Origin of the sequence: Campylobacter sp. RM15925 (assembly GCF_012978775.1) — a bacterium.
In the GTDB taxonomy this organism is placed as follows: Bacteria; Campylobacterota; Campylobacteria; order Campylobacterales; family Campylobacteraceae; genus Campylobacter_A; species Campylobacter_A canis.
This window is the reverse complement of record NZ_LIWP01000010.1, coordinates 1-55,369: the sequence shown is the minus strand read 5'-3', so window position 1 is coordinate 55,369 and position 55,369 is coordinate 1. Positions and strand designations below refer to the sequence as shown.

The following is a 55,369-nucleotide window of genomic DNA, read 5'->3' as shown; positions in this document are numbered from 1 at the left end:
CCCTATCAACAAGGAAGATCTTGTTAAGATTTATCAAAATTTAGGTGTTTTTAAAGAGCTTTCAAATGAGCTTATAAAAAGCTATCCGCCGCTTATACAAGGATTTCACCGGCTAAATTTTGCAAATTCACGTATCACACTTGATCTTTGCTTTGGCAAGATCGATCAAATTTTGTCCGAGCTTGAATTTAGAGCCGATATCTGGTTTATGGACGGATTTGCGCCGAGCAAAAACGATAGTATGTGGAGCGATGAGGTTTTTAAGGGGATTTGTTATCTAAGCAAAACAGATACGATATTGCGAACATATTCAAGCGCAAGGGTCGTAAAAGACGCTCTTGCTAAAAATAATTTTGAAGTTACATTGCTAAAAGGCTTTGGCAAAAAGCGCGAGATGATAAGCGCTAGACTTATGAGCGAAAATGGCATAGTAAAAAATCCTTGGTTTAGTAGATATGACACGCAAAATAACTCTAAAAAAACAAAAACCGCTCTTATCATAGGTGCGGGCGTGGCAGGTTGCGTTAGTGCTTATAAGCTAAATGAGCTTGGCGTAAAAGTTACTTTGGCTGAAAAGAAAGACGAGATAGCTACAAACGGCTCTGGAAATCATGCTGGAATTTTAATGCCTCTTATCACAAAGCCAGAGGTAGAGCTTGGCAGAATGCACATGAACGCTTTTTTGCAGGCCGTTAGGTTTTATAAAGATACGATGAGTTCAAGCGAGTGTGAATTTAGTGGTGTCATAGACTATGCACATGAAGATAAGCTGCTTGAGCGTCTTTTAAAGTGGCAGGAATTTGATAGTCAAAATGGAGTTTTTGATATAAATTTAAGCAGCTTGCCGTATCCAAGTGCATTTATAAAAGAGGGTGCCAAGGCTAGACCTCGCAAGATGTGTGAGGTTGCAAGCATGTGCGCTAATGTCTTGCTTGGATACGAGTTTGAGAGTTATGAAAATTTGCCAGATGGTAAAATATCGGCGAAATTTAAAAATGGAAAAACCATAATTAGCGACGTTTTGATACTTGCTATTGGTAGTGATAGTATGGAGTTTTTTGCGAATTTTGACATGCAGCTTAGCTCGGTTCGCGGGCAGGTTACGCATATCAAAGAGACTATCAAAACAAGCTTGCCTTTTAGCGCAAAAGGTTACGTTTGCCCTCAGGTTGACGGCGTGCAGGTTGTCGGCGCAACCTATGATAGAAATTTAAAACTAGATGAGCCTAGAAGCAGCGATGATGATAAAAATTTAGCCGATATAGGCGAGTTTTTGTGTAGTAAAGAGCTTGAAATTTTAGGCTCAAAAGTAGGCTATAGAAGCTATAGCGGAGATAGATTTCCGATTGTCGGAAGGCTTTATGATGAGGAATTTTATAAAAATAGTTATAAAGCGCTTCTTTGGACGAAAAATAAAAGCGAAAATTTAAGCGCCAAATATATCCCAAATGTCTATATCAATACCGCTCACGGCTCGCGCGGACTCTGCACCGCCGTGCTTGCTGCTGAGCTCATCTGCGATCTTATGTTTGAACGACCGTTATGTATAGAAAAGAGCCTTTTTGACGCACTTCATCCGGCTAGATTTTTGATACGAAAGCTGAAAAAGGGCATTAAGTAGTTTTTAAAATTTAAACGCGATCTATTCAAATTAATTAACACTAGATATATTTATCGCGTCTTATAAAATAAATAGTTATAATAAATCCATGAAAAAGCTTTTTGTCCTTGCTCTTATAATAGTGTTTTTTACCGCTTTTATCTCTATGTTTAGACCGTCGATTCAGACTGAGCCCGGTGGTGTGGCGAGTGCTGCACGCACGATATTTTGGCTTTCGATTTTATATATAATTTATCTAAGCAATCCTGATAATATAAAAGGTATGATAAATTTCTTTAACGCAAATGATTTAGCGCTTGGTTTGCTTATTTTGACGGATATTTGTCTTGTTTGTAAGTTTTGGATTGCTCTTTAAATTTGCCAAGTCCGCTAGAGTTTGAGTCTTCAAATTTCTTTGAAAATCCGCCGTATTTTTGAGTTTTGCCTCCGTGCATATCTATGACGCCTCTTTCTTGAGAAGCGGCAAGTAATGAGGCGCAAGCTGTTAGTATAAGTAGTATTTGTTTCAAATTTTACCTTTTAAAGCCCCAAATTTAGGGGCTTATATTATTTATAGCTTTTTATCGCTTTATCTAAAATTTCTTTTGCCGTATCGGCACACTTAAACTCTTTTACCTTTACCCATTTGTTCGGTTCAAGCATTTTGTAGGTTTCAAAGAAGTTTTTTATCTTATTTAGCGTCGCTTCAGGAAGATCTTTGTATGTTTTTATATTCTCGTATCTTGGATCTATCTTGCTAACAGGAACCGCAAGAAGTTTTTCGTCCATTCCCGCCTCATCTTCCATTACGAGAACTCCGATCAATCGGCAAGGGATGACACTGCCGGCTTGCAAAGGATACTCGTTAAGCACCAAGATATCGGCAGGATCGCCGTCTTCTGCTAGCGTATTTGGCACGAAGCCGTAGTTTGCAGGGTAAAACATCGCAGAATACAGCACTCGATCAACGAAAACCGCACCGCTGTCTTTGCAAATTTCATATTTTATGTTTGAGCCGTATGGGATTTCGATTACGGCATTGATTTTATCGGGATTTGAGCCCGCTTTGATTTTTGATATATCCATGTTTGCTCCTTGGTTTATTTGCGTGTGATTATACTTATTTGCGGCTTTTATTTAAGTTAAATTTGACAGCTTGCATTTGGCATAAGTTGATTTAAGATACTTGATAAAGTAGGTTTGAGATTAAATTTAATAAAATTGAGATGAGGTGGTTTTTAAAATTTTGGCTTGAATTAACCTTTGTAAAGCTATGATAAGTTACATGGCTGTTTTGGTGATCTGCAAATCAAATTTAGTCTAAAGCCCTTTTTTGTAAATTTTAGTTTTAAAAAGGGCTTTAGGGTATATAGCTGGTTATTTTATTATTTCAACAGATTTTACATCTATTGTTGTTTTTGTAAGATCTTTATCGACTTTGCCTGTGATTCTTATAGGCGTGTTTTCATCTACTGTTACGCCTTTCCAGATGTGATTGTCTATTTCTATCTCGACTACATCGCCACTTTTGCCTACAAATTCGTAGTGCTCGGCTCTGATTTGCGATCTTATTTTACCTTCAAGTATCACAGGGGCGTCATCTCTTAAATTTAAAGCCTCTTTTACGCTCATTAAAGTCGCACTTCCCTTGCCGGTAAATCCGCCTTGATTTTGCGTCGTGTTGGCGTTAGCGCCCGTAAATCCTCCGCTTGCTAGAAGCGAGCTAGCCAAAAGAGCTGAAATTGTAATTTTTTTAAACATTTTTAATCCTTTTAAATTTTTGATTTTTAAACTCTGCTAATCAGAGTAACCTTCTAAACTTAGTTTTTATAACCTAGTATTATTTTGCTATAAACTGAAGCGAATTGTAATGCGAATTTGTTAACTAAAGGTTAAGTGATAATGCCACTTAAAAAAGAGGAAATTTGCCACATCTTGCTCTATTTACAAAGCGTGGCAAATAAATTTTAGTAGTTTTATAGAAGTGAATTTATTAGTTTTCTCATGTCTTGCACGATCTCATCGATCGTTCTTTCGCCGTTTATCTCGTGAAGCAAATTTTTGCCTGAATAAAATTCACGAATCGCGCCGATTGGCTCAAGATATACTTTCATGCGGTTATTAAATACTTCGTTGTTATCATCAGCGCCTCTTGCACGTCCAAGCACACGCTCTCTGGCCACATCTTCGCTAACGGCAACTTCGATAACGCCTTTTAGCGCGATTTCATCCTGTGCAGAGAGAACTTTATCAAGCTCACTCATCTGCTCGACGCTTCTAGGATATCCGTCAAGCACGACATTTGGCGTTTTTGAGCTTTTGATAGCGCTTATTATCGCGTTTACAACTACTTCAAGAGGGACTAAATTTCCTTTTGAGATGTAGCTGTCTATGAGTTTGCCCAGCTCGCTTCCGCTGGCAACTTCTTCTCTAAGTAGATCGCCCGTGGAGTAGTGAGTAAAGCTCTCATCGCCTTTTGCGATCAAATTTGCGTCTGTTGTCTTGCCGCTTCCCGGTGCTCCGATTATCAAAAATAGTTTTTTCATCAAATTTCCTTAGTTGGTTTTTTCTCTTAGTCTAAGTCCAAGCTCTCGAAGTTGCTCGGAATTTGCCTCACTCGGCGCTTTTGTCATAGGGCATTGTGCGCGCTGTGTTTTAGGGAATGCGATGACGTCGCGAATGCTGGTTGATTTAGTAGCCAGCATCACAAGGCGGTCAAATCCTATCGCGATACCTCCGTGCGGCGGCGCTCCAAAGCTAAGTGCGTCAAGCAGGAAGCCAAATTTCTCTCTTTGCTCGGCTTCGTCTATGCCAAGAAGTTTAAATACCTTTTGTTGAACGTCGTTTTTGTGGATTCTCACGCTTCCTCCACCTAGTTCAAAGCCGTTTAGCACAACGTCGTGAGCTATGGATAGGATATCTTCCAAGTCCTCTTCGTCTATATTTTTAGGCATGGTAAACGGATGGTGCATTGCAGAGTAGCTTCCGTCGTCATTTTGCTCAAACATAGGGAAATCTAGCACCCATAAAAATTCCATTCTGTCTTGATCGATGATTCCCATTTGCTCAGCTAAGAAAATTCTAAATCTTCCCATATAGTCAAGCACTATCTTTTTCTTGCCTGCACCGAAAAATACGACATCTCCAAGTTTTAACTCGCATCTATCAACTATCTCTTGAAGGTCTTTTTCTTCAAAGAATTTGCAAAGCGGACCTTTTAATCCGTCCTCTTTCATCTGGAAGTATCCTAGTCCTTGAGCTCCAAATTTGCGCACAAATTCTTCAAATCTATTCATCTCGCGCTTGCTGAATATATTATCTCCGTTTGGAACTTTAAGCGCTTTTATGCGGTTTTTCTTAGGATCTTTTGCGATAGAGCTAAAAATTTCATTTGTCGAGCGAGCAAATATATCAATCACGTCAACCATAGCTAGATCGTAACGAAGATCAGGTTTATCCGAGCCGTATGTCTCGGTCGCTTCTTTGTAGCTCATGCGTCTAAATGGCGTTTTGACATCATATCCGCAGGCTGCAAAGATGTCTTTTAGAACTTCTTCGGCCATATTTAATATATCATCTTGCTTAATAAAGCTCATCTCGATATCAATCTGCGTAAATTCAGGCTGGCGATCAGCTCGCAAATCCTCATCTCTAAAGCATTTTGCTATCTGGAAGTATTTATCAAAGCCAGAGCACATCAAAAGCTGCTTAAACAGCTGAGGGCTTTGCGGAAGTGCATAAAACTGCCCCGGATATACGCGGCTTGGCACCAGATAGTCTCTTGCGCCTTCAGGTGTAGCGCGAGTTAGGATAGGTGTTTCAAATTCTATAAAGCCAAGCCTATCAAGTGCGTTTCTAGCGGCAATCGCAGCCTTTGAGCGCATTTTAAAGATATTTTGCAAGCGCTCGTTTCTTAAGTCCAAAAATCGGTATTTAAGCCTGATGTCTTCATTTACCGAGTTATCGTTGATCATAAACGGAAGCGGTTCGCTTGGGTTTTCAACTATCACTTCGCTAACTACGACTTCGATCTCGCCGGTCTTTAGCCTTGGATTTACAAGTCCTTCACCACGCGCTCTTATCTTGCCTTTAATTTTTAAAACATACTCGTCGCGAACTTTTGACGCTATTTCATGAGCGCTTATGCTATCGGCAGGATCGCAAACCAGCTGGATTAGCCCTGTTCTATCTCTTAAATCGATAAAGATAACTCCGCCGTGGTCTCTATATGTATTGACCCAGCCGCAAAGATCGACTTCTTTGCCGATGTCCGCCGCACTAAGCTCTGCGCAATAATGGCTTCGCATTAGATACTCCTTAAAATTCGTTTTTGAAAGCCTGATTATACTCAAATTTTGCTTTTGCCGAGCTTTTAAACCAAAATATGCTACAATCAAAACTATGAAAAAAGAGAGAAATTTAAATATTGCCGATGTAAAAAAAGTCGGAGTTATAGCTAAGATAAATGCCGATTTGGCTAAAAATTTAAAGACGATTGAGAAAATTTTAGCCAAATACGGTGTAGAAATTTTGCTTGAAAAAAGTTGCGCTAAAGAGGTTGATAAACAGGGTTTTGAGCTAATAAATTTGGCTAAAAATTGTGATTTTCTAATCTCTTTAGGCGGAGACGGCACGATCATCTCAGTTTGCAGACAGAGTGCAGAAATTTCGCCGTTTGTGCTTGGAATTCACGCAGGAAGACTTGGGTTTTTAACAGATATCACGATGGATGAGTGCGAAGAGTTTTTTAAAGACTTTTTTGAAGGAAAATTCGATATCGAAACCCCGTTTATGCTTGATGTGTTTATGCATAAAAAAAGCGGCGATACGGTAAAAAAGATAGCCTTTAACGAAGCTGCGATACTAAGCTTGAAGCCAGGCTCTATGGCTCATATCAATGCGCTTTTAAACGGAAAAGATTTTAACTCGTATTTTGGCGACGGCGTTCTTATATCAACGCCGATCGGCTCGACTGCTTACAACATGAGCGCAAACGGACCTATCATCTATCCGTTAAGTGATGTTTTTGCCGTTACTCCGATATGTTCTCATTCGCTTACTCAGCGTCCGGTTGTGCTTCCAAGAGGGTTTGAGATGAAATTTAGAACCCAAAGCGATGCTGTTTTGGTTATCGATGGGCAAGATAGGTTTAACATGTCAAATTTAGATAGCATTAGCGTTGCTTTGAGTGAAAAATCGGCAAAATTTATCCGCCATATCGGCAGGGATTACTTTCAAATTTTAAAAGAAAAACTTCACTGGGGTTATAATGATTGAGAGGCTTTTGATAAAGGAATATCTAAATTTTGATAGCGTTGAGCTGAAATTTAAGGAGGGACTTAGCGTATTTACCGGCGTAAGCGGTGCGGGCAAGTCGGTTTTGATGAGCGCTATAATGGCGGTTTTTGGACTTAAGGATAGCGACGCAAAGCTGATTGAAGCGGATGTGGAGTATAAATTCAGTGCCGAGGAGTATGGGATTGAGAGCGAGCAGATAAATACTTTTAAGCTTTTTAGAGATAAGGCGACAAGGTATTTTATCAACTCTCAGGCTATCTCAAAGAAAAATCTCGCCTCAATCGCAAAAGAGCATATAAAATATCTGTCCGCCAAAGAGATAAACGAGTTTGAAAACGAGAGATTTTTAAATTTGCTTGATATCGCCGAAAGTAAAAAAAACGGAGAATTTTTAAAATTTAAGCAGGAATTTGAGGCAAAATTTAAGGAATTTGATCAAATTTCAAAAGAGTTGCAAAATATAATAGAAGATGAAAGAAGGATTGAAGAGCTTAAGGAATTTGCAAGCTTTGAGATATCAAAAATAGAGTCTGTTAGCCCAAAAGTAGGCGAATTTGAAGAGCTTATGGAGATAAAAAAACGCCTTAGTAAAAAAGATAAGATAAATGAAGCTTGGAGTAGGGCTGAAGCCGTATTTCATGCTGAAAGAGCAGTCATAGATGCGCTAAATATCAGCGATATAGATGCGAGCTTTTTTGAAGAGTGTATGAACGAGCTTAGAATAGCGCGCGACAACCTAAATATGGATGAGCTTGAAGATATCGATATAGAAGGCGTTTTGGATAGGATCGAAGCACTAAATTCGCTAATTCGCAGATACGCAAGCATCGAAGAAGCGCTTGAAACTTTAAAAAAACGAAAAGCCGAGCTTAGCAAATATGAAAATATAAGCTTTGAAAAAAGCTTGCTTGAAGCTAAATTTAACGCTTTAAAAAGCGAGATTAACGATATGTCAAGCAAGCTTACAAAGGCAAGGAGTGAAAATTTAAAAGAGCTTGAAGAGCTTATAAATTCATATCTTAAAGAGCTTTATATGAGCAAAATCACTCTTAAAATAAGCCAAAAGCCGCTTGATAAATTCGGCGTTGACGAGATAACTTTGAGTTTAAACGAGACTAATTTAAAAAATTTAAGCTCGGGCGAACTAAACCGCTTGCGACTTGCCTTTATAACAAGTGAAACGCAAATTTCAGGAAGCGGAGAAGGGGTAATAATCCTTGATGAGATAGATGCGAATTTAAGCGGAAAAGAGGCGATGAGTATCGCAAATGTGCTTTTAAATTTGGCGAAATTCTATCAGATTTTTGCCATCTCGCATCAGCCTCAACTTAGCTCAAAGGCAAATTCTCACTTTTTGGTTGAAAAATTTGAAGAAAAATCGATCGTAAGAGAGCTTGAAAACAGCGAGCGTATATCTGAGCTTGCCAGAATGATAAGCGGAGAGACCGTAAGCAAAGAGGCGATGGAATTTGCCAAGCAACTTTTAGACGGGTAGTTATGTCCGAAATTTTATTTTTAAAAAAGAAAAAAGATGATAATATCTAACGCTTTTGAAAAAAGTTAATATAGTTTAAATATAAAATTTAATAGGTAATATAAAATTATGGAAAAAAATAGAATTTTAATAGTAGAGGATAATAAATCACTTGCAAAACTAATAGCTAAAAAGATGGAAGACAACGTCGATATGGAGGTTGATATAGCTTATAGCTTAAAAGAGGCGCAGGAATTTTTAAAAAATCCAAATGATTATTTTATAGCGTTGCTTGATCTAAATTTGCCTGATGCACCAAATGGCGAGGTTGTTGATTATGTGATTTCAAAAGGCTTGCCGAGCATAGTTTTAACCGGAAGTATGGATAATAAAACAAGAGAGACTTTCATACATAAAGATATTGTGGATTATGTTTATAAAGGCAATATGGAGGATATAAATTATATATTTCATATGATTAATCGTCTTAGACAAAACAGACAATACAAAGTAATGGTTATTGAGGATTCTTTGACGTTTAGAAATAGCTCGAAAAAAATTTTAAAAAGCTTGCAGTTTGAAGTGTTTGCCGCAGCTCACGGCGAAGAAGCTCTTAGCTATTTTAAAGATAATCCCGATATAAAGCTCATTATTACAGATTATAGAATGCCTGTTAAAGACGGTCTTGAAGTTTTAAAAGAGGTAAGAAAAGACAAGGATAAAAACTCTTTGGGAGTTGTAGTAATGACCTCTCCTAAGGACGAGATAAATGCAGCCGTATTTCTTAAAAGCGGCGCTAATGACTTCATAGCAAAGCCTTTTGAAAAAGAGGAGCTGATATCTAGAGTAAATAACACTATAGAAGCCATGGAAAATATAGAAAGAATTGCAAATTTTGCTAATCACGACTTCTTGACAGGAGCTTGCAATAGGCGTTATTTTTACGAAAATATGGAAGAATATCTGAAAAAAATAAAGCAAAAAAATGAAAACTACGCACTTGCCATGATAGACATTGACCATTTTAAAAAGATAAATGATACATATGGTCACGATAGCGGAGATAAAGCGATTAAATTTTTAGCCAAGAAGCTTATGGATACCACAAAGGGAAGCGATATAGTGGCAAGATTTGGCGGCGAGGAATTTTGCGTAGTGCTTAAAAATATCCCTCAAGAAGAGGCGGTTAAATTTTTTGTAAATTTAAGAGCTGTGATAGCTTCAAGTATGGTTACTCTTAAAACTCAGAGTATTAAAATGACCGTTTCTATCGGTTTGGCATTCGGAGATAGCGAATCTAACGTAGATGAAATGCTAGAGCTTGCAGACAAGGCTCTTTATGCCGCTAAGAAAAATGGAAGAAACCGTGTGGAGATAAATCTGTGATAATAGATACTCACTGCCATCTTGACGATAATAGATATGATGACGATCTTGATATGGTCATGCAAAATGCCTATAAAGCAGGCGTGGGAGGAGTTTTGATCCCGGGGGCTGATATTAATGATTTACCAAAAGCTGCTAAGATATCTGAGAAATTTGATAATGTATTTTTTGCCGCAGGCGTTCATCCATATCATAAAGAGGATTTAGATATCAATACGCTTCGTAAATTTGCCAGTCATGAGAAGTGTATAGCTATCGGAGAATGCGGGCTTGATTATTTTAGATTGCCAAAAGAAGGTAGTGAAAAAATAGCCGAAAAAGAGCTTCAAAAGAGAGTTTTTATCTCTCAGCTTGATTTGGCTAGCGAATTAAAAATGCCTGTTATTTTACATATTAGAGATGCCAATGAGGATACTTTTAATATACTAAAAGAGTATGCAAGTAGGCTTGTGGGTGCCGTAATGCACTGTTATAACGCATCGCCTTTGCTTTTGGAGCTTAATAAATTCGGGAATTTCTATTTTGGCATAGGCGGGGTTTTGACATTTAAAAACGCTAAAAATTTAGTGGAAATTTTGCCTAAAATTCCACAAGATAAGTTACTAATTGAAACAGACGGTCCGTATCTTTCTCCAGAGCCTTATAGGGGTAGAAGAAACGAGCCGATATATACTCAGCTGGTTGCTGAGAAAATGGCTGAAATTTTAAATTTAGATAAAGAGAGGTTGATAAATTTGACAACGTCAAATGCAAAGATGCTTTTTGGGCATTTTAAAACAGCATAAACCAAGGAGAAAAATGAGATATTTTAAGATAATTCTTTTGTGTATGACCTGTTTTGGAGTTTTGTCTGCATCAACGGCAAACAAAGATCATATAGAAATACAAAAGAAGATATTAAAAGAGTTTGATATAGATGCTAAATTTATGAAAAATCCACACTATAGCTCTATAAAAAATAGCATAAAAGAGAGCAAGAAGAAGGAATTCGTAAAAACTTTAAAAAACGGACATAGGCACATACCTACTCTTCAAAAAATCATCAAAGACTCGGGTATTCCGGAGTCTTTTTTGTATCTTGCAATGATAGAATCAGGATTTTCCAATAATGTCGTATCAAGCAAGAGTGCAATCGGAATTTGGCAGTTTATGGCGCCTACTGCAAGGCTTTACGGTCTTAGAGTGGATAACTATACGGACGAGAGAAAAGATCCTATCGCGGCAACTATTGCTGCCACTAAGTACCTTCAGAGCTTAAAAGACGAATTTGGGAAATGGTATCTTGCTATGATGGCGTATAACTGCGGCAACACTAAGCTAAGATCGGCTATTAAAAAGGCAGGGACGGACGATTTGGCTACCTTGCTTGATGCAAATAAAGTCTATATCCCAAAAGAAACTAGAAATTTTGTTAAGAAAATTTTAACCGTTGCGCATATCGCAAACGATAAGAACTTCCTTAGCTCAAAAGATGCCGAGCTTATAACAAATGCAAAAGGTATGGAGATTGAGAAGATAAAAGTACCGGGAGGAACTACTTTGATGGAGGTAGGCGACAGTATCGGACTTAGTCTAAAAAGAATGAAAGAGTACAACTCTCATCTTAAATTTGTCTATACTCCGCCTGTTGATAAGCCGTATTATATGTATATACCAAAAAATAAAAAAGAGATGTTTGATAATAATTTCGAGGTTGCTAAAAATCGTAAATTTGAAATTTACACCGTGGGTAAAAACGAAACACTCCTTGTAATCGCTGAAAAAACAGGCGTAAGTCATAAAATTATCAAGGAGTATAACGCTCTTGCTTCAAACGAGATAAAGCCAAATCAAAAATTAGTCATTCCTAGCGATCAAGATGTTAATTATCTAGCCGAATATATAGTAAAAAGCGGAGACACTTTAAGTGAGGTTGCAAAGAAATTTGATGTCGCTTTTGAGGATTTAAAGGATGCAAATAGCTTGATGAGCTCAAATTCTTCTATCGGAGCAAAGCTTGCAACTTCAGAATAGTATAAAATTTACGCTCTTTAATGTTTTTGTAGCTATATTTTTTACGGGCTGTTCTGTCGTGAGCGGGATATTGGGACCAAGCGGACCAAAGGGGCCGACACAAGAAAAGATAAATAACTCTAAAAAGGTGCATGAAGCCACTATGCGACCTTATAAGATAAATGGCAAGACTTACTATCCTACGGTTGTTAGCGTAGGAGATACGGCCAGCGGTATTGCAAGCTGGTATGGTCCTGATTTTCACGGCAAAAAAACTTCAAACGGCGAAATTTATAATATGTACAATATGACTGCTGCGCATAAGACTTTGCCGATGAATACAATGGTTAGAGTCGTAAATTTAAAAAATAAAAAAAGCATTGTAGTGCGTATAAACGACCGCGGACCGTTTGTGGCAGGACGAGTGATAGATCTGTCTAAAACTGCGGCATCCAAGATAGATATGATAGCCGCAGGAACCGCTCCGGTATTTTTAGAGGTGATAGGATTTAACGGCAAGATAAGCGATAGCTCCACGGTTGTTTCTGGCACAACAAAAGAGCAAAAGGCAACCGGAGGCATAGTTGTAGCGCAAAAACCGCAAGATGTGTTTGTAGGCGGAGAATTTATGGTTCAAATCGGGGCGTTTAGAAATTTAAGCGGTGCTACAACTTACAAAAATAAGCACTCAACTAAAAACTATACCGCCGAAATTAGAAAATATACGCTTGATAATAAGCCGATTTATAGAGTTTTCTTAACAGGATTTAGAAGCGAAAACGAGGCTAGAGACTTCATCGAAGCAGGGCATATAGAAGGCGCATTTATCGCAAGGGAGTAAGCGTGCAAAAGATAAGAAAGACTAAAGAGACTGATATAAGTTTAGATTTAGAAATTTATGGAAGCGGAAAGTGCGAGGTAAGCACGGGTATAGGATTTTTTGATCATATGCTTGAAGCCTTTGGCAAGCATGCTTTGTTTGATATGAGGCTTGTTGCAAAGGGTGATTTGCATATAGATTTTCATCATACGGTTGAAGATACGGGCATAGTTATAGGCTCGCTTTTAAAAGAGATCATTTATCCGGTAAATGCGATAGAAAGATTTGGAGAAGCTACTGTTGCAATGGATGAAGCGGCGGTTAATTGCGCCCTTGATCTATCTAATCGACCTTTTTTGGTTTATGAAAGTATTAGCGATGGCAAAGTAGGTGATTTTGATATCGAGCTTGTTAATGAATTTTTCCAAGCTCTTGCATTTAATGCAAATATCACGCTTCATATAACTAAAATTCGCGGTAAAAACTCTCACCATGTCATAGAAGCAAGCTTTAAAGCCCTAGCCGTAGCTCTTAGAAGAGCGCTTGCTAAAAACGAAAGAATCGGAGTTCCAAGCACAAAGGGTGTGCTGTGATAGAGATAATATTTTTAGACGTTGATGGATGTATGACCGACGGTAAGATAGTCTATAGTGCAAACGGCGAGGAGATTAAGTTCTTTGACGTTAAAGACGGATACGCTATAGAAAGTTGGCTTAAGCTCGGTAAAAAAGTAGCCATCATAACGGGAAGGAAATCCGCAATCGTAGAAAGAAGAGCTGAAAATTTAAAGATAGATCACGTATATCAAGGCGTAAGTGATAAATTTGCCGTAGCTGAAGAAATTTTAAAATTCGAAGGATTAAGCTTTGAAAACGCAGCCGCTATAGGCGATGACTATAACGATTATAAGCTTTTAAAGGCTGTAAAGTGGAGCTTCAAGCCAAAAAATGCCATAAAAGAACTTGACGTAAAAACCAAGCTTGATTTTAAGGGTGGCAATGGCGCGATTAGGCAGATGATTGAAATTTTGATAAAGCATGAAAATCTTTATGAAGAGTGGTCTAAACGTTGGTTATAAAGATTTTTTACTTCGTTATATCTATTTTTAGCGTAGCAATGGTTTATCTGACCATCCAAGATCCGTATCATACTCAAAGCATTAAGCCTGATAATTCTATCGCGAGCATGAAGATAAACGATGTAATTGATTATGAGTTAAATTCCACTATCATAAACGCAAGATACGAGGCTGACGAGTGGAACAGGTATAGCGATAAGGATGAATTTCTTAGCTTTAAAGCCGAAATTATAAAAGATAATAAAGAGCATAATTTAACATCCGATAAGGCGTTTTATCAAAACGATACGATTAAATTTAAAGGCAACGTTGATTATATAAGTAGTGACGGGCTTAAATTTGTCTCGGATGAAGTGGTGTATGATATCAAATCAAAGCTAGCGGTATCAGATACTTCGTTTGTGATGACTCAAAATGGCGACAAAGTCGTAGGTGATGCTTTGGTCTATGATACAAATTTAAAAAGAACATATGTAAAAGGAATCCGCGCATGGATAGAGGAAAAAAGATAATTTGGGCTTTTGTTTTATTTGGTTTGTCGGCTCTTTTTGCGGAGCAGGTAGAGGTAACTGCCGATGATTTTTACGCCGATGAAAAAAAGCTTATAAGCGAATTTAGCGGAAATGTAAATATAAAAAAGGGCAAGGATGTTTTAACTGCAAATAAGGTTTTGATATACTTTGACGCCAAAAGAAACCCTCTTAAATATGTAGCCAGTGGAGATGCCAAATTTAAAGTCATCATACAAAATAAAAATTACAACGGAAGCGGAAACGAACTTATTTACGAGCCTGCGCCGAATTTATACACCATAAACGGAAACGGCTTTTTGCACGAAGAAGAAACCGATAAAAAAGTCTATGGCGAAAAGATAACCGTAAATCAGAACAGCGGAACGTATAATGTAAATAGCGGAAACAAAAAGCCGGTTAAATTTATCTTTCAGGTTGAAGAAAAGAGTAAGAACAAGTGATTAGAGCGCTTAATGCTAAATTTTTAATCTCGGCGCCAAACATTTCCCTAGCTCCGCCTGTTAGCGGTAGCGAGGTTGCTTTTTTGGGGCGATCAAATGTGGGCAAAAGTAGCCTTATAAACGCTCTTGTAAATCATAAAAATTTAGCCAAAAGCTCTTCTACTCCAGGTAAAACTCAGCTTATAAATTTTTTTGAAGTAGGCTACGAATACGATGAGCAAAGAATCAATCTTGTCTTTGTGGATCTGCCCGGTTTTGGTTATGCAAAAGTGGCAAAAAGTATGCATAACGAATGGAAGAGAAATTTAGACGAATATTTAAAACAAAGATCTAATATCAAGTTGTTCGTTCATCTTATAGATAGTAGGCATTTTGATCTTGAGATAGATAAAAATGTAAATGACTACCTGCAAAGCTTTTTAAGAGCCGATCAGAGAATTTTAAACATCCTAACAAAGGCGGATAAACTAAATCAAAGCGAAAAAAGCGCAGCTTTAAAGGCCTATCCAAACGCTCACTTTGTATCCGTTCTTAAAAAAATAGGCATTGATAAAGCTAATGAGCTGATAGTAAAAAACGCATTGGGTGTATAGATGAACGGCGCAATAAACTTCAGAAAGCCTAAACTAAAAGATATAAAAGCTATGCAAGAGCTTGTCTGTGAAGAGGTTGCAAGCGGACTTATCCTGCCAAGAAGTGACGATGAAATTTCAACCAATATCAGGTCTTATATGCTTGCTTGTTTGCATCAAAACGGCAAAGAAGAAGAGATTGTCGGGTTTTGCGCACTTCATATACATACTGTAAATTTAGCCGAGGTTAGAAGTCTTGTAGTGTCTAAAAATTTAAGAGGTGGCGGAGTTGGAAGCAAGCTCGTGCAAAAGATACTTAGGGAGGCTAAAGAGTATGAAATCAAGACCGTTTTTACTCTAACTTACCGAAAAAGTTTCTTTGAAAAGCTTGGTTTTGTTGAAATTCCAAAGTCTGATTTGCCTGCGCAAAAAATTTGGGCCGATTGTATTAAATGCAAGCATTTTCCGGTATGCGACGAAATAGCTCTGATTTACAAATTCTAAAATTCGCTCTTTGGACGGCATTTTTGCTTGTATATCAAGCCGCCACAAGCGTAGCTACGTACTTGCCGCCGCTTATAGGCATATTTTTTACCTATATGATTATCTTAAATATCGAAAAAAATAAAAAAGTCAAAAAGTATGACAAAAGATGGTATTTTGCTATCTTTTATCTGATTTTTGCCGAGCAGGTGCATGGATATGCGCTTTTTTCTACGATGATAGGGTTTTTGCTGTTTTATTATCTGGTTTCTGATTGGCTGCTTGTAACATTTAAATCGCGTGAAATTTTGCTTGTAGTTTTTGTCGCAAGCGGATACTTTATGACTTGTTTGATCACTTTACTATTGCGTTACGTAGCAAATTTACCTATGCTAAATTTTGACCACAGGTATTTTATTTACATAGCCTTTGAAGCTCTTTTGGCGACTATTTTATTTCGCGAGCGATTTGCATGAGAATGCGCATAGTTTTTGCCGTCATATTTAGCGTTTGGATCTTGCTACTTGTTAGAATTTATCATATTAGTATCAAGTCGAACGAAATTTACGAAGAAATTGCCGAGCAAAACGTAGTAAAATCTCAATTCATCCCGCCTGTAAGAGGTCAAATTTTAGACGTTAAAGGAAATCCTGTGGCGGTAAATCGTCTTGGGTTTTCGGTATCTATCAAGCCGCATTTAAGCAAGAGTAAAATTTTAGACGAAGAGCTTTTAAATTTGGCTCAAATTTTTGAAGATATAAACGTTACTAAGCTAAAACGCGATTACGTTAAAGCCGATTCGCCTTATAATCAAGACTTCATAGAGATCATAAATTTTATCGATTATGACACGATGATACCTCACATCTCTTCGCTTTCGCTTCGTGAAGTTTTAAGCGTAAAGCCTGCGTCTAAAAGGCATTATCCATATTCGCACCTTGCTTCTCATATCATCGGTTACGTGGGAAGAGCGAACAAAGATGACGTTTTAAACGACCCTATCGCCAAGCTTACCAATCACACAGGTAAAAGCGGTATAGAGAGGTTTTACAACTCTATCTTGCAAGGCGAGGAGGGCGTTAGGAAGATAAAGGTAAATGCCCTAAACGAGCAGGTAGAAGAGATATCTATGACCTATCCAAAGAGCAGAGATATCACCCTAAGCATCGATCTTGAGATGCAAAGATATGTGGAAGAAATTTTTGACAAAGACGCAGGCGCGGTTATCGTTATGGATGTGCGAGACGGCTCGATTTTAGCGGCGGGAAGCTTTCCAGAGTATGACTTAAACCCTTTTGTGACGGGAATTTCAAAAGCCAAATGGGACGAGCTCATAAACGGCATAGATCATCCCTTTTTAAATAAGCTAGTAAACGGACACTATCCTCCAGGGTCCGTTATCAAAATGGGTGTCGCGCTTGCTTTTTTAAATTCAGGCAAGATGGATAGAAGTTCGGGGTATTATTGTAGCGGCACTCTTGAGGTCGGTGGACGAAATTTTAGATGCTGGAACCAGTACGGACACGGTTTTGTAGATATAAACTCGGCGATTAGAGAAAGTTGTGATGATTATTTTTACAAAGGTAGCCTTAAAATCGGTATAGACGCTATCGCACCGGTGCTAGAGCGCCTTGGCTTTGGTCAAAAAACTGGAGTTGATCTACCTAATGAATTTATAGGAATCGTGCCGAGTCGTGAATGGAAGATGCAAAAGTACGGTCAGCCTTGGTATCACGGTGAGACTCTAAACAGCTCCATCGGACAGGGAAATTTCTTAGTAACCCCTATGCAGATAGCAAGACATACCGCTATGCTTGCAACAGGTAAAAATATCACGCCTCATTTTTTACATAGCGTAGGCGATGAGGTGGCTAAATTTGAGCAAAGCGATGATATATTTACGTCTTTTGAGAAAAAACAGCTTCCGTATATAAGAAAAGCGATGTATGAGGTCGCAAATCACCAAAAAGGCACGGCGTTTAAGCACTTTAAGGAGGCAAAGCTAAAGCTTGCGGCAAAAACGGGAACCGCACAGGTCGTAGCGATCTCTCAAACCGAAAAAAAACGTATGAAAGAAGAAGATATGAAGTATCTTCAACGCTCTCATGCGTGGATGACTACTTACGGTCCTTATGAAAATCCAAGATATGTCGTAACCGTCATCATAGAGCATGGCGGACACGGGGGACTTGCGGCAGGACCGCTTACGGCTAAAATTTTTAACAAGCTTATAGAGCTTGGCTACATAGATCAAAAATACGTTATTGAAAGCACTCTTGAAAAAGAAGAGAAAAAGAAACTCGAAGAGGAGAAGAAAAAAGAGAAAAAGAAAGCTTCTTAATCCTCATCCATAGTGCGCACTATCAGGCTTTTTGGAAGGCTAAATTTCTCTATCACTTCGCACTCCTTAGCTCTCATCTCTCCGCTATCTATCTCATGATCAAAGCCAAGCAGGTGAAGCAAGCCGTGCGTAAAGAGCAGGGCTATTTCGGAATATCTTTCATGCCCCAGTTCGACAGCTTTTTGCTCTGCCAAGTTTGTGTTTATAACAACGCATCCAAGAGGCAAATGAAGTTGATAAACAAGCGGAAAGCTAAGCACATCGGTTGTCTTATCGATACCCCTTTGGCTTAGATTTATCTCTCTCATCTGCTCATTATCAACGAAACTTAATTCCACGTCGCCGCTTGTTAAAAATTCGCAAATTTCATCTAAAATTTCAGGATAATCATCTTCGCAAAGTATCATTTATAAGGCTTCCTTTGATAAATTTGAGTATAATTTTAGCTAAATTTTGCATGTATAAACTCAAATTTAAAGCAAAACATCAAATTTAGACCAAAGGCGATAGATGAAAAAGGCGGTTTGTATCATAAGCGGAGGCATGGATAGCACTCTTTGTGCCTATATGGCAAAGCATGCTGGGTATGAGATAATAGCGCTTCATTTTGATTACAATCAGCGCACCATGAAAAAAGAGCGCGAGGCTTTTTATCAAATTTGTGCCGATCTTGGCGTAAGCAAATCCTTGGTGCTTGATGTTAGCTTCATCGCTCATATCGGAGGTAGCGCACTAACCGATACCTCTATAGACGTTCCTAAAAATAGCCTAGCAGAAGATATCCCCATAACTTACGTGCCGTATCGCAATGGAATATTTTTATCAATCGCTGCCTCACTTGCCGAAAAAGAAGGTGCCGAAGCGATATATATCGGAGTGATAGAGGCTGACGGAAGCGGCTATCCTGACTGCACGAGCGAGTTTATAGATAAGATGACGGCGGTTATAAACGAAGGCACGGCTATAAAAACAAAGATAGAGATAAAAACCCCGCTTGTAAATCTTACAAAGGCTGATATCGTGCAAAAGGCTTTGGAATTTAAAGTGCCTTTAGAGCTTACTTGGAGCTGTTATGAGAGCGAAGAGGAGGCGTGCGGGCAGTGTGATAGCTGCTTGCTTAGGCTTAGAGGATTTAAGCAAGCGGGCGTAAGAGATGAGATAAGGTATAAGAAAACAATAAACTAAACAAATTTGCTTTTAATACATGAGTTTGCAAAAAACTTGTCGGTAAGTAAATTTATCGATAATGCCGATAAGGGAAATTTATAATATGCAAGTAAAATTAATTATGCCAAGCCATCAAAAAACATTTTTTTGTATTTAGTTTTGGCAGGATTGCCGCTTAAAATCCGAATAAATTCGCCTCTTTGTCTTGCTTGTTTAGCATCGCTTCGAGTTCTGATTTTTGGCATTTAACAAGAGCGTATCGGAAATTTGTAAGCTCTTTAAGCTCACTTAAATTATTAAAAACAAAGGTTGGTTCTAAATTTGATCTGAAATTTGAAGGAACGCAAATTTCTATCATTTCGCTAAAATTTCGCTTTAAAAAATTTGCCTCCATCTCAAAAAGAGATTCATCGTTTTCCACTATAAAAGCCCTAAAGCTTGCTCCAAATGGAGTGATTTTAAAATTTCTATCCACAAATATAGGCTCAAAGTGCTCGATCCCCCTCAGGTCACCGAGTCTAAATTCGATCTCGTTTTTATTTAGATATCCTATGAGCCCTGCTAAAAATCCTTTAAAGACTTTGGATATAGCCAAATTTTGATAATAAATGCCGCTACAAATAAGAGTCGTAAAGAAGATCGAGCCTTCATTTATGGCTTCAGCACTCATATCTGTCCATGCGGTATCGTAAAAAGGCGCAACCTTAGAGAGAATTTTAAGATCATCGCAAAAGAACGTATCGGTCTCTTTGGCGTGAAAAATTTTGATAAAGAGCTCTTTTATATCAGTCGGAAGGATAGATGCGTTTTTTGCTAGACTCATACGCTTTAAGATAGCCTTTTGAACGGCATTTATGGAGCAGAATTTAAGTCTTTTTGAGCTACTCTCAAAGCGAACCAAGCGCATGATGGCCGTATTTAGATTATCAACTCTGATAAATGCTACTTCCTTGTCGGTAATCTCGCACTCTTTATCGACTAAGACCGCGTATGCCCCGTTTGCCGTAGCTTCATTGATGTCTTCTTGCGTAGCGTCTATGCCTATATATGCATATCCTTGTCGAATACTCTTAGCCTCAAACGAAAAATCAACAACGCTTGTTACACTTGGCGTGTTCATGCTGTCGCCGTTGATTAGACGTTTTAAGTTTTCTATATTCATCATTTAGCCGACGATCGCTCCGTTTTTAACGCTTGAGATAGGACTTAACAGCGCTAGCGAGCCGTCTTCTGCCGTAAGTATCATGCCTTGAGAGATATTGCCAAATATCTTAGCCTCTTTTAAATTTGCCAGCACGCAAACCTGCTTGCCTACAAGCTCTTTTGGATCATAAAATTTAGCAATTCCCGATACGATCTGTCTTGGCTCGCTTTCGCCAAGATCTATTTTGAATTTAAGCAGTTTATCGCTGCCTTCGATATTTGAAGCCTCTAAGATAGTGCCAACTTTGATAACGCACTTTTTAAACTCATCTATCTTTATCTTTGTCGTTTCGTCTTTGCTAGATTCGGCTACACTTGGCGCAGGAGTGCTCATAAGCTCTTTTTCTATCTTTGGAAAGAGCGGCGCCGTAGTCTCACAAACAAAGTCTAAAACCTCGTTTTCAAGTATTATCTTTTGGTAATTTTGGGTCGAAATTTCAAATTTCATCGCTCTAGCTATCTTCTCGCAAGTCTTTGGCATCGCAGGACTTAGCAAGATTGCCACGCGAGCAAGCAAATTCGCACAAAGGCTTACAAGGGCGTTTGCTTCATCGTTTTTGCCTTCTTTTATCAAATTCCAAGGCTCAAATTTTGCAATGCTTGCGTTTGCTATATTTAGTACTCGCCAAAGCTCTTCTAGGTAGCGATTTGTGGCAAAAATTTCTAAATTCTCACAAGCTGCTTTTAGATGAGCTGTTGATTCGTCTAAAATTTCTTTATGGTATTTTTTTACATCTTTGCTTGAAACCTCGTAGTTTGAGTATTTACCGCTCATTCCGATTATGCGGTTTAGCAAGTTTCCAAGATCGTTGCTGAGCTCTGAGTTTATGCGCTCGATAAGTGCTTTTTGCGAGAAATCCCCGTCTTGACCAAAAGGCACTTCACGCAGCATAAAGTATCTGAAATTTTCAAGTCCATAAGCGTCTGCAACCTCTTTTGGCACGACTACGTTGCCTTTGCTCTTGCTCATCTTTTCGCCGTTTCTGGTCCACCAGCCGTGTGCCGCGATATGCTTAGGAAGCGGCAAATCAAGACTCATCAAAAACGCTGGCCAGTAAATCGCATGAAAGCGCAAGATATCCTTGCCGACTAGATGCACCGCATTTTCCCAAAAGCTCATCTTCTCGCCGTCTCTAGTGTAGCCAAGTGCGGAGAGATAGTTCATCAGAGCATCAAGCCAGACATACATCACGTGTTTTGGTTCATTTAAATTTGCAGGTAGTTTTACGCCCCAGTCAAAGCTGGTGCGAGTTATAGATAGGTCTTTAAGTCCGCTTTTTACGAAGCTTACGACTTCGTTTTTTTTACCTTTTGGAAGTATGCATTGTTCGTTTTGCTCGTACCATTTAAGCAGAGCGTCTTCGTATTTTGATAGTTTAAAAAAGTAACTTTCCTCTTTGACTAAGTTTGTCGGTCGCCCGCAGTCAGGACAGCACTCGTTATCTAAAAGTTGAGTTTGGGTAAAAAACGTCTCGCAGCTAACGCAGTAAAAACCCTCGTATTCGCCTTTGTAGATGTCGCCTTTTTCAAGCATTTTGTTAAAAGCGTTTTGAACGGTTAGTTTGTGGCTCTCATCGGTCGTTCGGATAAAGTGATCGTAACTTATCTCAAATTCATCCCAAAGCTCTTTAAATTTCGCGCTTATCTCGTCTGCGTATGCTTTTGGGCTTTTGCCTTTTTTTTGCGCAGCTTGCTCTATCTTTTGTCCGTGCTCATCGGTGCCTGTTAAAAAAAACGTCTCTTCGCCTTTAAGTCTTGCAAATCTAGCCATCGTATCGGCGATGATCGTAGTGTAGGCATGTCCGATATGAGGAACGTCATTTACATAATAAATAGGTGTTGTTATATAAGCTTTCATAATCTTCCTTATTAAAAATCAAATCCGCCGGTGCTGCCTTTAGACATCGAATTATAGACGGCATCAACATAATTTTTACGAATTTCGCATTCGAATAAATTTTCGCAGGCAAAACAGCTTGTTAGGTTTTTTTGAGATTGGCATGACTTTAATATGTCTATTTGGTTATCAAGTTCAAGCTCGAATTTGTCTTTTTGCTTAAGCTCGTCAGCCATTTTTGCTTCCGTAAAATTCGTGTAGCGTCTTTATCTCCTCTTTTGAGCCAAAGAAGCATGGTGTGGTTTGGTGGATTTTTTCTATCTTTATATCAAAAAGACTTGCAGAGTAGCCGTCACTCGTAGCTCCGCCTGCGCGCTCATAGATAAAGGCAAAAGGCAGCACTTCAAAAAGCACTCTAAGCTTGCCGTTTGGCGCATCGATGGTAGCCGGGTAGCTAAAAAGTCCGCCGCCTTTTAGCAAAATTTGATGCAAGTCGCTTACCATTGCGCCTGAATATCTTAAGCGATACCCTCGCTCAAAAAGCTCTCTTATAAATTTAGCGTGCGTATCGCTCCAGCCTTTTTGCGTAGCGCCCGTGGCGTTTAGCTTGCCTTTTTCTTTTAGTTGCAAATCTTTGATAAATTGAAATTTGCCCTCTTTGTTAAGTCTATAAAGCTTTGGCTTATCCGTGCAGATAACCAGCTCAAGGCGCGGCCCATAGACGCTATATGCAGAAGCTACTAAATTTTCAGGCTTTAGTTCGTTTTCGTATATGCCAAATATAGAGCCTATAGCAAAATTTACATCAACCAAGCTTGAGCCGTCAAGCGGATCATATGCTACGATGAATTTTGCATTTTCGTTAAGCGCTAAAATTTCGTCCTTTTCCTCGCTAACTAGCGCTTTTACGCACTCTAAATTTGCAAATTCGCGCGTGATGATCTCATCACTTAGCACATCAAGCTTAAGCTGGGTGTCTCCCGTAGCGTTTGCATGATCAGTGTAGCCAAGATCGGCAAATTTTATCTCTTCCGCAATCTTAACGGCGATTTGTTTAATCGTTTCAAAAATTCTTTCCATTATAAAGCCTTTGCGTTTTGTAAAATCCACTCACAAATAGTGTCTATATCGTCTAAATTCATATTTAAAATATCAAATTCACACTCTTTTTTATAGCTTGCAATAGCGTTTGAAAACCCGATATACTCAGCGTTTATCTCGTCTTTAAACACGCTTAGCCTAGGAAGCGGCAGGGTTTTAAGCCCTTCTACTAACAATAGGTCAAATTCGCCCACCATAGACACTACTTCATCAAGACTCTTTTGCTCTTTTGAAAAGTATGTCGTGCGCGTGGGGCTTAGCACAACCACATCCGCACCTATCTCGCTAAATCTATAGCTATCTTTGCCCTCTACGTCAAAGCGAGCCTTGTCGCCCGGATCGTGCTTAACGATAACTACCTTTAGTCCGTCTTTTATAAATTTTTGCCCCACCTTTAATATAAGCGTAGTTTTGCCGCTATTTGAGGGTCCTGAAAACGCCATTGCCAATCTTTTCATCTAGTTCCAACTTCTAAATTTTCGTAAGATTATAACAAATTTAGGCTTTCTTAAAGCAAAAATTACCCAAATTAAAGATAAAATAAGAAAAAATTTCAAGGTATTATTATGAAAAATTTACTGATATGCTTAGCTCTTATGACGGCTTTTTTAGGGTGTTCTAATAAAATTGTCATTCACGAACCTCTTAAAAACGAGCTTTTGGCTTATACGAGCAAGAGTGAAATAATCAAACAAGATTTTAAAATTTTGATTTTAGGAACTTATCTAAACCCCGTTCATAGCGAGCTTATAAAAGAAGACAAAGATGAGAAATTTATAATCGCCATCCACCCAAAAGATGCTGACGTAAATTTAAAAAGTTTTAGTCTAAATAACGACATGAGCGGCATTAAAACTAGAATTTTAGACGAAAATGACGAGCTTTTAAAGCTCATCACATTTCAAATGCCGTGGGGCAAATATATCGAAGTAAGCGCACCTGAAAAGAGTTCGGATAGACTTAATCTTTCTTTCGAAATTTATCCGTCAAATCAGGTGAGCTTAGAGTTTCAAAAAGTTTCAAAATCGATGTACTGGAATTAAGCAAGTGCGAGTATATAACGTAGTTTGCAAGCACTTTTTTGCCATAGTGCCTGCTTTCGGCATATGGCACAAGCTCAAGCGATAAAAACGGCTCAAATTTTCCTTCGTTAAATAGATCTCCGCGCTCAAGCATGCGCTTGGTAAAGCCGATACCGCCGTTATATGCATAAGCTATAAAGAGCGGATGGTGCAAGAATTTTTCAAGATAGTTTAAGTGGTGATCTGCAAATTTTAAAGCAACTCTTGGATCAAACATATCGTCTTGATCAAAGCCCTCTATCATAAGCTCTTTTTTGCCGATGTGATTTGCAAGAAAGGGCATAAACTGCATCATCCCAAGTGCGTAAGATGTCGATATTACAGATGGGATAAACCTGCTTTCTTGCCTTCCGATAGCATAAATCGTAGCCTTTCTGGTCGCATTTATATCCTCAAGCTCTTCTAAAAACGGCATGACAAAGTAGTGATCTTTATATCCGCTTGCTTTTTCCATGAAGTAAGCGTGCTGCCCAAGTGTTTCTTTGGTGTTGAAAAGCTCTGCGAATTCAAGAGCTTTAGTAGCATTTACCTCTTTTACGATAGCAAAGGTTTTTTGCCATAAAAACGGATCTTTGATGTCGTAGTCTTCGAGCTTTTGCTTAGTAGGTGTCGGCGAAAAAACTTTTGGAATTTCTTTGCCCGTTAGTTCGTTTGCGTATAAAGTGTAGATGTTTATGTCGCTGCTTTTGTTTAGCTTTTCAAGTAAAATTTGATTTTTAGTTATGAGGTATTGCCAAAAGATTGCAGCATCCTTTGCGCCTTGGTTTTGAAAGCTCTCTTCGGCTTGTTTAAAAAATTTAAGCGCGATATGTGGTGAATCAAGCAAGATGGCGTTAAGCCCTAGCATATAAGAGTGCTGCTGGGTTGAAGCGTTAGCATCGATATTTAAGAAATTTTCTCTAAATTTAGCCATTTTTTTATCTATCACAAGACTACTTGCGATCTTTTGAAATGATTTTTGGTTTGAAAGCAAATTCATAAAATGAGGCTCAAATTTGACGTTAAATTTCTCTTTGTCTTTTTGACTGCTTGAGTTAAATAGTGCTATAAACGCGTCCGTGTCGTTTTGGTCGGCAAATTTTAAAGCGGCATTTTTAGCGTTAAGCGCTCTTAGTCTTCTTGCGACGTTTTTATCTATATCATCAAATTTATCGGCTAGAAGCGCCCTCTGGGCCTGTTTTATCTTCATCATGAAAGGCACTTTAAGCAGAGTTCTTTGGCAGGTTAAATTTGCGTCCATTATGTTTGTGGCGTTTACGCTATCGCAGTTTGAAGCGACTTTTTTAGGCTTTATGATAGTATCAAGCACTTTTAGCATCGTAGGGGAGCGCCTAAAAATATCTTCGTTTAAAATTTCAACTTGCTTTTTAGTGTAATTGCCTTCGCTGATTAATCGATATATATAGTAATCTTTCGCCAAACCCTTTGGCTTATCCTTTATCTCTTCAAAATCTTTTACTCCGCCAAAAGCAAATGCGCTCAATGCGGCCAAGGTAAGACTAAAGCGAAGCAGCAAATTCAAAGAGTAGCCTTATGAAAAATAGTTCTATAAATTTAAGAGCCAAAAGCACGATGATGGGCGCTAGATCTATGCCCCCAAATACGGTCGGCACAAAGCGCCTTATAAGCGCGTATACGGGCTCGGTTAAGCGATAAAGTAGCTGGACTATAGGATTGTAAGGATCGGGTCTTACCCAGCTAACGATAGCTGAGATGATGATGACCCAAACATAAATTTGGACAACCATCTGTAAAATGCTTGCTATGGCCGAGATGAGAGTTGATAAAATCATTTTAAAATTTCCTTTAAATTGCCTTTGATGAGCGGAAATAGCTCGCTAAGCTCAGGTCCGTGCTGTTCGTTTGTAAGCAAAATTCTAAGCGGCATGAAAAAGCTTTTGCCTTTTAAATTTGTAGAGCTCATTAAAGCCTTTTTAAACTCGTCAAAGCTTTGAAATTCATCTAAATTCATTGAATTTACAGCGCTTTTTATGATTTCACACTCGCTTTTAAATTCATCAGGAATATTTTTTGGCGCAAATATCGCCTCTATCTTTTGCTTGATCTCGTTTAGCAAGCTTGCCTCTTGGGTGTAAAATTTGATTAGATCCGCTAAATTTTCATCCAATCCGCTAAGTGTGGCAAGTCGCTCGCTGCTAGCTAGTTTGATATGTTCTCTGTTTATATGTTCAAGCATTTTTATATCAAATTTCGCAGGACTTGGCGAGACTTTAGAGATGTCAAACCACTGTGCGGCGTCATTTATAGTAAAAATTTCCACAGGAGCTTTATAGCCAAGCGATATGATGTAGTTTGCTATGGCTTCCGGCATAAATCCTTTAGAAAGCAGCCACTTTACGCTACTTTCGTTCTCACGCTTGCTCATCTTTTTGCCCTCTATATTTAAGATGATAGGCAGATGTGCATAGCGAATTTTACTCGTGTAATCAAGCCCTTCTCTGATAAGCTCTTGCTTAGGCGTGTTGCTTACGTGATCCTCTCCGCGTATAACGAAAGTAACGCCCTCAAGCATATCGTCGGTTGCACAGGCGAAGTTGTAAGTGGGGGTTTTATCCGCACGCATGATGACAAAGCTATCGACATTTTCAGGCTCAAAGCTTACTTCGCCTTTGATAGCGTCTGTAAATTTCATCGTTTCTTTTGGCTTTTTCATACGGATTACAAAAGGCTTTTCGCAGGCTAAAACCTCTTCATCACTCATCTTTTCGCAAGTACCGTCATAGCGATATGCTATGCCTTTGGCTTTAGCGTTTTCTTTTTTTGCCTCCAGTTCGCTTTCGGTGCAAAAGCAGGCAAACGCTCGCTTATCTATCATTAGTTTTGAAGCAAGCTGGCGGTGGAATTTTAAATTTTCGCTTTGATAGTAGAGTTGGTCCCATTTGATGCCGAATTTAGTTAAAATTTCTAAAATTTCTTGGTCTTTTCCTTCTATATTTCTTTCTTTATCGGTATCTTCTATGCGCACTATAAAGCCACTTTTATCTTGTAAAGAGCAAAGATAATTTAATATAGCTACGCGCAAATTTCCAAGATGCATATCTCCTGTAGGAGAGGGTGCAAAACGATACATTGAGCATTTCCTTAAGTTGATTTGGGCTTGATTATAGCATTTTGTATGTAAATAATGTGTTAAACAAAATTGTTTATAATAACGCAATATTTAGTTTGATTTTCATTTAGCGTCTTAAAACTAAATCGAATTTTATATCTAATAAAATTTAATCACAAGGAGTACTAAATGAGTTTCGTTAAGGAATTCAAAGAATTTGCGATGCGCGGTAACGTGCTTGATATGGCTGTGGGTGTCGTTATCGGCGGGGCTTTCGGTAAGATTGTTTCATCATTGGTTGGTGACGTGATCATGCCTATCGTTGGAGTTTTGACCGGAGGAGTAAATTTTACCGATCTTAAATTTGTACTTAAAGAAGCTGCCGGCGAAGCGCCTGCCGTAACGGTTAATTACGGTTCGTTTATTCAAACTACGGTTGATTTTTTAATAATCGCATTTTGTATTTTTTGTGTTATCAAGGCTATAAATTCACTTAAAAAACCAAAAGAAGAGCCTGCTCCTGCAGCACCTGCCGCTCCAAGCGAAGATATAGTATTGCTAACTGAGATTAGAGATCTTCTTAGAAAATAAAATTAATTTCATGAAGGAGCTCTCCTTCATGAAAATTTTAATACAGCCAAAACAACAGCGGATAATGGAATGCTTAGGCAAATAGGATTTTTTAACGAGCTAAATGAAAGCGAACTTAAAAGGCTTGAAGATATAAGCATAGTTAAAAAATATAAAAAAGGCGAGTTTTTATTTATGGAGGGAGAGGAGTCAAAGTGGCTTCATCTCATGATAAAAGGTTCGCTGAAACTTTATAAAATCGGACCTAAGGGAAAGGAAATTTTCCTTCATCAGCTAAACGGCATGACCTTTGTCGCCGAGCTTGCGAATTTTGAAAATATCAAATTTCCAGCTACGGCGATATTTGTATCTTCCGGCGAAGTGCTAAAGATAGATTATGATAAATTTTACAAAGAATTTTTATCCAATCCTAAAATTTCAGTCGGCATCATAAAATCTCTATCTCAGAAACTAAAAATCGCAAGTGATCTTATCCACCAAGAGCTTGTTTTAAGCTCGGAGGCAAAGGTGGCTAAATTTTTAGTAAATCACTCTGATCTTTTTAATGCCTTAAAACACATCAAGATAGCTTCTATTTTAAACATAACTCCTGAAACTTTCTCAAGAATACTTGCTAAATTTAAAGCCCAAGAGCTTGTAAATTTGGACTCAAATAACAAAATCATCAGTATTTCCGAAGATAAACTTAAAGATTTTTTTGATAACTAATATTTAATATCAAATTAAGATTAATTGATTTTCGTCAATAATTTTTAATTCCGGCTTAGGTCTAATAATTTAAATATTTTATTATAATATTTAAAGAAAATAAAATGTTACAAGAAGGATCCGTATGAAAAAGAAGTTTTTTGTTTGGTCGGTTGCACTTGGCATATTTATAGGTTTAATATCATCAATCGGTATTGCTGATATGCTTCATTATACCGGAAGCGATAAATTCTGCACTATGTGTCATACTATGAATCCTATGGTAACGGCATATAAAAACGACGTTCACGGAGGCAACAACAAACTTGGCGTCAAAGCCGAGTGCTCAGCCTGTCATCTTTCGCATGATAATACCTTAATGTATCTATGGACGAAGGCAAAAGTTTCTATAAATGACGGGTATAAAACCGTATTTACCGATGTAAGTAAGATTGATTGGCATAAAAAGCGAGATCACGCTTATAAATTTACTTACGACAGCGGGTGCATGACCTGTCATTCGAATTTAAAAGAAGCTAATAATCAAGTCGATAAAGCTTGGCTTGCTCATAGGGATTATTTCGCAGGTCATATAAATAAAACCTGTGTTCAGTGCCACAACAACGTGGGACACAAAAATATGGGCATTGAGATTACTAAATACTGGGACAATATAAATGCAAACAATAAATAAAACCTATAAAGGAGGAACAATGTTGAAAAAAGTTGTTGTATTATTAACCTGTCTTTTTTCGTTCGCATTTGCAGAAAGCATTTCGGATGCAAATCTTGTGAAAAACTTAAAAGTCAATCGCAATTTAACTCCGCTTGCTAAAAGCTGCGTTGAGTGCCACGCAAAAGAGACTCCCGGCATCGTTGCTGATTGGAAAAATAGCCGTCACGCGCATGTCGGAGTAAGCTGTACGGATTGTCACTCGCATCCGGCCGATAGTCCTATGGTGGGTAAAAAAGTGCATCCAAAAGATAGCGATAATCACGTGTCGGTTTTGGTAAGCCCAAAAACCTGTGAGAAGTGTCATGCCAATGAAGTTAAGGAATTTAACGAGAGCGGTCACGCAAGAGGCGGTATTCAGGTGTATGCTAAAAAGGGCATGCTTGATCTGATGTATCACTTTGAAGGTAGAGGTCATCCTGATTTGCAAATTTCTCCTGATTCGACAGGCTGTATGCAGTGCCACGGCTCTATCATTAAGATGGACGGCGATAATCGCCCGACTAAAGAGACATGGCCAAACTACGGTATAGGAAACCTATATCCTGACGGTGGAATCGGCGGATGTAAATCATGCCACAGCGGGCATAAATTTGCTATAAGCGAGGCTAGAAAACCTGCAGCCTGTGCATCTTGCCACCTTGGACCTGATCATCCGGATATAGAAATTTACAACAACTCAATGCACGGACATATCTTTAACTCAGAAGGTCATACTTGGAATTTCGACAGCGCTCCTGATACTTGGGCGGTTCCTGATTATAGAGCGCCGACTTGCGCGACTTGCCATATGAGCGGAGTTGGCGAGTTGCAAACTACTCACAACGTTTCAAGACGCCTTAAATGGAATCTTTGGGCGCCTCATAGCGAGCTAAGAACAGGCGGTAACGACACGGCGGTAAGCGAGTATCAAAAAACGGGCAAACTAAATATAGGCACACCTTTGGCAGGTCACGTAGATGGCCCGGAAGCCGCTAGAAAAGAGATGAAGATGGTTTGTAAAGAGTGCCACGTATCATTGCATACTGATAACTTCTTTGAGATGGCCGATAAGCACGTAATGCTTTATAACGATTATCACAAAGATGCTAAAGCTATGCTTGATGATCTTAAAGCCAAAAAACTTCTTAAAGAAGATCCTTGGGCGGATGAATTCCAAAGAATTTACTACCACTTATGGCATCACGAGGGTCGCCGTATGAGACAGGGCGCTTTGATGAACGGACCTGATTATGCTCACTGGCATGGAGTTTTTGAAGTGAAAGACGATATCAGAAAACTTCAAGAGATCTATGATAAGAGACTAAAAAGCGGAACGATAGAGTAATTGTTTCAAATTAAACGGGCGGGAGCTTTCTCGCCCATTTTAAAATTTACTTTTCAAATAATCTTTTTAAATTTCACTATTTTTTAGCTCTCATGGCTTTATGAATTTCAAACAAAAGCTCATCGTTTTTATCCATCACGCAATCTTGAACAAAATACCACCAAAAATATCCGCCGATAAAATTTTCATTAAATTTCGGCATATTGTAGTATCTTTTAGCCATATTAACCTTGCTTGTTTTGTTTGCATCCTTGCTTACATTTCCGCATTCTCCTATGCCTAATTTTGAGTTTGGAAATTTTACTTGCAGCTCATCAAAAATATTTTTCCAATCAGGCAAAAAACCGCCATTATCATCTTCGTAGTAGCTTACAAAAACATAGTCTATATTTTGTTTTATATTGTTGCTGGCATATCTTTCTACCCAATCCAGCATCTTGATCTTTTGAAAATTTGGCGGCGTATAATAAAGCGTTAATGCGCTTAAAGCGTTTTTGCTCAGTATAAATTCATAAGCCGCGTTCATTTTATCAACTATCAAATTCAGATCATCTCCTAGCCAGCCTTCGCCGTTTATTTCGTTTGCAACCTCCCAAATTTTAACGTAAGGTGCTAAGTTGTTATAAGAATCCTCAAAGCGTTTTTTATAGCTTTTAATGTCTTTATATGATTTCATTTCATACGAATCAACGGGCGTTGCCATTATGTAAGCGACTTCATTTATCTTTTTAAACATTTGGACATAGTCTGAAGGATGAGTATCTTTTGACATGACTATCCTTACCACAGGTCTACTTGGCATGCTTTTTAGAGTATTTATGATGCCTGATAACTTGACTGCGTCATACCAGCTATCATCTATGGTAACTCCATATAAAAAAGTGTTTTTAAAATTTCGCTTTGAGTCGGTTTGTGTCTGTGTATTTATCTGCTCAAAGTTGCTTGCCTGAATAAAATTTAATGCCAAAAACAATAAAACCACATTTATAAAATAAAATTTTTTCAAAATTTGCGTCCTTTATATATTTATGTTTTTTATTATATCACTTGATTTGATTGTGTTTAATAAATTAGATTTTGCTAAATTTGACTGTTTTATTTGGTATTTCGTCGTTTTGTGATAGATATTTAATAATTTTGGATAAATTTATGCGATGTTTTATGTAATTTCTTCACTTATTATAATTTTTATGAATTTTGTTGCCTATAGAGGGCTGTTTGCTAAAACTGAGGGCCGAGGTCTGCACAAATTCTTGCTTGGCGTGTTTTTTGCGACTCTTGCTATGGGCGGTGTGTTGCTTGCTTTTTCGCTTAGGTTTAACTTTTTAAATGCGGAATTTAGACTTGCTTTTTCGCTTATGCTTGCACTTAGCTTTATACTATTTTCGTTTGTTCTCTTTTCAAATTTGATTATAGTCGCCTTTAGACCGGTTACGAAGCGTGTTTTTAGCGAAAGTAGGCGTAAATTTTTAAGATTTTATCTTGATGTTACGATATTAATTCTTGCATTTAGCTACTTTTTTAAAGGTATGTATAACGCTTCGCACGTCCCTGAAGTAAAACGCCAAAGTATCGTGCTTAAGGGGCTTAAAAGCCCTCTTAGGATAGCAATGATAACCGATATTCATTTGGGAGATTTCTTAGGAGTTCCTTTTGCCAAGGCTTTGGTTGAGCGTATAAATTTACTAAATGCCGATGCGGTCGTTATAGTAGGAGATATAGCTGATCTTCCTCCAAGCAAACTTGGCGAGTATATAGCTCCTTTTGCCGAGTTTAAATCTCGCTACGGGACATTTTATGCACCGGGAAATCATGAGTATTATAACGGTATTGAAGGAACGCTAAAAGAGATTAAAAAGATCGGTATTCAAATTTTAGGCAATGAAAGTGTGAGTATAGGCGGTATAAATTTAGCCGGAGTTTATGATCTCATCGGCTATAGATATAAATTTTATGAGCCCGATTTAGAAGCCGCTCTTAAAAATACAGATAAGAATTCGCCGACCGTTTTGCTTGTACATCAGCCTAAATTTATCAAATATATGCATAAAGATGTGGATTTGGTTTTGTGCGGACACACTCACGGAGGACAAATTTTCCCATTTTCGCTTCTTGTAAAGCTTGATCAGAAGTATTTAGCGGGACTTTATCAAGTAAATGATAAAATGCAAGTGTATGTAAGCAGGGGCGCTGGATTTTGGGGGCCTCCCGTAAGAGTGCTTGCGCCTAGTGAAATTTCTTTGTTGGAGCTTAAAGGAGAGTAGATGAGAAAGAAGATTTCTCAAATTTTCGGCAAAATTGCAGGAACCGCATTTCCTAAATTTATGCAAGATTTTATAAATTCAAACTACGTCAAATATTTTAAAATCGACATGAGCGAATTTAAAAGACCTCAAGATTATGACAGTCTAACCGCGCTTTTTACAAGAGAGCTTTTGATAATGAGAAAATTTGATGAAGCCAAAGAGGTTCTTATCAGTCCAAGCGACGGACTTTGCCTTGAGTGTGGAAAAAGCAACGCGCAAAAGGCTTTAAGCATAAAAGGACGCGAGTATGATATCGCCGAACTTTTAGGCTCGACTCTTGAAGATAAATTCAAATCAAGCGAATTTGATTATATCAATATCTACCTCTCTCCGCGCGACTACCATCGCTATCACTCGCCAAGCGATATGCAAATTTTAAGCGCTCTTTATATCCCTGGAGATCTTTATAGCGTAAGCATAAAGGCTCTTAAAGAGGTTGAAAATTTGTATGTCAAAAACGAGCGTGTGGTTCTAAAGTGCAAAATAGGCGAGGGTAAGATACTTTGGCTGGTATTTGTGGGCGCTTTAAATGTTGGCAAGATGAAATTTATTTTTGACGAGCGAATCCAGACAAACGCTACGGCTTCTTTCATACAAAGCTACGAGTATGAAAATTTACGGGTTAATAAGGGCGACTTGCTCGGCTACTTCGAGCTTGGATCAACTATTGTGATGATAGCCGAAGATGGTGCGTTAGAGCATAATCTTTTTGAAGGCAAGACACTGAAATTCGGCGAATCTATAGGGTTAATCAAATAAGGAGATCGCGATGGGAACGCAACTTGTGGAAAATTCGGAGCTCAAAGAGACGCTTGAGCTTAAAGAGCATATAGAAAACAACACCGTTGTTGAAATTTGGGAGAATTCGCAGGATTTCGAGCGACTTGCAAGCACTACCGTAAAAACTATGCGATACGTAAACGAAGAGCAGGTTAGGGAGTTTGCGCAGGGGCTAAATCAAATGAACGAAAAGATACTTAGCTTAACCTTTGAAGGGGTTAAAAAGCACTATGAAAAACAATCAGAAGGCATCAATAAAAAGCACAAGATAAATCTTGCCTGTGCCTTTGCTATCGGAGCCCTAGTAGGCGGGATTTTAGTTAAACTATTTTTTGGATAGTTAGCTTAAAAATTTATTTTGAGCCAAATTTATCGGACGATTTGGCTCAATAGTTAAATTTTAATTTTTCTTGTGGCATGTTTTACTATCCACTGCGTGTTTTGATTTGGTGATTTGCTCCAATCAAGCAGTAGCTCTTTAGCGGCATTGAAATTTACCTTTAGGTAGTCAGCGATATTGTTTGCCACCGATCTTTTCACGAATTTTATCTCGTCCTCTTTTAGAATTTCTAAAATTGCAAATACTGGCGAAGGATTGTCTATGAAATTTTCAAGCTTGCTCGCCCAAGGAAGCTTTGGACGCAAGCCCTCAGATGCAAGTCTGCGAAGGTGAAAATTTTCCGATTTAGCCCACTCTTTCATGACTTCTAGAGTCTCCTTGGGATATTTTCTTATAAAAACTCTTATCGCGTATTCACCCGTATTTCGCTTGGTTATCTCAGAAATCGCCTCTATAGAGGTTTTAAAGTCGTTAATGCCATAAATTTCAACAAATTTGCCCATAGGCAACACCCAGTAATACTGCTTAAACATGCCTGTTTCGTTTGGATTTTCTTCGCCTAAAACGCTTGTTAAAATTTCTATTTGGTTTTTGTAGTCCAAATTTAGCGCCGAGTTAAGTTCTCTTGCGTGAAGCTCTATCCTGTCTGAATATGCTAGGTCATGAACCTTGCTTGCTATATTTTTTATATATTTTTGCTTGTCAAATTTTGGATAAACGGCTTTGATCTTGCCTGATAAAAGCTCTGCTAAATTCACGCCAAAATGTTGCGCTAAACTATAATCACTCATTAAATTCCTTTTTAAGATTAGACTAAAACCCAAATCCGTCAAAGCATATAAACGACGGATTTGATTTGGATTATTTACAAGTTATATTTGGAAAATCAGTTTTAATCGCGCTTAGTTTTTGATCTATAAAATTTGTAATAACTCTTTCGTTCGTATCACTACTAAATTTAACCGCATAATGCGTAGCTACAAGTCCGCAATCAAGCTTTTTGGTTTGGATTAAATTTATCTCATAGTTATCAAAATTCTTATCTCCTTTTACGGGATAGTAGATCGTATATCCTTGATATTCTTTATCAGAGATATCTTTAAACTCAAATTTTGTCTTGCCAAACTGCCCACTTTTTAGAGTGTTTTCAAAAATCTTTTTATATGCTTTGATTTCAGCTTTGCTATCTAAGCTTACGCTAATTAGTTTGCTCCAGCCGAAGTTTTGTTCGTTTTCAAGATAAAATTCCGCTGTTCTTAAATTTTGCCCTTTAAGCGTAAAATTTGATCCGTATAATTCAATATTTTTAGGCAAATTTATCAGTTCAAGATCGCTCATAGGAGGCTGAATAGTATATGACGTAGATTCTTTACAGCCTGTAAAAAATAGCGCAATAACAGCGCAACTTAGAGCAAAGATACTTTTTGTTTTCATAAAATTTCCTTTTTGTGTTTGTAAAATTTAAATTAGCAAAGGCCAATTATATCAGATAAATTGCGAAGTTGAGTCTATGCTAAAGCACTACGAGCAGGATTTGTTAAAATTCAAATGAAGATACAATACTAAGGACAGGAAAATGATATTGAAGCAAACAAAATAATCGTTTTTAAAAGTTTAATTTATGATTAAATTTGATTATCCAAGTAAAACAATGCAGCAAAAATCATAAAAGCTAGCCAAGGCGTATTTAAATAGCCTCGACCAGCTTTATTAAAATTTACCACTTTTGTCGTTAGACATTAAACCTAAAGTGCATTACATCGCCGTCTTGCACGATATACTCTTTGCCTTCAAGACGCATTTTGCCGGCTTCTTTTGCACCTGTTTCGCCGTTGCAAGCTATGTAGTCATCGTAGCTGATTACCTCTGCTCTGATAAAGCCTCGCTCAAAGTCGTTATGGATCACACTTGCGGCTTTTGGAGCTTTCCAGCCTTTTGTGATAGTCCATGCTCGCACCTCGACAACGCCTGCAGTAAAATAGCTTATCAAATTTAGTTTAGCAAAAGCGGTGCGAATGATCTTTTCAAGACCGCTTTCGTTTGCGCCAAGCGAGCTTAAGAACTCATGCGCTTCTTCATCGCTTAGCCCCACAAGCTCCTCTTCTATCTTGGCACATAGTTTTATTACTTCGTGCCCTGAACGAGCGGCAAATTCACGAAGTTTGTTTACATACTCATTATCTTCGCTTATGCCTTCCTCGTCGACATTTGCGCCATATATTACTTCTTTTGCGCTAAGTAGTCTTAGCTCTTTATTTAGGGATATAAACGCCTCTTCTTCTCTTTCTTCAAAGCTACTTGCGCTCTTGCCCTCATTTAGATGGGCTAAAAGCTTGGTTGCTATTTCAAGCGCTTCTTTTGCGCCTTTTTGATTGGCTTTTGCATCTTTATTCAGGCGTTCGATTTTTTTGTTTAGCTGCTCGATATCGGCTAGGATTAGCTCGGTTTCTATGATTTCTACATCTCGTACCGGATCTACGCCGCCTTCTACGTGAGTGATATTTTCATCCTCAAAGCAGCGCACGATATGAAGTATGACCTCGGTTTCGCGGATGTTTGAAAGAAATTTATTTCCAAGTCCTTCTCCCGAGCTTGCACCTTTAACAAGTCCCGCGATATCGACAAAATCTATAGTAGAATACTGAATTTTATTTGGATTTACGATTTTAGCTAGCTCGTTTAATCTCTTATCAGGCACTGGCACGACGGCCTTGTTTGGCTCGATCGTACAAAACGGGTAGTTTGCGCTCTCTGCGTTTTGCGCCTTTGTAAGAGCGTTAAAAGTAGTTGATTTGCCGACGTTCGGAAGTCCTACGATACCTACTCCAAGACCCATTACAGCTCCTTTGCAAGTGCGTTAAGATAATATAGATTCATTCTTACGCCCGCACCCGTTGCGCCTGATTGGTTGTATCCCCACGCTTTTTCGGTATATGCAGGACCTGCGATATCTTGATGAATCCATTTATCTTTAAACTCTTCTTTTATGAATTTATCAAGGAATATGCCGGCCGTGATGGCTCCGCCGTATCTGCTTGAAGCGGTGTTGCTAACGTCTGCTATCTGGCTTTTTACAAGCTCTTTTAAAAAGCGGTTAAATTCTAAAACAGAAGCAAATTCACCGCTTTTTGCGCTTTTTGCCTTAAGCTCGCTCTTTAGCTCCTCGTTATTTCCCATAAGCCCTATGGTGTATTCGCCAAGACCCACTACGCAAGCACCCGTAAGTGTCGCCATATCGATTAAGATATCAGGTTTTAGCTCTTGCGCCCAGCTTAGGCAGTCAGCAAGCACCAAACGACCTTCTGCGTCAGTGTTTCTTACTTCTATGCTTACTCCTGAGCGTGAGATCAGTACATCATCAGGTTTGTAGGCGTTTCCTCCTATCATGTTTTCAGTCGCTCCGCAAACAGCGTGAATTTCAAAAGGCAGCTCAAGTTCGCTTGCTCCCTTAATGATACCAAGCGCCGCCGCCGCTCCGCCTTTATCGGCTTTCATTGTAAGCATATAATCAGCAGGCTTTAAGCTAAGTCCACCGCTATCGTATGTTAAGCCTTTGCCTACAAATACGATCTTCTTTTTAGGAGATTTTGGCTTATAGACAAGATGTATGAGGCGAGGAGGATGCACGCTTGCGCGATTTACGGCTAAAAATGCGTTCATATTCTCTTTTTTTAGGAATTTTTCGTCGTAAATTTTGCATGTTACGTTTTTTAAATTTTTAGCTAGAATTTGCGCATCTTCAGCCATTTTTACCGGAGTGTAAATTTCAGGAATTTCATTTACGATATCTTTGGTGAAATTTGCCGCATTTGCCATTATCTGACCGTGCTTGATACCAAGTTGGGCTTTTGATATATCAACTTCTTTGCCGTTAAATTCCTCCGAGCTAAAGATGATCTCATCTAGTGTGTAAGCTTCTTTTTTCTCTTTATATTTGTTAAATTCGTAAGCTCCAAGCACAAAGCCTTCAACCAAGCTTTGAAAGCTCATTTTGGTGCATTCGCCAAGGTAGCTTGCAAGCTTGAGTTTTTTGACGTTTAGCCCTTTGATGGCGTTATAAGCTTTTGCCGCAGCTAGTCTAAATTCCTCAAATTCAAGTTTGGCTAGCGGCAGATAAAGTCTTGCATTTTCTATGAGAAGTAGCGGGCTATCGCCTTTGTAGTTGCTAAATTTAAAGCTTTTGTCGTCTTTTATAAATTTATGCTTTAAATTTTTATCCACGACAAAAATCAGCTCCAAGTCAGCCTTTATCTTGTCGATAGGTTTATTGATTATGTTGAATTTCATTTTTTTCTTACCTTTCTTTCTTTTAAAATTTTATCCTCAATCCTCTTAAATCCGTAAAGCAGAGTGCCCAAAAATCCAAGCACGATAGGGATTGCTATATACCAGTGCTCTTTGGCGTGCTTTAGCATGATTAAAATTTCCTCGCCCAGATACCAAGCTGGTATTATCGTGATAGCCGCCCAGCACCACGCGCTTATCAAATTTATAAATGCGTATTTTTTTGCGCTGTATCTTGTTATGCCTATGCTCATCGGAATGATAACGCGAAAACCGTACATATAGCGTTGTATGAAGATGATAGGCCAGCCGTATCTTTTAAGTAAGATGTGCGCTATAGCGAATTTTCGCCGCTGCTTTGCCAGCTTTTTGGCTATGTATCTTTTGTTGTATCTGCCTAGATAAAAATATACTTGATCGCCTGCAAAACCGCCAAGCCCCGCGATAAATATCGCTAGAGGCAGATCCATGTGTCCCGAGTGTGCCAGAATTCCGCCCATTATAAGAGCCATCTCACCTTCCATCATGCACCATAAAAACAGCACGATGTAGCCGTATTTGGCAAGAAGTTCGATTAGGAATTCTTCCATTTCAAACCTCTAAAATGCTATAAATTTTAGTAAGCGGTTTTAAAATTTCACTTCCTTTAAGCTCTTTTAAATCTATCAAAAAGCAAGCCTCAACGCATTTGGCATCAGTTTGATTGATAAGCTCAACTGAGGCTTTTGCCGTTCCTCCCGTTGCTATAAGATCATCTATTAAAAGAACTCTTGCACCCTTTTTGTTGCCAAAGGCGTCTATGTGAATTTCTATCTCATCGACTCCGTATTCAAGAGAGTATTTTTGAGAAATAGTTATGTATGGAAGTTTTTTAGGCTTTCTTATCGGCACGAAAGGCACTCTTAGCCTAGCTGCAAGCGCAGCGCCGAAGATAAATCCGCGAGATTCGATTCCTGCGATAAAATCTATATCAAGCTCTTTGTATCTCTCAACCAAGTGATCCATAAGCAGATCAAAAGCCTCTTTGTTGTTTAAAAGTGTCGTTATATCGCGAAATACGATACCCGGCTTTGGGAAGTCATTAACACAACGGATAGAGTCTAATAAAAATTTTCTTTGCTGTGGAGTTAGTTCTTTCATATCGTTCCTTGAATTTATAATAATGCTTCGATTTTGCCCTCAAGCTCACGGATGCGTTGCCTGAGTTTTTCGTTTTCCAGTCTGTATTGAGAATTTCTTGTGCGAAGAGCGTTTGCGTCGTTTTTTACTTTGTTTAGCTCATCGGTTAGGATGTCGATATTTCCAAGGCTTCTTTGAAGCTGCACCTGAAGCTTTCTTATAACTACTTCGGTGTCTTGCAAATTTCCTTTCATGAAGTCTTTTGTGGAGCGCTCTTTTTTAAGTAGTGTTTTAAAGTAAAATACCATAACGGCAAGGTAGATGCAAATGCAGATTAAAAATGTTAAGACTAGCCAATCAGAGATCATTTTTTGCCTCGCAACAGCTTAGTTTATCAACTCTTCTTGCGTGTCTTCCGCCTGCAAATTCGGTCGAGAAAAAGGTCTTAACCATCTGCTTTGCGTCCTCTGAATTTGTCGTTCTTGCACCAAAGCAAAGCACGTTTGCGTTATTGTGTTCGCGCGCCATAGTGGCGGTGTAGGTATCGTGACATAGTGCGCAACGGAGATTTTTATGCCTGTTTGCCGCGATTGATATACCTATGCCCGTTCCGCATATAAGTATGCCGTATTCTTCTGCTTGGCGGATATTTTTTGCCATCAAATTTGCAAAGTCCGGATAATCGACACTTGTAACGGCGTCGTTTGTGCCAAGGTCGATTGCGTCAAAATTTAGCGTTTTTAAAAACGCTTTTATCTCCTCTTTAAGCTCAAAACCTGCATGATCGCTTGCTATAAAAATTTTATCGATATTCATAAATTTTCCGTGATTTAAAAATGTCTGATTATAGCAAATATAGGATTAAAGAAAGATTTTGCTGCCGAATTTAGAGCAAATTTAGGAGAAAATTAAGCCCTAAAGCATATATCTAAACAGGGCGAATACATATCTTATAGGATAAAATACTTGTTGGCTGATAGGCGAGATCACAATGATAACAAGCACGATCATGCCGTATTTTTGTGCGCTTGATAGTAAATTTGCCACGCTTTGTAAATTTAACATCCTAAATAGATACTCAAGCGCTTTTGAGCCGTCAAGCGGAGGGATAGGGTAGAGATTAAACATCCCTAAGATCAAATTTACGGCCATCAGCATAAAGAAAAACTGTATCAAAATAGACGGCACAAAGCCGCTTTTGATAGCAAAAAAGGCTAAAATCGCAAGGATGAAGTTATATATGATCCCTGCTAAAGAGACCAAAATAGCAGCCTTGTATCCGCCGTTTCTTATGACGGTGTAGGTATTTACGGGCACCGGCTTTGCCCAGCCGATCACAAATCCCGTGCTTAGATACAAAAGTGCAGGCACTATGATGGTGCCAAGCGGATCTACGTGTCTTATCGGATTTATACTAAGTCTGTTTTGATTTTTGGCTGTTTCATCGCCGAATTTATACGCTACAAATCCGTGAGCTATCTCATGCCCCACGATAGCGATGGTTAGAGCTACGACTAGAGTTGCTATCTCTACTATGTCGATATTTTCAAGCGCGCTCACTATTAAATTCCTTTAAATTTTGCGAGAATGAAATTTTACTCGATCCTGTCGCCGTCATCATGCTTCTCATCTCTTGCGGTTTTAGCAAATTCAGGCTCGTTTTGTATAGTGTCTATCAGCCTTCCTATACGGTTCCATCTGATCTTATAATCATCATCAAGCGAGAAGTAGATGAACCACGGCTTGCCGACTATGTCTTTATACGCAACACTTCCCCAAAAGCGACTGTCGTTTGAGTGGTCGCGGTTATCGCCTACCATGAAATACTCCTCATCGGGTACTTTGAAATAAAACGCATTAAATGGAAGCTCGTTTATCTTTGGCAAATTGTCTATTATCACAGGTTGCATGGCAAATTTTCCTGCGTTTAAGTAGTATAAGGCTTGCTCGAAGAGATTTATCTTTTCGTCGTATTGAATTCCCGGAAAATCATAAGGCTCTTTTACGAAATTTTTGCCTGCAAAATTTACGATTTTTTCGCTTGGGTAGTTTGCCTTGATAAACTCATCTCCTTCGTGCGGACGAAGAAACATCTGCTTTTCGCTAAATACAACCTCATCGCCGCCGAGTGCGAAATTTCTTTTTACGTAGTGGATTTTTTCGTTGTGAGGATATCTAAAGACTACGATATCGCCGCGCTTTGGACCTTCTCCGTTTATAAGGTGTCCGTTGCCTCTAAAATCAGGCAGCACCTTAACCTCAAGCCAAGGAATGCGAGGTGTCGGCACTCCGTAGCTAAATTTCTTGACAAATAGATGATCGCCTATCAAAAGCGTGTGTTTCATAGAGCCTGAAGGGATAACAAAGGCTTGCGCAACGAAAAATATTATAAGCAGGACGATTACTACGGTGCCTGTCCAGCTGTTTGAGAAATCTAAAAATTTATTAAATGCTTTTTTCAAAATTTATGCCTTTTTTACTCTGTTTTTGGCTGATTTTATGGTGTTTGAAAGCAGCATGGCAATCGTCATCGGACCCACTCCGCCAGGAACCGGCGTGATGTAAGAGCATTTTGAAGCTACTTTATCAAAATCCACATCACCTACAAGTCTTCCGTCATCAAGTCGGTTTATGCCCACATCTATCACGATAGCACCATCTTTTACCATATCTTCGGTTACAAAAAACGGCTTTCCTATCGCAGCTACGAGGATGTCTGCGCTTTTGCAAATTTCTTTTAAATTTTTGGTTTTACTATGAGTTACGGTAACCGTTGCGCTTGCGTTTAGAAGCAAATTTGCCATAGGTTTGCCTACGATATTGCTTCTTCCGATTACGCAGGCGTTTTTGCCGCTTACTTCTATGTCGTACTCTTTTAAAATTTCCATTATGCCAAGCGGCGTACAAGGCACAAATCCGTCAAGTCCGCTTGAAAGCTTACCGACGTTTATCGCGTGAAAGCCGTCTACGTCTTTGTTTGGACTTATGCTTTCTAAAATTTTATCCGTGTTGATGTGTTTTGGAAGCGGAAGCTGGACTAAAATCCCGTCTATGCTATCGTCTAAATTTAAAAGATCTATTAGTGCCAAAAGCTCGCTTTGGGTTGTTTGTTCGGGTAGCCTGTGCATGATGGATTTGATCTCGCAAGCATGGCAGGCTTTTTCTTTTGAGGCGACGTATGTTTGGCTTGCCTTGTCCTCTCCGACTAGTATCACCGCAAGAGCAGGCTCAACGCCTAAATTTTTAAGCTTCACGGCTTCGTTTTTAACTCTTTCTTTCATCTTTGCGCTTACGGCTTTTCCGTCTAGCAAAATCATAACCAATCCTTTATGCTGTTTTAATCACAAAGATTGTATCATAGCTAATTTTATATTAAATTTTACAAAAAACGAAAAGGGCGTATGAGAAAATTTATTCTGCCGATCTTGCTTTTTAACTGCGTTTTTGCAAGCGATTTTATAACCAAAAACGAATACGCCAAGATGCTTTACTCAAACCCGCGCGGCATAGGATGCGATAAGTGCCACGGCAAAAAAGGCGAAGGTGCGCTCATAGCTAAATTTAAGCACTTTGACAAAAAGAAAAATGAAATGGTTGATGCAGAACTAAAAGCTCCTCGTATCAACAATCTTGATTTTTGGAAATTTAGCGAAGCTTTAAAGCGCCCAAAAGACGTTATGCCAAGCTATTTTTTAACAGATGAAGAGACGCTTTTGTTATACGAATATGTAAAAAATTTCAATGATGATAAGGACAAAAAAGATGACAAATAAAGAGGCTTTCAAAGAGGCAAAGAGCTATATTCCAGGTGGCGTAAATTCGCCTGTTCGAGCATTCGGTAGCGTTGGCGGCGAGCCATTTATGGTAAGTTACGGCAAGGGCGCTTATCTTGTGGATGTAGAGGGAAATCGCTATCTTGACTTTATTCAAAGCTGGGGACCGCTTATATTTGGACACTGTGATAAGGATATAGAAAATGCGGTTATAGAAACGGCTAAAAGAGGACTTAGCTTTGGCGCGCCTTGTGAGCTTGAGACGAAACTTGCTAAGCTTATTTGCGATGAGTTTGAAAATGTAGAAAAAATTCGTTTCGTAAGCTCAGGCACGGAAGCTACGATGAGCGCAATAAGAGTTGCAAGAGGATACAGTAAAAAAGATGGTCTCATCAAATTTGAAGGTTGCTATCACGGTCATAGCGATGCGCTTTTGGTTAAGGCGGGAAGCGGCGCTACCACTTATGGAAACGCTTCAAGCTCGGGAGTTCCTGAGGATGTGGTGAAAAATACTTATTTGGCTAAATATAACGACCTCGCAAGCGTTGAAGCGATATTTAAAAGCGGTGTGCAAATAGGAGCGGTGATAATCGAGCCGATAGCCGGAAATATGGGTCTTGTGCCTGCTTGCAATGAGTTTTTAAAAGGGCTTAGGGCGCTTTGTGATGAGTATAAGGCGGTGCTTATCTTTGATGAGGTGATGAGCGGCTTTAGAGCAAGCAAGCACGGATCGTTTGAGTTTAATAAAATAAAAGCCGATATGGTAACTTTCGGTAAAGTTATAGGCGGGGGAATGAGTGCGGCTGCATTTGGCGGGAAGGCCGAGATAATGGACTGCTTAAGCCCTGAGGGCGCCGTTTATCAAGCGGGCACGCTAAGCGGAAATCCTGTTGCTATGGCTGCAGGAATAGCTTCAATTAGCAAAATTTACAAAGACGAAAAGCTCTATGATAGACTTGGATTGCTTGCTAAGATGCTTGTTGAGGGCTTTAAAGAGGCTGCCGATAAAAACGGCATAGATCTGCAAATTTGCACTCGCGGCTCTATGTTTGGCTTTTTCTTTACAAAAGACGAGGTTAAAAACTATGATGATGCGCTAAAGAGTGATACTAAAATTTATGCCAAATTTCACAGAGCTATGCTAAATCGCGGCGTTTATCTTGCTCCTAGTCAGTTTGAGACGGGATTTATTTGCTCGGTGATGAGCGAAGATGAGATCAAATTTGCCGTAGATATGGCTAATGAGGCATTTAAAGAGATAAAAAATGGCTAAACTGAAAATAGGCGAGGTCGTAAAGGGAGCCGAGCAGTTAAGCCTTGGAATTTCCATAGTCGTAGCGCTTGCAATAGGCGCAGGACTTGGATTTTGGGTAATGAAAGAAACAGGCTGGACTTGGGCGCTTTTTGCGGGATTTGCCCTTGGTATCGCAGCTGCCGTTTTAAATGTAAAAAAAGCCTATGATAAGCAGATGAAGAGCTTTGAAGAGCTAAAAGATGAGAGTAAATTTAAGCCCGCAAAGAGCGATAAAGACGATGAGGAAGATGAGTAGTGCTCATTGATAAAAGGCTTTTTGTCGTTTATGGCGGATTTGAAATTTTGCTTTTGATAAGCTCGTTTTTTATGGGTAAAAGCTGGTTTTTTAGTTCGCAAGTTGCATTTTTTGGCTCGATTTTAATACTGCTGGCAAGTTTTAGAAGCTATAAAAATCGCGTCCTTTCAAAAGTGGAAGAGGCTACGCTTACTTTGCAAGACGATGATGAAGATGAAATTTGGGGCGAGAGTTCGCAAGATGACTTAAAAGCTAAATTTGAAGCTAAGGTGAAAGAATTTATGGCAAATCAAAGCAACGAGGTTGATGAAGGTTCAAATTTGGGTTCTCACAATCCTTCTAAAGCAGATAAAAAAGAGGAAAATTTAGAAAATTTAAGCGCAAAAGAGCTTTTAAAAAGAGAAAAGCGACTTGCTAAAAAAAATATAAAATTTGAGAATTTGCAAACCGCATTTGTGCCGTTTAGACTCATGGCTTATGCGTTTTTGGTGGTCGGATTTTTGGCGTTAAACAGAAACGAAGTTTTTGATATGACGGCATTTTTGCTTGCTCTTGCGGTTATGCCCGTGGGAGCTTTGGTGTATGGAGTGATTGTTCGTGGCGATTAGCAGTAAAAGGACGATAAAGACGATGGGACCGCTGTTTGTCGGCATTTCGTTTTTGTTTATCGGAAACGGTCTTGTGATAAGTTCGGCGGGTATAGAGCTTAAAAGAATGGGTGCAGGCGAGCTTGCGACAGGTCTTGTAATAGCCGCGTTTTTCATAGGAGCCATGCTTAGCACCATAATGTCGCACAAGATCGTTTCAAAAGTAGGCCATATCAGAAGTTTTGCGATATTTTCATCGCTTTTTGGCATTGCCGCGATGTTTCATGAGCTAAGCTCAAATTTATACTTTTGGTCGCTACTGCGCGGCTGTCTTGGATTTTGTTATTACTCTATCTTGATGATAGTTGAAAGCTGGCTTAACGAAAGAGCGAGAAACGAAGTTCGCTCGCGCGTGATAGCCTTTTACGAGATCGTGTTTTACGTCTGCTTCGGACTTGGTATTTTGGTGCTTAGTCTTGATCTCAGCTCTTCGGAGATTTTTTTAATAAGTGCGGCTTTTATCCTGATATCAAGCATACCTCTGAATTTAGTTCGCATAAAAGAGCCTCCGATACCTGAGCGTAAAAACATAAGCATACCTAAAATTTTCGCTCTCGTGCCGCTTGCCTTGATCACGAGCATAGTAGCGGGAGTGCTTGTAAATGGGTTTTTTTCTATGGCTAGCGTTTATATCTTGCTTCAAGGATTTAGTCCTAAAGAGGTGTCGTTTTTTATGACGATTGCGATGGCGGGAGGATTTATCGCGCACGGTATCATAGGGGGAATTTCAGATAAATTCGGTAGAAGACCCGTTATTATCGGATGCTCTCTTGTCTCTCTTGTGGCTGCGATTATTTTTGTGAAATTTGATTTGAGTATAAATTTACAATACGTATTGTCGTTTTTCTTGGGCTCGGGCGTGTTTTGCCTATACGCTCTTGCGCTTGCCAGAGCAAACGATATGCTCGTGCATAAATCAAAATCGATCGAAGTAGGGCGCGCGATACTTTTTAGCTACTCTATCGGCTCGCTGTTTTCGCCTGTTATTATGGGTGTGGTTATGAGTTTTTACGGAGCTAGCGGGTTTATGTGGGTTTATGTCGTGCTTTTAACACTTTTGATACTATTTGCTCTTACTCAAAAAACGGTTCCTGAAAAATATCGCAAAAGCTTTGAGCATAGTCCCGGCACTATGGCAAACAGCTAAAATAAAATCGAATTTCGGCGATTTATCGGTATGGAAATAACTAAAAATTTAATCACAAAAGGCTCAGGGGTAGAAAACAGACCCCTTAATGAAAATAGTGACACAAAGGGTGTCGGCTCGCTTTTTAAAAATCAGCCAAGCCCTTCAAATCAAACTCAAAGCGAAGTAATTGCTGAAAAAGGCTTGCAAGATCTTGATAGACTTGTAAATCGCTTGTTAAACGAGCTAAAATCAAATCCTAGCGAAGCAAAACTCGCAGAGATCACAAATCAGGCTAAGAGCCTGCAAGTGTCACCGAATTTGGCTAAAGATCTTAAAAATCTTATAGCTCTAGCCGAGCAAAATCCGGAGCTAAAAGAGCTTGCGCAGAAGCTAAAAGCGTTTTTAAAGCCTATTGGTGAGCTTAAAGGCTCTTTGCTTAACGAGCAGATAAAAAGCTCAGGCGTCATGCTTGAAGCAAATTTAAAAGATCTCCTTGTAAATAAAAATACGCTTCCAAGCTCTATAAATAAGCTATTAGGAGATATAAAAAATCTTTCTAATCCAAAGCTTTTAAATGAAATTTTAACTCTTGCAAAGGACGATACTTTAAGCACAAATGCAAGTTTTAATAAACTTTCTGAAATTTTAAACAGTGCTAAAGCGCAAAACAAAGAAATTCTTAATTCTTCAAATATAAAACATCTGCTAACACAAAGCTCTAAGCTTGAAAATATGGCTAAATTTTTAGATAAGCAGGCGAATTTAATGAATCAAAAAGGACTTGCTTTAAGCGAAGAGAGTGTAAAAACCAAGCTTTTAAAAATCTCTGAAATTTTAATAAATTTAAAAGAAAAACTCCCAAATATAGCGGGTGAAAAGTTAGCTCAAAGCAAAATTTATAGCTCAAATTTAAAAGAGTTTTTAAGCGCCGTAAACGAGCTTGAAAAGTCCGTTGAAAGCACTCTAAAGCAGTCAAATTTGATAAATTCCTTCGGAGAGCAAATTTTAAATCGTTCAAACGCAAGCGAAAATTTAAGCCTTCAAGATATGCTAAAAACCGTTGCTAAAAGGCTAAATCAAGCTCTAATGCTGGCTGATAAGGCGGGATTTGACGCCAAGAGCGGACTTGATGAAATTTCAAACCTCTTTAAGCAACAAAATTTAGCCCAAAAAGATATCGAGTTAATAAAGCCAAAGATTACGGAAGACGCTATAAAAACGCTTCAAAACGATGTAAAAAGCACACTTTTAAATATCCAAAACAAAAGCGAACCAAACTCTCAAATCAATCAACTAAGCTCAAAACTGCTTGCACAAATCGAGATAAATCAACTCGTCTCAAGCGTAGCCGGCGGACTTCAAACTTATCTTCCTTATGTCTGGGACGGAGTTGATGGAGGAAACATATCCTTTAAGCGCGGTAAAAAGCAAAAGCATTACGCACAAATCGATCTAAATTTTCAAAAATTCGGCGCCATAAATATAATGGTAGGATTAAGCGAAAACAAATATCTTGATATATCAATAGCTACGCAAAAAGATGAGTTTAAAGAGCTGATTTTAAGCGGCACGAAAGAGCTTAAAAAGGCTATAAGCGATCAGGGTTTGATAGTATCAAATTTTAGTCTAAAAACGTTGCCAAAGCTTTTGGCAAATTTCGCTTATACTGGATTTGACGGGCTTGATATGGGCTTTGATAAGAAAATTTAGGAGCTTGTTTGGCTAAGATAAAAACAAAAAAAGCTGTCGCTCTTGGTTATAATAAAGCCAAAGATAACGCTCCAAAAGTGCTTGCAAGCGGCTCCGGGGAAGTGGCTAAAAACATCATAAATTTAGCCAAAGAGCATGATATACCTATTAAAGAGGACGCTGATCTTGTCGAGCTTTTAAGCAAAGTTGATATAAATGAGGAGATTCCACCGAATTTGTATAAGGCGGTGGCTGAAATTTTTAGCTTTTTATATAAAATGACAAATAAAAAATAAATTAAATTTAAATATATTGCGTTTTTAAGATATAATGCGCAAAATTAAAAATAAGTTGGCGGAAAGTGAAACAGAAGTTAGTATTGATAGGGGCGTCTACGGGGGGTCCCGGACACCTTAAAAAGCTTTTTCAAAATTTAGATATCGGCAGCGCGAGTGTAGTTATAGCACAGCACATGAGCCTTATGTTTATACCGAGTTTTATAACTCAGTTTGATAAAGAGTGCAGTGCCGATGTGCTAAAGCTTGAAGGCAAAACGCAGCTAAAAAATAAAATTTATATATGCGAAAAGAACTCTGAAATTTTGCCTACCCAGCCGCTTAGTGCAGCCGTTTGTGCAAAAGGCAAGGAGACTACTTATAATCCGAATGTAAATTTGCTCTTTGAATCCGCCGTGCAGGCTTGTAAATTTTGCGATGTGATGGCTATACTCTTAACGGGTATCGGAGATGACGGTGCAAAAGGACTAAATGAGCTATATAAAGCCGGCGCAACTTGCATAGCCGAAAGCGAAGCAAGCGCGATAGTGTATGGTATGCCAAAACGGGCTAAAGAGATAAATTCAAATTTAAGATCGCTTTCTATCAGCGAGATAAGAGCGGAGCTAGAGAGGTTTGTGAGTGTTTTTTGATAAATTTAAGAAAGTTTCGCCTTCGGATAATTTGCAAGAGTCTAAAGCAACCCCTCTGCCTAGCGATATGAAAGGACTTGATAAGTTTATCCAAAACATTAAAAGCATCTGCGGTGTTGATCTGGAGAGTAAAAAAGAGACTATAAAACAACGCGTGGCAAATTTCGCTCAAGCTCACTCGATCGAGACTTTTGAGCTTTTAAGCACGAGGATTATAGTCGATCGTGTTTTAAGGCAAGAAGTGCTAAATCTAATCACTATCAACGAAACTTATTTTTATCGAGAGTTAGCTCAGCTTCAAGCCGCGATTTATTATGCCAAAGAGCGTGGATTTACGCGCATACTTTGCGCACCCTGTTCGACGGGCGAGGAGGTCTATTCGCTTGGAATTTTGGCTAATTCGAATTTGCTAAATTTGTCTGAAATTTCGATAGTCGGCATAGATATAAACTCCGAAGCGATTGACAAATGCCGTGAGGCTACTTACTCTGAACGCTCGCTTCATAGACTAAACGATAATCAAAAAAATATATATTTTGATAAGGTTGATGATAGATTTAAGATTAAAAAAGAGCTTTTGCCAAGAAGCGAATTTAGCGTGGTAAATATCTTTGACGATTCGCTCTTTAAGCTCGGTAAATTTGACGTGATATTTTCAAGAAATATGATGATATATTTTGATGAGGATTATAAGCTAAAAACTATCGAGAGATTTCATAAGATCTTAAATGATGACGGTAGGCTTTATACCGGGCATGCGGATTTAGTGCCTTATACTTCGCTTTATAAAAAAATCATAATCAGCGGAGCTTCGTATTACGTCAAGGCTTAATCCAATATCTCTTTATATCGCTTATAAACCGCGCTCCAGTAGATAGCGCCTAGGAAAAACATACATCCCATGATGATAGTGATGCCCCATAGCGTAAGACCTAGCTTAAATAGCAATCCTATGCCGGCTGAAGTTAGCGCTCCTATGCCAAGATAAACCATATCGTTATAGGCGATAATTCGTCCGTAGTATCTATCGTCGCATTTTTGCTGAAGTAGGGTAAAGGTATAGCTCCAAAGGCTTGAGGTAAAAAACCCTGCCGCCATCGTCCCTAAAAAGCCAAGATAGAAGTTAAACTGCAAAATTCCCCATATGCAAACGCCTATGCCGTGACCGATGTAGATATAAAATAAGGTCTTTGTATTTACAAATTTGCTAAGAAGTATCGGACCTATTAAAAGCGCAATAGATCTAGCCGCGTTTATAAATCCTATGACAAGCGAAGCTGAAAGTAGCTCTTTGTATTGATAATCGGCTAAAAGCGCCACAAGAGCATCGTATGAAGTAACTCCTACGATGCCGTGTAAGATAATTAGATGCATCACAAGAGGATTTTGCTTTATGTAGCCAAGCCCCTCTTTAAGCATATGCAAAGCCTTCTCGCCTTTGTTTTTCGCCATATTTTTTATATCTAGCTTTAAAAGCAAAAATAGAGAAAATACGTATAGAGCGCAATCAAGCAAAAATGCGCTTTTGATCCCGAAAAAGTGTATATAAATTCCCGCAAGTCCCATGCCCGAGGTGTAGGAGATAGAAAATATCAGAGCGTGAATTTCGTTAGCTAGCTTTAAATCCTCTTTGGTTAAAATTTTAGGAAACATACTCATCTCGACCTGAAAATATGTCCCGCCTGCCGCCGATCGGACAAAAATAATAATAAAAAGTAACCAAAGCATATCAAGAGAGTTGATAAAAATCAGGATAAAAACAGTTACCGCTTCAATCACGATAAGAGATACAAGCATAGGCTTTGGGTTAAATTTATCTACGATAACGCCGCTAAAAGGAGCTAGCACGACCCCGGGTAAAAACGCCGTAGCTGCGGCTAGAGTGATCGCCCAAACAGGCGCGTCAAGCTTTATAAGAAGCGTAAAAACTCCCGTATGAGAAAACCAAACTCCAAAATAACAAATGAGTTGAATAAGAGAGAGTCTTGCAAAAATTCGCTCTCTCTTTAAAAGCGATATAAATTTATTCAAACTTATTTATCCCACAGCACTATGATCTTAGAAACGGGACTGTCAATGCTTAAAGTATCTATACTGTGTTGTTTTTTGCCTATCAAATTTGAGCCGTCAAATTCAAATTTCACGCCAAGTATTTTGACCTCCATAAATATCTTATCCTCTTTTGAGGATATTTTTGTTACTTCAAGCTGCTTAAAGATATCTTTTAGTGTAGAGGCCGTGGATAGTCCTTGCGGAGTCTTGTAAATCGGCGATATGACGTGAATTTCAAGTATCTTGTCGTCTGCTGCGGTTATGATGTAAAACAGAGGCTCGAATTTAGAATCAAGCACATAGTATTCAAATGTTTCGTTGCCTTTTTTATCGGGATACCCCACACCTTTTTTGATGCGATCTTTTGGATACTCTTTTAAGATATCTTCAAGTTTGGCGTCTTTGCTAAATTTTGTAAATGAGTATTTGGCGATTATGTTTTTGGATTTTTTGTTTTCTTTATATATCCCGTGAAAGGTGCCGTTTTTGCATAAATTTACTTTTTTACCGCTGGTCGTAACGCTTAAAATCCCATCTTCTATCAGAAGAGAAAATGTAGCTTTGACTCCATCTTTTTCATAATAAAATTTTCCGTCTTTGAAATTTACCGCTTCGTCAAATTTGCATTTTTGCCTGCCTTCATCGGTTAGGCTATCTGAATACACAACGACTCTTGTTTCGTCTTTATAATGTGTAAAAACTATACTTTGAGAGTTTGCCGATATGTCTCTTTTGATGAAAATTTTATTATAGTAATCTTCTTGGCTAAGCTCTTTTTTGACCTCTTCTTGTTTTATTTCGGGCTTTGGTTTTGGCTTAGGCTTTGGTTTTGGCTTAGGCTTTGGTTTGATTACCTCTTGGGTTGTATTTATGTCAGGCGTTACGATTGGCTCAGGAGTGCTTTTGGGAGTACACCCTATGAAGATGACAGCTACTAAAATCGACAGTAAAGCATTTATGTAAATTCTCATCAAAAAGCCTCCTTAAAGTTATTATTTTAAACGATTATACAACTTTTTATTATTAAAAGATATTAAACCAAGTCTTTAAAGAGGCATTTATAAGCTTTAAAATCGTAAATAAATCTTGTTTTAAAACCTACTTTAGAGGTTTATAGATCAAATTTTGTCCGAAAACCTCTTTTATGAAGCTATCTTTGTTTTCAAGCTTGGTTAAATTTCTTCCGTCAAATTTATAAACCGTCTTTTCTTTGTATTGATTTACGAGAGTTACTTCGGTGCCTTTTATAGTGTATGTTCCGTTTTCAATGGTTCTTTGAGAGCTTTTTTTATGGATGACAGTTTCAAGCATAAAATTTCCGTTTTTAAAAAGCTCTAGCGTGCTAACGGCCACTTTGCAGTCGGCGCATAAGATACTAGCCTCATACACTCCCGCTACGTCGGCGCTAACGCTACAGGCCGGCAGAGTTTCTTTGGTATCACAATCTTGTTTGCTTAAATTTTGCGAGGCGCAACCGCTAAATAAAATCAAGGCCGCACCCAAAAATATAAAATTTTTCATTTTTTGCCTTTATAGCTTGATTAAAGTTAGCAATTATATAACAAATTTGTTTATAAGTTTGCATTGCCGCCCTTTAAATGTATATGTGTTATAATTTGATAAATTTCAAAAAGGAGCTAAGATGTATAGCGAATTTATGGTGTTTGGGCTCGTGGTAGCTGTTTTAGCGTTTTTGTTTTTAAAAGCAGGTATCAAAATCGTCTCTCAATCTGATATTATGATTATCGAGAGGCTTGGTAAATTTCATAAAATTTTAGATGGCGGATTTCACCTTATAATACCTTTTATAGATCAAATTCGCGCGGTTATAACGGTAAGAGAACAGCTTGTGGATATACTTAAGCAGCAAGTTATCACTAAAGACAACGTCAATATCTCTGTTGACGGAATCGTATTTTTAAAAGTAACCGACGGAAAAATGGCGCTTTATAACGTAGATAGCTATAAAAAAGCTATCGCAAATTTGGCTATGACGACCCTGCGCGGCGAGATAGGCGCTATGAATCTTGATGATACGTTAAGCTCTCGCGACAGATTAAATTCGGCTCTTCAAGTAGCTCTTGGCGATGCTGCCAGTAACTGGGGCGTAAAGATTATGCGCGTTGAAATTTCTGAAATTTCGGTTCCTGCGGGCATTGAAGCGGCTATGAATATGCAGATGAAAGCCGAGCGTGAAAAGCGAGCCATCGAGCTTAAGGCTCAAGCTGAAAAAGAGGCTTTAATACGCAACGCAGAGGCTTTAAAACAAGAAAAAGTGCTTCAAGCTGAAGCTATCGAAAGAATGGCGGATGCTAAAAAATACGAGCAAATCGCCATAGCTCAAGGTCAAAAAGACGCGATGGATATGATAAACGAGAGTATGGCTCAGAATAAAAATGCGGCCGAATTTTTGCTTGCCAGAGATAGAGTCGCGGCATTTAACGAGCTGGCTAAAAACAGCACCAATGATAAAATTTTAGTCCCTTATGAGGCTACCGAGCTTATAGGTTCGCTAAGCGTTCTAAAGGATTTTATATCAAATAAAGCAAAATAAGGAGCAGAAATGATACCTCCGTATCTTGTTTTGGCTTTTGGTATGCTTTTGGTGGTTGCAGAGTTGCTTGTGGGATCGTTTTTTCTTCTATTTTTTGGGCTTGGATTTTTAGCTGTCGGAATTTTAGGATTTTTTATAGATTTTTCATGGCATGTTCAAATTTTACTAGCTTCGCTTGTCTCCGTTGCGCTCTTAGTCCTGCTTAAAAAGCCTATGAAAGAGAGATTTTATAGTTCAAAAGATGAGGTAAAAGATGACTTTTTAAACGAGAGCGGAGAGGGTGAGATAAAAGAAGGAATGGTCTATTTTAAAGGTACTCTTTGGAGCTATGACGGTGATTTAAAAGATGGACAGAAAGTCCAAGTAGTCGGCACAAAAGGAAATAAAGTCATACTAAAAAACGACTAAAGCGAAATTTGAGTGCTTTTAGCGCACTCAAATTTTATATTAATGGTGGTGATGACCGTGATGATGTCCATTGCCGCCATGATGAGCACAGCCTTGCTCGCAAGAGTGACCACAGGATTTGCCGTCTTTATGATGCATTTGATGATGTGGACATCCATCTTGCATCTGGTTTGCCGTAGGTTTTGGCTTGTCTTGTGCACATCCTGCCAAAAGCAGTGCCATTGTAGCTATGATAGCTAGTTTTTTCATGATTAACTCCTTTGAAATTTTGGTATTGGGCAGTTATTTTATCATATTAAAGATTATTTTAAATATGTAAATTAATATTATTTGTTTTAGATATTAGTATTTTTGTCAAATAAAACAAGATGAAAAATGAATTGATAGGGAGATTTTCTATTGTACCCAAGTACAATAGAAAATTTTACGCAGTCTAATGTATAATATGAAAAATTTTAAAAAAAGGAATGTGCTATGGCAACTATTACTGGCGTAGTAAAGCAAATTTCAGGAACAGTTTTAGCGGTAGACGCTAACGGAAATGAGAGAACTCTTAAGCTTGGAGATGAAGTTTATTTAGGAGAAACCATAAAGACCCAAGGAGAATTAAGTAGTATTGTTATAGCTCTTAACAATGGTAAAGAAGTAACGGTTTTGGGTAATGATGAACTAGCGTTAAATCAAGGTTTTATAGATTCAGGATCGCAAGATAATGTAATTGCGGATATAAATTCTTTGCAGCAGGGTATTTTAAGAGGTCAAAATTTAGAAGGTTTGGAAGCGACTGCAGCCGGAGGCGGTAGTGGCGCTATAAATTCTGAAGGAACTTTCAGCCAGACATCTTTTACAAGAAGCGGTAATATATCTAATGTTCTTGCTGATTATGGTGATTTGGGTTCAGTAGTATCAAACAATAGAGAATTTACAACATCTTTAGGCGCTAATACACCTTCATCAGACGCTACTGTTCCACCGACTCCGACTCCACCACCTGC

At 38.6% G+C, this 55,369-nt stretch carries 66 protein-coding genes (1 of these 66 cut by a window edge); 36 read left to right on the top strand and 30 right to left on the bottom strand.

Going from position 1 to position 55,369, the window contains the following annotated elements:
- Positions 1–1,621, top strand: the 3' portion of a protein-coding gene (gene mnmC / locus CDOM15925_RS07230) for a bifunctional tRNA (5-methylaminomethyl-2-thiouridine)(34)-methyltransferase MnmC2/FAD-dependent 5-carboxymethylaminomethyl-2-thiouridine(34) oxidoreductase MnmC1 (RefSeq protein ID WP_169942571.1). 254 nt of this gene lie to the left of the window's left edge; 1,621 of the gene's 1,875 nt are visible here — the last part of the coding sequence; the start codon falls outside the window, past its left edge; its stop codon occupies positions 1,619–1,621.
- Positions 1,622–1,926: 305 nt separating this feature from the next.
- On the opposite strand, the gene CDOM15925_RS07225 is transcribed toward mnmC, so the two are convergent.
- From CDOM15925_RS07225 to aspS, 5 genes are all read right to left on the bottom strand, one after another.
- Complete coding sequence (locus tag CDOM15925_RS07225) at positions 1,927–2,130, bottom strand: hypothetical protein (RefSeq protein ID WP_169942570.1); 204 nt, start codon at positions 2,128–2,130, stop codon at positions 1,927–1,929.
- 37 nt (positions 2,131–2,167) lie between these two features.
- Positions 2,168–2,686, bottom strand: a complete 519-nt coding sequence (ppa, locus tag CDOM15925_RS07220) for an inorganic diphosphatase (protein ID WP_169942569.1) — start codon at positions 2,684–2,686, stop codon at positions 2,168–2,170.
- A 291-nt stretch (positions 2,687–2,977) separates the two neighbouring features.
- The gene (locus CDOM15925_RS07215) at positions 2,978–3,361 is read right to left on the bottom strand and encodes a YgiW/YdeI family stress tolerance OB fold protein (protein WP_169942566.1); all 384 of its coding nucleotides are present in this window, start codon (positions 3,359–3,361) and stop codon (positions 2,978–2,980) included.
- Positions 3,362–3,576: 215 nt separating this feature from the next.
- Positions 3,577–4,146 carry an adenylate kinase gene (locus CDOM15925_RS07210; RefSeq protein WP_169942565.1) on the bottom strand — a complete coding sequence of 190 codons (570 nt, stop codon included), beginning with the start codon at positions 4,144–4,146 and terminating at the stop codon, positions 3,577–3,579.
- 9 nt (positions 4,147–4,155) lie between these two features.
- The gene (gene aspS, locus CDOM15925_RS07205) at positions 4,156–5,907 is read right to left on the bottom strand and encodes an aspartate--tRNA ligase (RefSeq protein ID WP_169942563.1); all 1,752 of its coding nucleotides are present in this window, start codon (positions 5,905–5,907) and stop codon (positions 4,156–4,158) included.
- Between the two features lie 94 nt (positions 5,908–6,001).
- Between aspS and CDOM15925_RS07200 the strand changes: the two genes are divergently transcribed.
- The 14 genes from CDOM15925_RS07200 to mrdA all read left to right on the top strand — a co-directional run bounded on the left by CDOM15925_RS07200 (position 6,002) and on the right by mrdA (position 18,017).
- Complete coding sequence (locus CDOM15925_RS07200) at positions 6,002–6,877, top strand: NAD(+) kinase (protein WP_169942561.1); 876 nt, start codon at positions 6,002–6,004, stop codon at positions 6,875–6,877.
- Positions 6,870–8,393 carry an AAA family ATPase gene (locus CDOM15925_RS07195; RefSeq protein WP_169942559.1) on the top strand — a complete coding sequence of 508 codons (1,524 nt, stop codon included), beginning with the start codon at positions 6,870–6,872 and terminating at the stop codon, positions 8,391–8,393. The genes CDOM15925_RS07200 and CDOM15925_RS07195 overlap by 8 nt, the downstream gene beginning before the upstream one ends.
- Positions 8,394–8,501: 108 nt before the next feature.
- Positions 8,502–9,758: a diguanylate cyclase gene (locus tag CDOM15925_RS07190; RefSeq protein WP_169942557.1), complete on the top strand. Its 1,257-nt coding sequence runs from the start codon at positions 8,502–8,504 to the stop codon at positions 9,756–9,758.
- Positions 9,755–10,543, top strand: a complete 789-nt coding sequence (locus CDOM15925_RS07185; RefSeq protein WP_169942555.1) for a TatD family hydrolase — start codon at positions 9,755–9,757, stop codon at positions 10,541–10,543. Before CDOM15925_RS07190 ends, CDOM15925_RS07185 begins: the two co-directional genes overlap by 4 nt.
- A gap of 13 nt (positions 10,544–10,556) precedes the next feature.
- Positions 10,557–11,771 (top strand): lytic transglycosylase domain-containing protein, encoded by a 1,215-nt coding sequence (locus CDOM15925_RS07180; RefSeq protein ID WP_169942553.1) that lies wholly within the window; start codon positions 10,557–10,559, stop codon positions 11,769–11,771.
- Positions 11,755–12,591: a septal ring lytic transglycosylase RlpA family protein gene (locus CDOM15925_RS07175; protein WP_283956681.1), complete on the top strand. Its 837-nt coding sequence runs from the start codon at positions 11,755–11,757 to the stop codon at positions 12,589–12,591. The genes CDOM15925_RS07180 and CDOM15925_RS07175 overlap by 17 nt, the downstream gene beginning before the upstream one ends.
- A gap of 2 nt (positions 12,592–12,593) precedes the next feature.
- Entirely contained in the window at positions 12,594–13,163 is a 570-nt protein-coding gene (gene hisB / locus CDOM15925_RS07170; RefSeq protein WP_169942551.1) for an imidazoleglycerol-phosphate dehydratase HisB, read from the top strand.
- Positions 13,160–13,648, top strand: a complete 489-nt coding sequence (locus CDOM15925_RS07165; protein ID WP_169942549.1) for a KdsC family phosphatase — start codon at positions 13,160–13,162, stop codon at positions 13,646–13,648. Before hisB ends, CDOM15925_RS07165 begins: the two co-directional genes overlap by 4 nt.
- On the top strand, positions 13,639–14,160 hold the full coding sequence (gene lptC, locus CDOM15925_RS07160) for an LPS export ABC transporter periplasmic protein LptC (RefSeq protein WP_169942547.1): 522 nt from the start codon (positions 13,639–13,641) through the stop codon (positions 14,158–14,160). Before CDOM15925_RS07165 ends, lptC begins: the two co-directional genes overlap by 10 nt.
- Positions 14,139–14,621 (top strand): lipopolysaccharide transport periplasmic protein LptA, encoded by a 483-nt coding sequence (gene lptA, locus CDOM15925_RS07155; RefSeq protein WP_169942545.1) that lies wholly within the window; start codon positions 14,139–14,141, stop codon positions 14,619–14,621. Before lptC ends, lptA begins: the two co-directional genes overlap by 22 nt.
- A complete protein-coding gene (yihA, locus tag CDOM15925_RS07150) occupies positions 14,618–15,214 on the top strand; it encodes a ribosome biogenesis GTP-binding protein YihA/YsxC (RefSeq protein ID WP_169942543.1) in 597 nt (198 codons plus the stop codon). Before lptA ends, yihA begins: the two co-directional genes overlap by 4 nt.
- Complete coding sequence (locus CDOM15925_RS07145; RefSeq protein ID WP_169942541.1) at positions 15,215–15,697, top strand: N-acetyltransferase; 483 nt, start codon at positions 15,215–15,217, stop codon at positions 15,695–15,697.
- Positions 15,664–16,152, top strand: a complete 489-nt coding sequence (locus CDOM15925_RS07140) for a hypothetical protein (protein ID WP_169942539.1) — start codon at positions 15,664–15,666, stop codon at positions 16,150–16,152. Before CDOM15925_RS07145 ends, CDOM15925_RS07140 begins: the two co-directional genes overlap by 34 nt.
- Positions 16,149–18,017 (top strand): penicillin-binding protein 2, encoded by a 1,869-nt coding sequence (mrdA, locus tag CDOM15925_RS07135; protein WP_169942537.1) that lies wholly within the window; start codon positions 16,149–16,151, stop codon positions 18,015–18,017. Before CDOM15925_RS07140 ends, mrdA begins: the two co-directional genes overlap by 4 nt.
- Here the strand turns inward: mrdA and ybeY are convergent.
- The gene (ybeY, locus tag CDOM15925_RS07130) at positions 18,014–18,424 is read right to left on the bottom strand and encodes an rRNA maturation RNase YbeY (protein ID WP_169942535.1); all 411 of its coding nucleotides are present in this window, start codon (positions 18,422–18,424) and stop codon (positions 18,014–18,016) included. The genes mrdA and ybeY overlap by 4 nt on opposite strands.
- A 103-nt stretch (positions 18,425–18,527) precedes the next feature.
- Between ybeY and queC the strand changes: the two genes are divergently transcribed.
- On the top strand, positions 18,528–19,202 hold the full coding sequence (gene queC / locus CDOM15925_RS07125; RefSeq protein WP_169942533.1) for a 7-cyano-7-deazaguanine synthase QueC: 675 nt from the start codon (positions 18,528–18,530) through the stop codon (positions 19,200–19,202).
- A 157-nt stretch (positions 19,203–19,359) separates the two neighbouring features.
- Here queC and CDOM15925_RS07120 read toward each other — a convergent pair whose 3' ends face one another.
- From CDOM15925_RS07120 to mobB, 5 genes are read right to left on the bottom strand one after another with little or no spacing between them, the layout of a single operon-like run.
- Positions 19,360–20,346 (bottom strand): ferrochelatase, encoded by a 987-nt coding sequence (locus CDOM15925_RS07120; RefSeq protein ID WP_169942530.1) that lies wholly within the window; start codon positions 20,344–20,346, stop codon positions 19,360–19,362.
- A gap of 3 nt (positions 20,347–20,349) precedes the next feature.
- On the bottom strand, positions 20,350–22,245 hold the full coding sequence (gene metG / locus CDOM15925_RS07115) for a methionine--tRNA ligase (protein ID WP_169942528.1): 1,896 nt from the start codon (positions 22,243–22,245) through the stop codon (positions 20,350–20,352).
- A gap of 11 nt (positions 22,246–22,256) precedes the next feature.
- Positions 22,257–22,460 carry a hypothetical protein gene (locus tag CDOM15925_RS07110; protein WP_169942526.1) on the bottom strand — a complete coding sequence of 68 codons (204 nt, stop codon included), beginning with the start codon at positions 22,458–22,460 and terminating at the stop codon, positions 22,257–22,259.
- A complete protein-coding gene (locus tag CDOM15925_RS07105; RefSeq protein ID WP_169942524.1) occupies positions 22,453–23,304 on the bottom strand; it encodes a class 1 fructose-bisphosphatase in 852 nt (283 codons plus the stop codon). Before CDOM15925_RS07105 ends, CDOM15925_RS07110 begins: the two co-directional genes overlap by 8 nt.
- Positions 23,304–23,783, bottom strand: a complete 480-nt coding sequence (gene mobB, locus CDOM15925_RS07100; protein ID WP_169942522.1) for a molybdopterin-guanine dinucleotide biosynthesis protein B — start codon at positions 23,781–23,783, stop codon at positions 23,304–23,306. Before mobB ends, CDOM15925_RS07105 begins: the two co-directional genes overlap by 1 nt.
- Before the next feature lie 108 nt (positions 23,784–23,891).
- Between mobB and CDOM15925_RS07095 the strand changes: the two genes are divergently transcribed.
- Positions 23,892–24,368, top strand: coding sequence for a hypothetical protein (locus tag CDOM15925_RS07095; protein ID WP_249934706.1), 477 nt, complete (start codon positions 23,892–23,894; stop codon positions 24,366–24,368).
- Here CDOM15925_RS07095 and CDOM15925_RS07090 read toward each other — a convergent pair.
- The 3 genes from CDOM15925_RS07090 to gltX are packed head-to-tail and all read right to left on the bottom strand — an operon-like array spanning position 24,286 to position 27,498.
- The gene (locus CDOM15925_RS07090; protein WP_169942520.1) at positions 24,286–25,929 is read right to left on the bottom strand and encodes a lytic transglycosylase domain-containing protein; all 1,644 of its coding nucleotides are present in this window, start codon (positions 25,927–25,929) and stop codon (positions 24,286–24,288) included. The genes CDOM15925_RS07095 and CDOM15925_RS07090 overlap by 83 nt on opposite strands.
- Positions 25,907–26,200 (bottom strand): YggT family protein, encoded by a 294-nt coding sequence (locus CDOM15925_RS07085; protein WP_169942518.1) that lies wholly within the window; start codon positions 26,198–26,200, stop codon positions 25,907–25,909. Before CDOM15925_RS07085 ends, CDOM15925_RS07090 begins: the two co-directional genes overlap by 23 nt.
- Complete coding sequence (gene gltX, locus CDOM15925_RS07080) at positions 26,197–27,498, bottom strand: glutamate--tRNA ligase (RefSeq protein WP_169942516.1); 1,302 nt, start codon at positions 27,496–27,498, stop codon at positions 26,197–26,199. The genes CDOM15925_RS07085 and gltX overlap by 4 nt, the downstream gene beginning before the upstream one ends.
- 168 nt (positions 27,499–27,666) lie before the next feature.
- Between gltX and mscL the strand changes: the two genes are divergently transcribed.
- The 4 genes from mscL to CDOM15925_RS07060 all read left to right on the top strand — a co-directional run bounded on the left by mscL (position 27,667) and on the right by CDOM15925_RS07060 (position 30,815).
- Positions 27,667–28,068: a large-conductance mechanosensitive channel protein MscL gene (gene mscL / locus CDOM15925_RS07075; protein ID WP_169942514.1), complete on the top strand. Its 402-nt coding sequence runs from the start codon at positions 27,667–27,669 to the stop codon at positions 28,066–28,068.
- A 69-nt stretch (positions 28,069–28,137) separates the two neighbouring features.
- Positions 28,138–28,776, top strand: a complete 639-nt coding sequence (locus tag CDOM15925_RS07070; RefSeq protein WP_169942512.1) for a Crp/Fnr family transcriptional regulator — start codon at positions 28,138–28,140, stop codon at positions 28,774–28,776.
- Positions 28,777–28,900: 124 nt separating this feature from the next.
- Positions 28,901–29,449, top strand: coding sequence for a cytochrome c3 family protein (locus tag CDOM15925_RS07065; protein ID WP_169942510.1), 549 nt, complete (start codon positions 28,901–28,903; stop codon positions 29,447–29,449).
- 19 nt (positions 29,450–29,468) lie between these two features.
- Positions 29,469–30,815 carry a multiheme c-type cytochrome gene (locus CDOM15925_RS07060; RefSeq protein WP_169942508.1) on the top strand — a complete coding sequence of 449 codons (1,347 nt, stop codon included), beginning with the start codon at positions 29,469–29,471 and terminating at the stop codon, positions 30,813–30,815.
- Positions 30,816–30,891: 76 nt separating this feature from the next.
- Here CDOM15925_RS07060 and CDOM15925_RS07055 read toward each other — a convergent pair whose 3' ends face one another.
- Positions 30,892–31,821 (bottom strand): hypothetical protein, encoded by a 930-nt coding sequence (locus tag CDOM15925_RS07055; RefSeq protein ID WP_169942506.1) that lies wholly within the window; start codon positions 31,819–31,821, stop codon positions 30,892–30,894.
- A gap of 184 nt (positions 31,822–32,005) precedes the next feature.
- Between CDOM15925_RS07055 and CDOM15925_RS07050 the strand changes: the two genes are divergently transcribed.
- The 3 genes from CDOM15925_RS07050 to CDOM15925_RS07040 are packed head-to-tail and all read left to right on the top strand — an operon-like array spanning position 32,006 to position 34,241.
- Positions 32,006–33,079, top strand: coding sequence for a metallophosphoesterase (locus CDOM15925_RS07050; RefSeq protein WP_169942504.1), 1,074 nt, complete (start codon positions 32,006–32,008; stop codon positions 33,077–33,079).
- Positions 33,080–33,880: a phosphatidylserine decarboxylase gene (locus CDOM15925_RS07045; RefSeq protein ID WP_169942502.1), complete on the top strand. Its 801-nt coding sequence runs from the start codon at positions 33,080–33,082 to the stop codon at positions 33,878–33,880.
- Between the two features lie 10 nt (positions 33,881–33,890).
- Entirely contained in the window at positions 33,891–34,241 is a 351-nt protein-coding gene (locus CDOM15925_RS07040; protein ID WP_169942500.1) for a hypothetical protein, read from the top strand.
- A gap of 53 nt (positions 34,242–34,294) precedes the next feature.
- Here the strand turns inward: CDOM15925_RS07040 and CDOM15925_RS07035 are convergent, their stop codons facing one another.
- The 11 genes from CDOM15925_RS07035 to folD all read right to left on the bottom strand — a co-directional run bounded on the left by CDOM15925_RS07035 (position 34,295) and on the right by folD (position 42,961).
- Positions 34,295–35,032, bottom strand: a complete 738-nt coding sequence (locus CDOM15925_RS07035; RefSeq protein ID WP_169942498.1) for a DNA alkylation repair protein — start codon at positions 35,030–35,032, stop codon at positions 34,295–34,297.
- A 70-nt stretch (positions 35,033–35,102) separates the two neighbouring features.
- Positions 35,103–35,675: an HI_0983 family protein gene (locus CDOM15925_RS07030; protein ID WP_169942495.1), complete on the bottom strand. Its 573-nt coding sequence runs from the start codon at positions 35,673–35,675 to the stop codon at positions 35,103–35,105.
- 298 nt (positions 35,676–35,973) lie between these two features.
- On the bottom strand, positions 35,974–37,077 hold the full coding sequence (gene ychF, locus CDOM15925_RS07025; protein ID WP_169942493.1) for a redox-regulated ATPase YchF: 1,104 nt from the start codon (positions 37,075–37,077) through the stop codon (positions 35,974–35,976).
- Positions 37,077–38,528 (bottom strand): leucyl aminopeptidase, encoded by a 1,452-nt coding sequence (locus tag CDOM15925_RS07020; protein ID WP_169942491.1) that lies wholly within the window; start codon positions 38,526–38,528, stop codon positions 37,077–37,079. The genes ychF and CDOM15925_RS07020 overlap by 1 nt, the downstream gene beginning before the upstream one ends.
- Complete coding sequence (locus CDOM15925_RS07015; RefSeq protein WP_169942489.1) at positions 38,525–39,115, bottom strand: DedA family protein; 591 nt, start codon at positions 39,113–39,115, stop codon at positions 38,525–38,527. Before CDOM15925_RS07015 ends, CDOM15925_RS07020 begins: the two co-directional genes overlap by 4 nt.
- Position 39,116: 1 nt before the next feature.
- Positions 39,117–39,665: an adenine phosphoribosyltransferase gene (locus CDOM15925_RS07010; protein WP_169942487.1), complete on the bottom strand. Its 549-nt coding sequence runs from the start codon at positions 39,663–39,665 to the stop codon at positions 39,117–39,119.
- A gap of 14 nt (positions 39,666–39,679) precedes the next feature.
- Positions 39,680–40,012 carry a hypothetical protein gene (locus tag CDOM15925_RS07005; protein ID WP_169942486.1) on the bottom strand — a complete coding sequence of 111 codons (333 nt, stop codon included), beginning with the start codon at positions 40,010–40,012 and terminating at the stop codon, positions 39,680–39,682.
- Positions 40,002–40,460 (bottom strand): ribose 5-phosphate isomerase B, encoded by a 459-nt coding sequence (gene rpiB / locus CDOM15925_RS07000; RefSeq protein WP_169942484.1) that lies wholly within the window; start codon positions 40,458–40,460, stop codon positions 40,002–40,004. Before rpiB ends, CDOM15925_RS07005 begins: the two co-directional genes overlap by 11 nt.
- A 99-nt stretch (positions 40,461–40,559) precedes the next feature.
- Positions 40,560–41,204, bottom strand: coding sequence for a site-2 protease family protein (locus CDOM15925_RS06995; RefSeq protein ID WP_169942482.1), 645 nt, complete (start codon positions 41,202–41,204; stop codon positions 40,560–40,562).
- 35 nt (positions 41,205–41,239) lie between these two features.
- On the bottom strand, positions 41,240–42,106 hold the full coding sequence (lepB, locus tag CDOM15925_RS06990) for a signal peptidase I (protein WP_169942480.1): 867 nt from the start codon (positions 42,104–42,106) through the stop codon (positions 41,240–41,242).
- Positions 42,107–42,109: 3 nt separating this feature from the next.
- Positions 42,110–42,961, bottom strand: a complete 852-nt coding sequence (folD, locus tag CDOM15925_RS06985) for a bifunctional methylenetetrahydrofolate dehydrogenase/methenyltetrahydrofolate cyclohydrolase FolD (RefSeq protein ID WP_169942478.1) — start codon at positions 42,959–42,961, stop codon at positions 42,110–42,112.
- Positions 42,962–43,045: 84 nt separating this feature from the next.
- Between folD and CDOM15925_RS06980 the strand changes: the two genes are divergently transcribed.
- The 9 genes from CDOM15925_RS06980 to CDOM15925_RS06940 all read left to right on the top strand — a co-directional run bounded on the left by CDOM15925_RS06980 (position 43,046) and on the right by CDOM15925_RS06940 (position 50,192).
- The gene (locus CDOM15925_RS06980) at positions 43,046–43,417 is read left to right on the top strand and encodes a c-type cytochrome (protein ID WP_169942476.1); all 372 of its coding nucleotides are present in this window, start codon (positions 43,046–43,048) and stop codon (positions 43,415–43,417) included.
- Positions 43,407–44,690 carry a glutamate-1-semialdehyde 2,1-aminomutase gene (hemL, locus tag CDOM15925_RS06975; protein WP_169942474.1) on the top strand — a complete coding sequence of 428 codons (1,284 nt, stop codon included), beginning with the start codon at positions 43,407–43,409 and terminating at the stop codon, positions 44,688–44,690. The genes CDOM15925_RS06980 and hemL overlap by 11 nt, the downstream gene beginning before the upstream one ends.
- Entirely contained in the window at positions 44,683–44,967 is a 285-nt protein-coding gene (locus CDOM15925_RS06970) for an AtpZ/AtpI family protein (RefSeq protein WP_169942472.1), read from the top strand. Before hemL ends, CDOM15925_RS06970 begins: the two co-directional genes overlap by 8 nt.
- Positions 44,967–45,575, top strand: a complete 609-nt coding sequence (locus CDOM15925_RS06965; RefSeq protein WP_349644340.1) for a potassium transporter TrkA — start codon at positions 44,967–44,969, stop codon at positions 45,573–45,575. The genes CDOM15925_RS06970 and CDOM15925_RS06965 overlap by 1 nt, the downstream gene beginning before the upstream one ends.
- Entirely contained in the window at positions 45,571–46,761 is a 1,191-nt protein-coding gene (locus CDOM15925_RS06960; protein WP_502707283.1) for an MFS transporter, read from the top strand. The genes CDOM15925_RS06965 and CDOM15925_RS06960 overlap by 5 nt, the downstream gene beginning before the upstream one ends.
- Before the next feature lie 30 nt (positions 46,762–46,791).
- A complete protein-coding gene (locus CDOM15925_RS06955) occupies positions 46,792–48,453 on the top strand; it encodes a flagellar hook-length control protein FliK (RefSeq protein WP_169942470.1) in 1,662 nt (553 codons plus the stop codon).
- Between the two features lie 8 nt (positions 48,454–48,461).
- A complete protein-coding gene (locus CDOM15925_RS06950; RefSeq protein WP_169942468.1) occupies positions 48,462–48,728 on the top strand; it encodes a FlhB-like flagellar biosynthesis protein in 267 nt (88 codons plus the stop codon).
- Between the two features lie 65 nt (positions 48,729–48,793).
- Positions 48,794–49,360 (top strand): CheB methylesterase domain-containing protein, encoded by a 567-nt coding sequence (locus CDOM15925_RS06945; RefSeq protein WP_169942466.1) that lies wholly within the window; start codon positions 48,794–48,796, stop codon positions 49,358–49,360.
- 67 nt (positions 49,361–49,427) lie between these two features.
- A complete protein-coding gene (locus CDOM15925_RS06940; RefSeq protein ID WP_169942604.1) occupies positions 49,428–50,192 on the top strand; it encodes a CheR family methyltransferase in 765 nt (254 codons plus the stop codon).
- Here the strand turns inward: CDOM15925_RS06940 and CDOM15925_RS06935 are convergent.
- The 3 genes from CDOM15925_RS06935 to CDOM15925_RS06925 all read right to left on the bottom strand — a co-directional run bounded on the left by CDOM15925_RS06935 (position 50,189) and on the right by CDOM15925_RS06925 (position 52,933).
- Positions 50,189–51,391, bottom strand: a complete 1,203-nt coding sequence (locus tag CDOM15925_RS06935) for an MFS transporter (protein WP_169942464.1) — start codon at positions 51,389–51,391, stop codon at positions 50,189–50,191. The two genes, CDOM15925_RS06940 and CDOM15925_RS06935, sit on opposite strands and share 4 nt — an antisense overlap.
- Positions 51,392–51,393: 2 nt before the next feature.
- The gene (locus CDOM15925_RS10170; RefSeq protein ID WP_283956680.1) at positions 51,394–52,383 is read right to left on the bottom strand and encodes a TonB N-terminal domain-containing protein; all 990 of its coding nucleotides are present in this window, start codon (positions 52,381–52,383) and stop codon (positions 51,394–51,396) included.
- Between the two features lie 127 nt (positions 52,384–52,510).
- A complete protein-coding gene (locus CDOM15925_RS06925; protein ID WP_169942462.1) occupies positions 52,511–52,933 on the bottom strand; it encodes a copper resistance protein NlpE N-terminal domain-containing protein in 423 nt (140 codons plus the stop codon).
- Between the two features lie 121 nt (positions 52,934–53,054).
- Between CDOM15925_RS06925 and CDOM15925_RS06920 the strand changes: the two genes are divergently transcribed.
- Both CDOM15925_RS06920 and CDOM15925_RS06915 read left to right on the top strand, forming a co-directional pair.
- Entirely contained in the window at positions 53,055–53,966 is a 912-nt protein-coding gene (locus CDOM15925_RS06920) for an SPFH domain-containing protein (protein ID WP_502707281.1), read from the top strand.
- A 9-nt stretch (positions 53,967–53,975) separates the two neighbouring features.
- Complete coding sequence (locus CDOM15925_RS06915) at positions 53,976–54,374, top strand: NfeD family protein (RefSeq protein WP_169942460.1); 399 nt, start codon at positions 53,976–53,978, stop codon at positions 54,372–54,374.
- Here CDOM15925_RS06915 and CDOM15925_RS06910 read toward each other — a convergent pair.
- A complete protein-coding gene (locus CDOM15925_RS06910) occupies positions 54,371–54,532 on the bottom strand; it encodes a hypothetical protein (protein ID WP_169942458.1) in 162 nt (53 codons plus the stop codon). The genes CDOM15925_RS06915 and CDOM15925_RS06910 overlap by 4 nt on opposite strands.
- A 316-nt stretch (positions 54,533–54,848) precedes the next feature.
- Here CDOM15925_RS06910 and CDOM15925_RS06905 point away from each other — a divergent pair.
- Positions 54,849–55,369: retention module-containing protein (locus CDOM15925_RS06905; RefSeq protein WP_169942456.1), on the top strand; the 521-nt coding region annotated here is incomplete at its 3' end.

What these genes read in the sequence shown, in the direction of transcription:
- ppa (WP_169942569.1), bottom strand. Translation starts at nt 2,686, where the DNA reads ATGGATATATCAAAAATCAAAGCGGGCTCAAATCCCGATAAAATCAAT.
- CDOM15925_RS07215 (WP_169942566.1), bottom strand. Translation starts at nt 3,361, where the DNA reads ATGTTTAAAAAAATTACAATTTCAGCTCTTTTGGCTAGCTCGCTTCTA.
- CDOM15925_RS07210 (WP_169942565.1), bottom strand. Translation starts at nt 4,146, where the DNA reads ATGAAAAAACTATTTTTGATAATCGGAGCACCGGGAAGCGGCAAGACA.
- aspS (WP_169942563.1), bottom strand. Translation starts at nt 5,907, where the DNA reads ATGCGAAGCCATTATTGCGCAGAGCTTAGTGCGGCGGACATCGGCAAA.
- CDOM15925_RS07200 (WP_169942561.1), top strand. Translation starts at nt 6,002, where the DNA reads ATGAAAAAAGAGAGAAATTTAAATATTGCCGATGTAAAAAAAGTCGGA.
- CDOM15925_RS07195 (WP_169942559.1), top strand. Translation starts at nt 6,870, where the DNA reads ATGATTGAGAGGCTTTTGATAAAGGAATATCTAAATTTTGATAGCGTT.
- CDOM15925_RS07190 (WP_169942557.1), top strand. Translation starts at nt 8,502, where the DNA reads ATGGAAAAAAATAGAATTTTAATAGTAGAGGATAATAAATCACTTGCA.
- CDOM15925_RS07180 (WP_169942553.1), top strand. Translation starts at nt 10,557, where the DNA reads ATGAGATATTTTAAGATAATTCTTTTGTGTATGACCTGTTTTGGAGTT.
- lptA (WP_169942545.1), top strand. Translation starts at nt 14,139, where the DNA reads ATGGATAGAGGAAAAAAGATAATTTGGGCTTTTGTTTTATTTGGTTTG.
- CDOM15925_RS07145 (WP_169942541.1), top strand. Translation starts at nt 15,215, where the DNA reads ATGAACGGCGCAATAAACTTCAGAAAGCCTAAACTAAAAGATATAAAA.
- CDOM15925_RS07140 (WP_169942539.1), top strand. Translation starts at nt 15,664, where the DNA reads ATGCGACGAAATAGCTCTGATTTACAAATTCTAAAATTCGCTCTTTGG.
- mrdA (WP_169942537.1), top strand. Translation starts at nt 16,149, where the DNA reads ATGAGAATGCGCATAGTTTTTGCCGTCATATTTAGCGTTTGGATCTTG.
- ybeY (WP_169942535.1), bottom strand. Translation starts at nt 18,424, where the DNA reads ATGATACTTTGCGAAGATGATTATCCTGAAATTTTAGATGAAATTTGC.
- queC (WP_169942533.1), top strand. Translation starts at nt 18,528, where the DNA reads ATGAAAAAGGCGGTTTGTATCATAAGCGGAGGCATGGATAGCACTCTT.
- CDOM15925_RS07120 (WP_169942530.1), bottom strand. Translation starts at nt 20,346, where the DNA reads ATGAATATAGAAAACTTAAAACGTCTAATCAACGGCGACAGCATGAAC.
- metG (WP_169942528.1), bottom strand. Translation starts at nt 22,245, where the DNA reads ATGAAAGCTTATATAACAACACCTATTTATTATGTAAATGACGTTCCT.
- CDOM15925_RS07110 (WP_169942526.1), bottom strand. Translation starts at nt 22,460, where the DNA reads ATGGCTGACGAGCTTAAGCAAAAAGACAAATTCGAGCTTGAACTTGAT.
- CDOM15925_RS07105 (WP_169942524.1), bottom strand. Translation starts at nt 23,304, where the DNA reads ATGGAAAGAATTTTTGAAACGATTAAACAAATCGCCGTTAAGATTGCG.
- mobB (WP_169942522.1), bottom strand. Translation starts at nt 23,783, where the DNA reads ATGAAAAGATTGGCAATGGCGTTTTCAGGACCCTCAAATAGCGGCAAA.
- CDOM15925_RS07095 (WP_249934706.1), top strand. Translation starts at nt 23,892, where the DNA reads ATGAAAAATTTACTGATATGCTTAGCTCTTATGACGGCTTTTTTAGGG.
- CDOM15925_RS07085 (WP_169942518.1), bottom strand. Translation starts at nt 26,200, where the DNA reads ATGATTTTATCAACTCTCATCTCGGCCATAGCAAGCATTTTACAGATG.
- gltX (WP_169942516.1), bottom strand. Translation starts at nt 27,498, where the DNA reads ATGTATCGTTTTGCACCCTCTCCTACAGGAGATATGCATCTTGGAAAT.
- mscL (WP_169942514.1), top strand. Translation starts at nt 27,667, where the DNA reads ATGAGTTTCGTTAAGGAATTCAAAGAATTTGCGATGCGCGGTAACGTG.
- CDOM15925_RS07070 (WP_169942512.1), top strand. Translation starts at nt 28,138, where the DNA reads ATGCTTAGGCAAATAGGATTTTTTAACGAGCTAAATGAAAGCGAACTT.
- CDOM15925_RS07065 (WP_169942510.1), top strand. Translation starts at nt 28,901, where the DNA reads ATGAAAAAGAAGTTTTTTGTTTGGTCGGTTGCACTTGGCATATTTATA.
- CDOM15925_RS07060 (WP_169942508.1), top strand. Translation starts at nt 29,469, where the DNA reads ATGTTGAAAAAAGTTGTTGTATTATTAACCTGTCTTTTTTCGTTCGCA.
- CDOM15925_RS07050 (WP_169942504.1), top strand. Translation starts at nt 32,006, where the DNA reads ATGAATTTTGTTGCCTATAGAGGGCTGTTTGCTAAAACTGAGGGCCGA.
- CDOM15925_RS07045 (WP_169942502.1), top strand. Translation starts at nt 33,080, where the DNA reads ATGAGAAAGAAGATTTCTCAAATTTTCGGCAAAATTGCAGGAACCGCA.
- CDOM15925_RS07040 (WP_169942500.1), top strand. Translation starts at nt 33,891, where the DNA reads ATGGGAACGCAACTTGTGGAAAATTCGGAGCTCAAAGAGACGCTTGAG.
- CDOM15925_RS07035 (WP_169942498.1), bottom strand. Translation starts at nt 35,032, where the DNA reads ATGAGTGATTATAGTTTAGCGCAACATTTTGGCGTGAATTTAGCAGAG.
- CDOM15925_RS07030 (WP_169942495.1), bottom strand. Translation starts at nt 35,675, where the DNA reads ATGAAAACAAAAAGTATCTTTGCTCTAAGTTGCGCTGTTATTGCGCTA.
- ychF (WP_169942493.1), bottom strand. Translation starts at nt 37,077, where the DNA reads ATGGGTCTTGGAGTAGGTATCGTAGGACTTCCGAACGTCGGCAAATCA.
- CDOM15925_RS07020 (WP_169942491.1), bottom strand. Translation starts at nt 38,528, where the DNA reads ATGAAATTCAACATAATCAATAAACCTATCGACAAGATAAAGGCTGAC.
- CDOM15925_RS07015 (WP_169942489.1), bottom strand. Translation starts at nt 39,115, where the DNA reads ATGGAAGAATTCCTAATCGAACTTCTTGCCAAATACGGCTACATCGTG.
- CDOM15925_RS07010 (WP_169942487.1), bottom strand. Translation starts at nt 39,665, where the DNA reads ATGAAAGAACTAACTCCACAGCAAAGAAAATTTTTATTAGACTCTATC.
- CDOM15925_RS07005 (WP_169942486.1), bottom strand. Translation starts at nt 40,012, where the DNA reads ATGATCTCTGATTGGCTAGTCTTAACATTTTTAATCTGCATTTGCATC.
- rpiB (WP_169942484.1), bottom strand. Translation starts at nt 40,460, where the DNA reads ATGAATATCGATAAAATTTTTATAGCAAGCGATCATGCAGGTTTTGAG.
- folD (WP_169942478.1), bottom strand. Translation starts at nt 42,961, where the DNA reads ATGATTTTGCTAGACGGAAAAGCCGTAAGCGCAAAGATGAAAGAAAGA.
- CDOM15925_RS06980 (WP_169942476.1), top strand. Translation starts at nt 43,046, where the DNA reads ATGAGAAAATTTATTCTGCCGATCTTGCTTTTTAACTGCGTTTTTGCA.
- hemL (WP_169942474.1), top strand. Translation starts at nt 43,407, where the DNA reads ATGACAAATAAAGAGGCTTTCAAAGAGGCAAAGAGCTATATTCCAGGT.
- CDOM15925_RS06970 (WP_169942472.1), top strand. Translation starts at nt 44,683, where the DNA reads ATGGCTAAACTGAAAATAGGCGAGGTCGTAAAGGGAGCCGAGCAGTTA.
- CDOM15925_RS06955 (WP_169942470.1), top strand. Translation starts at nt 46,792, where the DNA reads ATGGAAATAACTAAAAATTTAATCACAAAAGGCTCAGGGGTAGAAAAC.
- CDOM15925_RS06940 (WP_169942604.1), top strand. Translation starts at nt 49,428, where the DNA reads ATGAAAGGACTTGATAAGTTTATCCAAAACATTAAAAGCATCTGCGGT.
- CDOM15925_RS10170 (WP_283956680.1), bottom strand. Translation starts at nt 52,383, where the DNA reads ATGAGAATTTACATAAATGCTTTACTGTCGATTTTAGTAGCTGTCATC.
- CDOM15925_RS06925 (WP_169942462.1), bottom strand. Translation starts at nt 52,933, where the DNA reads ATGAAAAATTTTATATTTTTGGGTGCGGCCTTGATTTTATTTAGCGGT.
- CDOM15925_RS06920 (WP_502707281.1), top strand. Translation starts at nt 53,055, where the DNA reads ATGTATAGCGAATTTATGGTGTTTGGGCTCGTGGTAGCTGTTTTAGCG.
- CDOM15925_RS06915 (WP_169942460.1), top strand. Translation starts at nt 53,976, where the DNA reads ATGATACCTCCGTATCTTGTTTTGGCTTTTGGTATGCTTTTGGTGGTT.
- CDOM15925_RS06910 (WP_169942458.1), bottom strand. Translation starts at nt 54,532, where the DNA reads ATGGATGTCCACATCATCAAATGCATCATAAAGACGGCAAATCCTGTG.